We start from the raw sequence: 54,686 nt of genomic DNA on the forward strand, positions 1-54,686 counted from the left end.
CAACGGCGCGATCTGCTGCCCGCTGACGAGCGAAGACCGCGCCAGCCGATCGGATATCGCCGTCGGTCCTGCCGCATTCGGCCCTCTCGGCCCGCCGGCACCGCGGGGCCCGTTGCCGGGCCTGCCGCCGCGCTCGAACGGACGCCGCTCTCCCCGCCCCGAGCCTGACGATTGCAGGAAGGCGTTCAACCGGTCGCGCATGTCCTGGCCGTAGTGGCGGCGCACGCTTTCATCGGCGATGACGGCCGTGACCTGCTTCAGCTTCGCCTCGAGCTCGGCGCGCTTTTCCGGCGTGTCGAACGACCCACCCTGGATTTCGCGCTGCCAGACCATGTCGGCAAGCGACCGCGCATTGGCGAGCACCTTGTCGAAGGGCGCGCGGCCTTCGTGGCGCACCAGGTCGTCCGGGTCCTTGCCGTCAGGCAGCATGGCGAAACGGACCGAGCGGCCGGGTTTGAGGTGCGGCAGCGCCAGGTCGACGCCGCGGTTGGCGGCGCGGATGCCGGCGCCATCGCCATCGAAGCAGAGCACCGGCTGTGACGTCATCTTCCAGAGCAGGTCGAGCTGGTTTTCGGTCAATGCCGTGCCGAGTGGCGCGACCGCGTTCTCGACGCCCGCCTGATGCAGCGCGATCACGTCCATGTAGCCTTCGACGGCGATAATGGTTCCCGCGGCATCGTCCGGTCCGGCGTCGGCCAGGCGGGACGCGCCTTGCGATGCGCGGCGGGCACGGGCGAAATTGTAGAGCACGTTGCCCTTGTGGAAGAGCTCGGTCTCGTTGGAGTTCAGATATTTCGCCGGCGCATCCGGCGACATGGCGCGACCGCCGAAGGCGATGACCTTCTCGCGTGACGACAGGATCGGGAACATGATGCGATCGCGAAAACGGTCGTAGGAAACAGGCACGTCCGGGCCGTGGACGACGAGGCCGCAGGCCTCGATCTGCTCCTTGCCGATGCCCTTGCCGGCGAGAAATTCTTTCAGCGCATTGCGGCTGTCGGGGGCAAAGCCCAGACGGAAGGTCTCGATCGTACGCCCCGTCAGGCCGCGCTCGCGCAGATAGGCGCGCGCCTTGGCGCCGCCCGCAGTCTGAAGCTGATCCTCGAAAAATGCGGTCGCCAACTCCATGACGTCGAGAAGGCTGGTGCGCTCCTTTTCCCGCCGTTCGGCCTGCGGATCAGGCTGCGGCATGGCAACGCCCGCCATATCGGCGATCTGCTGTACCGCTTCCGGGAAGCTCAGGCCCTCAAGGTCCGTGAGAAAACGAAAATGGTCGCCGGAGACGCCGCAGCCGAAACAATGGTAGCGGCCCTTGCGATCCTCGCAGTGGAAGCTCGGCGACTTCTCCCCATGAAAGGGGCAGCAGGCCCAATAATCACCGCGCGAAACATTGGTCTTGCGCCGATCCCAGGAGACGCGCTTGGCGATCACGTCCGAAATCGGCACGCGATCGCGTATCTCGTCGAGAAAGGATGGTGAAAAGCGCATGAAAACCTCTGGTCGATCCTCCATATAGGCGGCAAGGCGGCGGGACGCCACAAGAGTGATCCGGCTTGCCCGCAATTCACAGGACGGAAACGGGAATAACGCCCGCAATCACAACCAAAAGAAGTGCCGAAGGCCTTTTAAAGACCAAAAGTAGCGCTTGACTCGCCGAAGGTGAACAGCGTCAATTCAGTGTCCCGAATTGGAACACCCATCATGGCCATTGCTGGCGAAGCGCTCGCGTCCAGTCCTGTCTTCTTCAGCGCCGTGCTGGATTATGCCCGCGGCATGGTCTCCATGTATGGGGACAACCCGCGGCTCGCTTCGATCTTCGCCTCGCAGCAGCGCTGGCTGATGGCCCAATCCGGTCTCGCTCTCCATCACGACCGCGATCCCGAAGATCCGTTTAGCGGCCTCTATAGCGGGCGTTTCATCAACTATGCCGTCGCCAACGATATCGCCAGTCGCAACACCGCCGCCTCCTTCGTGCAGGAGATGATCGCCTATCGCTTCGCGCAATACACGGTGTCACCACCCACCAAGCGCAATCGGCCGATCGAGCCCACGGACGCTGCACTCGACTATGTCTGGAAATGGATACTGGCGCACCTTGCCATTCTCGACGTGCTCGATGGCCGCTCGCGCGTGGCGACGCTGACGGAGGACCCGACCCAGTTTGGCCGGCTGCAGGCGGCAGTCGCTCATGCGCTCGTCGGAAACGACAAGGTTCGCCGTCCCGGACCGACCTTCGATCTCTTCACCTGGGTCAATTCCGGCGGCGTGGTGATGGACGATCTGTTCTCCCGCATCGGCACCTTCGACCCTGAGGCCGAGCGGCTGGCGATCGGTTCCGTTTCGCCCGGTGACCTCAGCGAACGTTTCATGATTTCGAAGACGCATCTCAAGCGGATCTTCGACAAGGCGGCCCTGCTCGGCAGCATGGGCTGGGAACGAACACCCGGACGCGGTGGCGTCTGGCTTTCGAAGGCTTTCATCCGGGAATACTGGGATTATCAGGCGGAGAAATTTGCGCTGATCGACCGGGCGTTCGAAGACAAGATATCCGCAGACGCCGAAGACGCGACGCCCGTCCTCTATGGACGGGCGTGCGCTGGTATTTGATCCGCCCCTACTTGAGCAGGTCCTTTACGAGACCGGATGCCTTGGCGAAGTCCATCTGGCCCGGGTAGCGCTCCTTGAGCACGTTCATGCACTTGCCCATGTCGCGCAGGCCGTGAGCGCCGGTTTCCTGGATCACCGAGGCGCAGAGTTCGCGCACCTTCTCTTCCGGAAGCTGTGCCGGAAGGAACTGGTTGATGATCACGATTTCCTGGCGCTCCTGCTCGGCAAGCTCCGGCCGGCCACCCTCGTCGTAGATGCGGGCCGATTCCTCGCGCTGCTTGATCATCTTGGCGAGGATCTGCAGAATGTCGTCATCGCTGACCGGGTCCTTGCCCTGGCCGCGATTGGCAATGTCCCGGTCCTTGATCGCCGCCTGGATCAGCCGCACGGTCGAGGTACGCCGTGTATCCTTGGCTTTCAGGGCTTCCTTCAGTGCGTCAGCGAACTGGTCGCGCATGTCCATACTCCATGTCGAAACCGGCCCGCGGTGCTCTGCCCGGAACCGGTTCGAAACCATCATTGTTGTCGTCGTCTTAAACCAGTGTGACAGGCGCAATCAAACGGAATACGCAACCGCTTGAATTATAAGGAATTTTATTTCCAGACAATTCACAGCGGCCGGTTGACCCGGAGAAGCGCTTTGGCTATTTTCCCGCACCTGCACGACATCGGCATGAGAGCACTTTCCGCGGGGATTCCGCGCGTCCATGCCTGAGCACATGAAATGGCGATCGATTGCCGGGCTTTCAAGCCCCGCCTCGCGCCGCAACGGGATAGGAACGATGACCGCGACACCCGCATGGACCACTGAAAAACCAACCGCACTGCTCGTTCTGGCCGACGGCACCGTGATCGAAGGCAAGGGCATCGGCGCGACCGGCAAGGTGCAGGCGGAAGTCTGCTTCAACACGGCGTTGACGGGCTACCAGGAAATCCTGACGGACCCCTCCTATCTCGGCCAGATCGTCACCTTCACCTTCCCGCACATCGGCAACATCGGCGCCAATGACGAAGACATCGAAGACCTGACGCCGGCGGCACGCCACGGCGCGGTTGGCGTCATCTTCAAGGCCGACATCACCGAACCGTCGAATTACCGCGCCGCCAAACACCTCGATGCCTGGCTGAAAGCCCGCGGCGTCATCGGTCTCTGCGGCATCGACACCCGTGCCCTCACCGCCTGGATCCGCGAGAACGGCATGCCGAACGCCGTCATCGCCCACGACCCCCAGGGCGTCTTCGATATCGAGACCTTGAAGGCGGAAGCCAAGGCCTGGAGCGGGCTTGAAGGCCTCGACCTTGCCAAGGTCGCAACCTCGGGTCAGTCCTCGCGCTGGAACGAGAAGCCCTGGGTCTGGAACGAAGGCTTTTCGACGCTGGGCGAAACCGATGCCGCCTACCACATCGTCGCGCTCGACTACGGCGTGAAGCGCAACATCCTGCGCCTCTTCGCCGGCCTCAACGCCCGCGTCACCGTCATGCCTGCCTCGACCAGTGCCGACGAAGTGCTGGCGCAGAAGCCGGATGGCATCTTCCTTTCCAACGGCCCGGGCGACCCGGCGGCAACCGGCAAGTATGCCGTTCCCGTCATTCAGAACCTGCTGAAGACCGACATCCCCGTCTTCGGCATCTGCCTCGGCCACCAGATGCTGGCGCTGGCACTCGGCGGCAAGACCGAGAAGATGCACCAGGGCCACCACGGCGCCAACCATCCGGTCAAGGATCACACCACCGGCAAGGTCGAGATCGTCTCGATGAACCACGGCTTCGCGGTGGATTCGAAGTCTCTGCCGGATGGCGTTGAAGAGACTCACATTTCGCTCTTCGACGGCACGAACTGCGGCCTGCGCGTCGCCGGCAAGCCGGTCTTCTCGGTCCAGCACCACCCGGAAGCTTCCCCCGGCCCGCAGGACAGCCACTACCTTTTCCGTCGCTTCATGAACCTCGTGCGCGAGAAGAAGGGCGAACCGGCATTGGCCGAACGCTAAGCCCGACAAAATCACATGAAATGGCCCGCCTCGTGCGGGCCTTTTCATTTGCAGATCTCACCTGGCGGACCCCGTAGGCAAGTGCGCGGGAAGGCATCTCCAGCAGGCTGTCGCCGTCAGCCTTCGCCCAGGCGGTCGGCAATGAAATCGACAACGGCCCGAACCGAAGGGAGCTGGCCACGCCGATGCGGCATCAGAAGGGTTGTCGTGACAAGCCCCGCCTGCCAGCCGGGCAGCACCCGCACGAGGCTGCCATTGTCGATCTCGGCACCGCAGAGCTTGCGCGGTAGTGCCGTAATTCCCAGGCCGGAAAGCGCCGCCTCGAGAAGCACCTGGGATTCGTCCGCGACGAAGCGCGGCTCGGGCTTGACCGAGACAGCTGCGTCATCCTCGTTTCGGAGCGTCCAGCCATCGCTGGTCGGCGACGTGAGCAGCCCATCGTGGTCATCGAGTTCACCTGGCTCAATCGGCGTGCCGCGTCGCGCGAGATAACCGGGTGCGGCAACCAGCCAGATCACCTGCGTGGCGACCCGCCGCTGGACGAGACCGGAATCGGGCAAGGGCGCGAAATGATCGCGCACGGCGATATCGAAGCCTTCCTGGATCAGATCGACGAAGCGGTCAGTCGCGTGCAGCGCCACCCGCATCTTGGGATAGGCGAGCGCCAGTTGCGGCAGCAACCCGGCAAGCGTCATCTGCGCCGTCGGCACTGAAGCGGTAATGCGCACCGTTCCACTCGGTTCGGCGAGCCTGCCCATGACCACGGCCTCGGCCGCTTCCGCCTCGATCAGCATCGCGGCCGCATGCCGATAGAAATCCTCGCCGATCTCGGTCACCGTGAAGCGCCGGGATGTGCGGTTGATGAGCCGGACGCCGAGCGTCTTCTCCAGTTCCGCCACGCGCTTGCTGAGCGTCGACTTCGGCACGTGGAGGACGCGTGCCGCCGGAGCAAAACCCTTGTGGTCGACCACATGGGCGAAGATGATGAAATCGTTGAGATTGCGCATTGAGGGGGCTCAGTGGCTGCGTTTGTGGACGACAGGCCCACGCATCCCACTTTTTCGCCAAGGCGTCCATCCTCGCGGACTTCGCTCCAAAGCGAACACCAAGCGCGAAAGATCGTTGAGATGTGCTACGGTTGACCCATCGCCGGCCTTCGCGCATCCTCCACTGCAACTGGAGGTGACGATGATTACAGGTCCACAGTGCCGCGCCGCCCGGGCGCTGATCGAAATTTCACGCGAGATGCTCTCAAGCTTTTCGGGCGTCGGCGAGGACACGATCCTCAAATTCGAGCGCAAGCTGGAGACACCCGCCGACGAGGTGATCCTGTCGCTGAAGCACGCGTTGGAAAATGCCGGCGCGGTGTTTCTGCCGGAGGGCGAGCGCGGCATCGGCGTGCGGCTGAAGTTCACCCGTTCCGAGGCACGCCGCCTCTCCATCCTCGAAAGCGAGGGGGGCGTCGTCGGCGACGACGAGGTTCCCGGCGCCTGAGGTTCGAACCTGATTTCAACGCCTTAGCCGGCTCGTTTGAATCAGGCTCGCTGCCCGTTGAATCGCTTTGCGAACGAAAAAAGCCCGCCGTTTCCGGCGGGCCTTTTTTTGTCAGATGCGATTGCTCGCGCTTACTTGCAGGCGGCGCAGAAGCGCTGGATGCGACGGCAAGCTTCTTCGAGCTGGGCTTCCGAGGTCGCATAGGAGATGCGGAAGTTCGGGCCGAGGCCGAAGGCCGAACCGTGCACGACGGCGACGCCTTCGGATTCCAGGAGTTCCGACACGAAGTCTTCGTCCGTCTCGATCACCTTGCCCGACGGTGCTGTCTTGCCGATCAGGCCCGCACAGGACGGGTAGACGTAGAAGGCGCCTTCCGGCGTCGGGCAGGAAATGCCCTTGGCCTGGTTCAGCATCGACACTACCAGATCGCGTCGGCCTTCGAAGATCTTCTTGTTTTCGGGGATGAAGTCCTGCGTGCCGTTCAGCGCCTCGACAGCCGCCCACTGGGCGATCGAGGTGGCGCCGGAGGTCTGCTGGCCCTGGATCATGTCCATGGCCTTGATCAGCTGCAGCGGGCCGGCTGCGTAACCGATACGCCAGCCGGTCATGGCATAGGCCTTGGAGACGCCGTTCATGGTCAACGTGCGGTCGTAGAGACCGGGTTCGACTTCGACCGGGGTCGCGAACTTGAAGTCGCCATAGGTCAGGTGCTCGTACATGTCGTCGGTCAGAACCCAGACATGCGGATGCTTCATCAGAACGTCGGTCAGTTCCTTGAGCTCGGCATGCGAATAGGCAGCGCCCGACGGGTTGGACGGCGAGTTGAAAATGAACCACTTGGTCTTCGGCGTGATCGCCTTGTCCAGATCTTCGGCCTTGAGCTTGAAGTTGTTTTCCTGCTTGGTCGAGACGGTGACCGGCGTGCCGCCGCACAGTGCCACCATTTCCGGATAGGAGACCCAGTAGGGTGCCGGGATCACGACTTCATCGCCGGCATTCAGGGTCGCCATGAAGGCGTTGAAAAGAATCTGCTTTCCGCCGGTGCCGACGATCGTCTGGGCGGCGGTATAGTCGAGGTTGTTCTCGCGCTTGAACTTCTTGGCGATCGCTTCGCGCAGTTCCGGAATGCCGGAAACCGGCGTGTACTTCGTCTCGCCGCGATTGATCGCGTCGATCGCCGCCTTCTTGATATTGTCGGGCGTATCGAAGTCCGGCTCTCCGGCGCCGAGGCCGATCACATCGCGGCCTTTCGCTTTCAGCTCACGGGCTTTCTGCGAAACGGCGATGGTGGCGGAAGGCTTTACACGGGAGAGGGCATCGGCAAGGAAGGCCATGGGTGAAGGTCCTGATCGTTTCGAGACGAGGTGATCGCTACGGAACGGAGAAAACCAGGCTCCATAGCGGTTAGGTCTATGTCGAAAGACGCCCGGTCTTGCAAGCGCCGGAACGGCAAAAACGCCGGAAACGCGGGCAAAAAGCGTCACCATGACAAAGTTTCATGAGTGCGATCAGCGTTGTCGATCGCCAGCCAAGATCTCAAGGCGATGCTCACCTGCAAGCGCAAGGCCACGAAAATGGAAATGTGGCGGCGGTTTGAACGGCCACGAAACGTATCAGTCCGAAACGGTTCTTGATCGCGATTTATTCAAAAAAATCAGCGCAATTCTACAAAATTGCAAATGCCATAATTTAGCCACGACAACTGTCGCGGAACGCCGCAATTCCGTCCCGCAAGAGCCGGTTTCCGGGCTTTTCCTCCGATGATCCGAACACATTCGCATTACGGGGGTTATGCAATGTTTCTCGACGACGAAATCGCCTCAATGAAAACACGACAGAGCGAGGCGCGCTGGGGCATGTATCTGGCGCTCGCGGCCCTTGCCGCCTGCATCCTGATGTTCATCGGCCTGATGACCCAGGCGGCCGCGGAAACGCCAGACGCCAAGCCCCAGCGGATGGCAGGCTACGTCCGCCCCAACGACGTCGGCACCGGCGCCTTGCTCTTCCCGTCGAAGGAACCGGGCTATTTCGTCGAGGCACCGCGGCTGGCGACGGACGTGACGATCGACGTCAACGGCCCGATCATGCGCACCCGCGTAACCCAGCGCTTCGAGAACCCCAGCAAGGGCTGGGTCGAAGGCACCTACGTCTTCCCCCTGCCCGAGGATTCGGCCGTCGATACGCTGAAGATGCAGATCGGCGACCGCTTCATCGAGGGCCAGATCAAGCCGCGCCAGGCCGCCAAAGAGATTTACGAACAGGCGAAGGCCGAGGGCAAAAAGGCAGCGCTTCTCGAACAGCAGCGCCCGAACATCTTCACCAACCAGGTCGCCAATATCGGCCCCGGCGAAACGGTCGTCGTGCAGATCGAGTATCAGAGCGCGGTCCGTCAATCGAACGGCCTCTATTCCCTCCGCTTCCCGATGGTGGTGACGCCGCGCTATAACCCGCAGCCGATCGTCCAGACGGTCGATCTCGACAGCCGCACCGGCTATGCCGTCAGCGATCCTGTCCCTGACCGCGAGAAGATCGAAGCCCCGGTCCTTGATCCCAAGGCAAACGCCAAGATCAACCCCGTCACACTGACGGTGAACCTCAAGGCCGGGTTCCCGCTCGGCGAAGTGAAATCCGGCTATCACGACGTCGATATCGCCAATCTCGACGATCTCAGCCGCCGCGTGACGCTGAGGGGCGACAGCGTGCCCGCCGACCGCGACTTCGAGCTCACCTGGAAAGCGATCGAGGGCAAGAGCCCCTATGCCGGACTTTTCCGCGAGACGGTGGACGGCAAGACCTATCTGCTCTCCTTCGTTACGCCACCGGCCACCGCAAGCGATATCGACGCCAAGCCCGTCAGGCGCGAAATCGTCTTCGTCATCGACAATTCGGGCTCCATGGCCGGCCCTTCTATGGAACAGGCCAAGCAGAGCCTGGCGCTTGCGATCTCCAGGTTGAAGCCCGAAGACCGTTTCAATGTCATCCGCTTCGACGACACCATGTCCGTGCATTTTCCGGAGCTCACCGAGGCAACACCGGACAAGCGCGAAGATGCAATTGCCTATGTCCGCGGCCTGACGGCCGATGGCGGTACGGAAATGCTGCCGGCGCTCGAAGCAGCCCTTCGTACGCAAGGACCGGTCCAGTCCGGTGCCCTGCGCCAGGTGGTCTTCCTGACCGACGGCGCGATCGGCAACGAGATTCAGCTTTTCGAAGAGATCCAGAAGAACCGTGGCGACGCTCGCGTCTTTACCGTAGGCATCGGCTCGGCCCCGAACAGCCACTTCATGACCAAGGCCGCCGAATATGGCCGTGGCACCTTCACTCTGATCGGCTCGGAGAGTCAGGTGGCCGAGCGTATGGGCGAGCTTTTCACCAAGCTTGAAAGCCCCGCGATGACCGATATCTCCGCGAGCTTCGACGGCGCGTCGGCGGGCGACATCACGCCGAACCCGATGCCCGACCTCTATCGTGGAGAACCGGTCGTGCTGACGGCCGAACTCGATGGCGCAACTCCCGAAGGCAAGCTGCAGATCCTCGGCAAGGCCGGCGACCAGCCGTGGCGGGTCGAGATGGACATCGCCAAGGCCTCGACCGGCCAGGGCATCGCCAAGCTCTGGGCGCGCCGCAAGATCGATGATCTCGAGGCAAGCGCCGCTTCGATCGCCGATCCCGCCACACTCGACCAGCGGATCGAGACCGTCGCGCTCGCCCACCACCTCGTCTCCCGCGTCACCAGCCTGGTCGCAGTCGATGCAACGCCGTCACGCCCGGCCGGCGAGCCGCAAGCCGAAACCAGGCTGCCGCTCAATCTTCCGGCTGGCTGGGACTTCGGCAAGGTCTTCGGTGAAGAGCCCGGCGAAGCCACGCCCGGCAAGGTCGACGAACGCGACGCCGCACTCGAAAGTCGGACCAAGCTTGCCATGGCGACGGCCGATCGCATGCGGGCGGCACCAACCGCGCGGGCGGCAGGCCTGATCGCGGAGGCCAACAACCAGGTCACCCTGCCGCAAACGGCCACGGAAGCGGACAAGCAGATCCTGATCGGCCTGATGCTTCTGGCCTTTGCCCTCGTCGCCGGCATGACGTTCCTCTTCTGGCGCGCGCCGATCGCCGCCGTCGTGCTTTCCGGAGTGCGCCGTCGTGGCCGCTGACAACGAAAAGCCCGAGCCGCGGCCGGGCTTTCTCGCCCGCCTCTCGGCGGTTGAGACGATCGTGCTTGCGGTCATCGCACTCATTGCCCTTGCCGGTCTGATGTTCATCGGCAAGGGCTTCTACATGAAGGCCAAGGCAGAGGTTTCGCAGGTGCTCTTGAAACGCACCTTCGAGGCCCAGTTGCACGGCAACCCGGACGGAAAGCCCTGGCCCTGGGCCGACTTCCAGACGACGGCCGAAATCACCGCGCCTCGATTGAACCGTTCGGCGATCGTGCTCGAAGGTGCAAGCGGCGAAGCGCTTGCCTTCGGCCCCGCCTGGCTGACGACGACGCCTTTGCCCGGTGACGAGGGTACTTCCGTCATCGCCGCCCACCGCGACACGCATTTCCGTTGGCTGAAGGACGTCAACCCCGGCGACCTCCTGGTGCTGACGCGCAAGGATGGCCGACGCTTCCTGTTCCGGGCCGGCGAAAGCCGTGTCGCCCGCTGGGACGAGAGCGGCATCAACGCATCGGCCACCGGCCATCATCTGGCGCTCGCCACCTGCTGGCCCTTCGATGCGGTCGAACAGGGACCGATGCGCTACATCGTCAATGCCGAACTGATCGGCGAACAGCGCCCGGTGCCGCTGACGACCGGGTCGATCTCGAAATAAAGCGCTTTTGATCGGTTGTGACTTGAACGCCTCCGTCGACCGCACCAGCTTGCCTGTTGAACGAGTCGGGTCGGAGAAACGGAATGCGGCGAACGAATACAGGAGCATTGGAACGGGTAAGGGCTCGGTCGCGTAGGGCGCCGGCGCTCGCGATGTTTCTCACGCTGACAACGGCCCTCGCCCCTTGCGCCGCCTCAGCGCAGGAGGCCCGCGAATTCCCAAGCCAGCACGGCCCCTTGCGCGTCGAGACCCTGGCGACCGGCCTTGAACACCCCTGGTCCGTCGAAGCGCTTCCGGGTGGCGGCCTGATCATCAGCGAGCGCCCCGGCCGACTGAGGATCCTGCGCGACGGCAAGCTGTCGAACCCGCTGAAGGGCGTGCCCAAGGTCGCCGAGCGCGGCCAGGGCGGCCTGCTCGACATCGCCCTCGACCCCGGCTTTGCCGAGAACAGGACGCTCTACCTGACATTGGCGGCCAGCGGCAAAGGCGGCTACGGCACCGCGGTCGTGCGGGCCAAGCTTGCAAAAGACGAGAGCGGCCTGACCGACGTCAGGGAGCTCTTCCGGATGAACAAGTTTACCGGCAAGGGCCAGCATTTCGGCTCGCGTATCGCGATCGCGCCCGACGGCAGCCTGTTTTTCGGCATCGGCGATCGCGGCGAAGGTGACCGGGCGCAGGACCCGCGCGACCATGCCGGCGCCATCCTGCACATCAATGCCGATGGCAGCATTCCCGGATCGAACCCCTATCGCGGCGGCACCGGCGGGTTGGCGGAGATCTGGTCGAAGGGCCACCGCAATCCTCAAGGTATCGCCGTCGATCCCAGGGACGGCACGCTGCTGACGGTCGAGCACGGCGCCCGCGGCGGCGACGAAATCAACAATCCCCAGCCCGGCCACAACTACGGCTGGCCGGTCATCACCTACGGCAAGGACTATTCCGGCGCCGAGATCGGCGAAGGTACGGCGAAGGACGGCCTCGACCAGCCCCTCTTCTACTGGGACCCCTCGATCGCGCCTGGCGCACTTGCCGTCTACCACGGGAAGATGTTCCCTGAGTGGGACGGCGACCTGCTGGTCGCGGCGCTGAAGTACCAGCTCCTGGCACGGCTCGAACGCGACGACAGCGGCGCCATCGGCAACGAGGAGCGGCTGTTCGATGGCGAATTCGGCCGCATCCGCGACGTTGTCGTCGCGCCGGACGGCGCTTTGCTGATGGTGACGGATGAGGAGGACGGCGCCGTTCTCCGGGTTTCCAAAGGCGCGACGCAGTAACAATTCCGGCCCTCGCCCTTCACGTCAGCCGGTCGCGAAGCTCCCTGCGGAACACGAATTTCAACCCGGACCAGACGGCATCGACCGCGCAGACCTTCACATCGACGAGGCCAAGCGGCAGGAAGATGTCGCGCAGCACATCTTCCGTCAGTGTCGTCGACACCTTCGACGCCTTCTTCGGCCAGGAAATCCAGAGCATGCCGTCATGCCTGAGCCGGGCCGCCACCTCTGGCGCAAGCCTGGCCAATACGGATCTCTGCGTCTCGAACACATGCACATAGTCGTAGCTGCGCTCGGTTGCCGGGCCGATCGACGTTTCGCTGGTCGAGAAACCGGAAAAGCCGGTGACGTCGCTGAGCCCGGGCGGAACGCCGAGAAGCAACGCCGCCTGACCGGCCCTCAAGCCCAGCTTGCGAGCAAGCGGCGTACCGGAATATCCGCTGTCGTTCATCGCCGTCTCCGTGCGCCGAGGCGCTGACGATGAGCCTTGCCCGCCCAGAACGCAACTGCTAGACGGCGGCCTGTCCGAGGAGAACGAACATGCCCCGCATTCAGGCCAATCTGCTGCTGTTGATATCAGGCGCGATCTGGGGCGCCGGCTTCGTTGCGCAGTCGACGGCCATGGATGCGATCAGCCCCTTGTGGTTCATCACGCTCCGATTTGCGATCGCGACACTGGTCGCCATGCCCTTCGCCATTCTCGAGACGAAACGTGCGACCGAGCCGCTGCGGCTGAAGACCGTGCGCAACTTCTTCTTCATCGGCCTTGCGCTCTTTGCCGGCGCAGCGACCCAGCAATTCGGCCTCCTCGACACAAGCGTCACCAATTCCGGCTTCCTCACCGGGCTGTACGTCGTCTTCGTACCGGTGCTGACCGTCGTCTTCCTGCGCCGCAAGCCGCATTGGGTCATCTGGCCGGGCGCGCTGATGGCGCTCTTCGGCATCTTCCTTCTGAGCGGTGGGACGCTCTCGGCCCTGAGTGGCGGCGACTACCTGACGATCCTGTGCGCCCTGTTCTGGGCCGTGCAATTGCTGCTGGTCGGTCTTTTCGCGCCCAGCAGTGGCCGACCGATGTTGCTGTCGATGACGCAGTTCGCCGTTTGCACGGTGCTTGGTTTCCTGTTTGCCGTGACCATGGAGCCGCTGAGCCTTGCGGCGATCGAAGGCGCCCTCTTCGAAATCCTCTATGCCGGCATCTTCTCGAGCGGTCTCGCCTTCATCCTGCAGGTGGTGGGCCAGCGCTATACCACGGCGCCGCAGGCGGCCATCTTCCTGTCGAGCGAGGCGCTCTTTGCCGCGCTCTTCGGCGTCCTGCTGCTCGGCGAGGTCATCACCCCGATCGGCTATGCCGGCTGCGCGATCATCTTCGCCGCGATGCTTGCCGTCGAGATCATTCCCGAACTGACGAAAAGCCGGCGCGTTCAAGCGGCCGCCTGAAACCGGCACTTGCGGGCGCAACCGACTGCGGCACGAACTATATCAGCGACCGCCCCAAACGCCGGACTGGCGCTTTACTTGCTATTGTACCGGGCCATCAGATCGTTGCTTCGGCACGAAACCCCGGGCGGGGTGTCGTCGACCGGTCCAATTCAATACCTTTAGTTTTTCTGCAAGAATCGTAGGCAAGAAACGTTCGACGCGAGAAGCATCAAACATATCAGAGAGTTGCGAATACCGGATGCCGCCTGCATTCGTCAGGCCCCGTTGTGGCTGCATCGAAAAACAGCAAAAACCCACTCAATTTTGCGGCATTCATTTTCAAAAAGCTGTGATTTCAACAGCTTGCGATATATCTTGAAAGAAGGGCAACAACCGCGGAAATGACCGATTTTTGAGCAATGACAAGACGCAATACCACGCCTGAAAAGTTTTGCTTGCCAATTCAAAATAAACCCATCAATCTTACTCTGTTCGGGCAATCTGCGAACACGGGAAGATCTTGAAATAAAAGCGGGCCGGAGACGCAAAACTCCGGGCGGCCAGGCCGGGAAGACGCATGAAAATGCAACTTCTCCAATGGCTGGCTGCGGTAACAGGACCCTTTCCTCAAACGTCGAGAACTGCCTGCCAACGCCCATTCGGGCAAAACTGCAATGCTACCCGTCCGTCAAACGGGTGGAGAGAAAAGGACCTGACGCATGGCCGAAACTGGCACTGTAAAATTCTTCAACACCGACAAGGGCTTTGGTTTCATCAAGCCTGACAACGGTGGTGCAGATATCTTCGTACACATTTCCGCAGTCCAGGCTTCCGGCCTGAACGGTCTGACGGAAAATCAGAAGGTGAGCTTCGACACCGAACCGGATCGCCGCGGCAAAGGCCCGAAGGCGGTCAACCTGCAGATCGCCGGCTAACGCCGACTTCTGCTGACAGATTCAAAGTTGAAGCCCGGCAGACTTGCCGGGTTTTTTTTGTTCAGGCTCGGTTCAGGCTGCCAGCATTAACTTCCTCTCATCATGAAATCCGGATTGATCCGGTCCATGCGATAGGATTGAAGCTCATGAACAAGTTCATCAAAGCCGCCGTTCTTTCGGTCGCAGCAGCCGCCATCGTCATCCCGACGTTCGGTGTTGCTGAAGCGGGTGGCGGCCACCACCACAACAATGACGACGCATGGGCAGCTGGTGCAGCGGGCCTGGTCGCCGGCGCGTTGATCGGCGGCGCGATTGCCTCGCAGCCCCGTTACAACAGCGGCTACAGCGACCGCGTCTATGTCGATCCGGAACCGGAATACGATTATTACGAGCCGCGCCCGGTCTACCGCGCCCGTCCCGTCTATCAGGCACGCCCGGTCGTCGTTGACAGCTACGGCGGCGGTTACCGCTCGCTCGAGCCCTGGACGCCATCCTGGTACCGTTACTGCTCGCAGCGCTACCGCTCGTTCAACCCGGACAACGGCACGTTCCGCGGCTATGATGGTCGCAGCTACTTCTGCACCGCCGGCTGACCAAGCGAGCGTCAGAACGAAAAAAAAGCGCATGGCTGTCGCGAGCCATGCGCTTTTTGATTCGGGGCTATTGATGCTATTGGCGCGGACCGATCAGAGCCCGCGCAAATAGGGATTGGTGCGACGTTCCTCGCCGATCTGCCCCCCGGGCCCATGGCCGCAGATGAAACCGACAGTGTCACCGAGCGGCAGGATCTTGTCGCGGATCGAATCGAGCAGTTGCTGATGGTTGCCGCCCGGCAGGTCAGTGCGGCCGATCGAACCGTGGAAGAGCACATCGCCGACATGGGCGAAATTCTGCGCCCGATTGAAGTAGACGACATGGCCCGGTGCGTGGCCGGGGCAATGCAGTACCTCGAAGACATGATCGCCGAAGGAAACGGTATCACCCTCTTCGAGCCAGCGATCCGGAATGACGTTCTGGACCTTCATTGCGAGGCCAAAGCGCTCGGCCTGGCTCTCCAGCCTTTCAAGTAGCGGCAGGTCGTCCTTGTGCGGGCCGATGATTTCGAGCCCGAGCGCATCCTTCAATTCCTTGGCGCCGCCGGCGTGGTCGATGTGGCCATGGGTGATCCAGATCGCCTTCAGCGTGATGCCATTCTCGCGAACCGTCTGCAGGATGAGATCGACGTCACCACCGGGATCGACGATCACACCTTCCTTGGTGTCGCTGTCGAACAGCACCGTGCAATTCTGCTCGAAATGGGTAACCGGAATGATGCCCGCCTGTAACATGTGCGCCTGCCTCTTTAGGATCCGCCGCGGCTTCCTTCGATCGTCGTCGATAGAAGGTTAAAACGCCTGCAGCACGTCAAAGTTCTATAACGACGAGCGCGCCGACAGGACGCGCTGCGCTGTAGTTCTTCTCCTATAGCCGCAATTGGCGCCGGTGACAGCGCCAATCAGCGCAGAACGGCGACTTGGGCAATTGCGGCCTGGCTGGTGGCAGGTTGCGGCACCGGCCATTGCACCGTCGTCATCAGCAGCGCTGAAATGGCCAGCTCCGCGGCAACGACGATCCGCACCACCGGCTTGAGGCTGCGGGCGGTGAAATTGTTCTGGTCCCGCTGAATATCCTGCATCTTCGTCCCCTCTCCCGCCGCCTGTTCTCGTTGGCCCATGGGGCACGGCAGCAGCGGGAGAATGTCACGGCGTCACATTTCGTGACGTTCCCGGGGGAACATCCGCGCGCGCGGAGACGTTTCGCCTGCATCAATAAGAGGAGAAAGATGATGGTGAAGCTTACCCGCCCCCTGTTGCGAGCCGCTGCGGCCGCGGGTTTGGTGTTGACGGTCGGCATGCCGGCCGCCTTTGCAGCCATGACCGCAACGACAGTCACGGACCTCAACATCCGCACGGGTCCGGGCCCCCAATATCCGACCGTTGGCCTCGCGACGCGCGGTAGCACCGCGGTCATCGACGGCTGCATCGAAGGCAGCAAATGGTGCCGCATCGATATCGATGGCGTGCGCGGCTGGGTCTATGCGCAATATCTGACGACCGACTTCGACGGTTCCGCCGTCGTGGTTCAGGAACGTCGGGCCGACCTGGCTATTCCCGCCGTCACCTATGAGGCGCAGCCGAACGATCCTGTGATCGTCAGTAGCGGCGACGAATTGATCGGCCCGGTCGAAGAGGTCGATCCGATCGTGCCGCCGGACAATGTGCGCACCTACATCACGTCCAACCCTGGCGACACCGTCTATCTCGACGGCGAAGTCGTGGTCGGGGCCGAACTTCCGCAGACCGTCACGGTTCACCGCGTGCCTGACTATAGCTACGACTATGTCAGCATCAACGGCCAGCCCGTGCTGGTCGAGCCGGCGACGCGACGCATCGTCTACGTTTACCGATAGAACTCGACACTCCGGCGACCCCGAGGTCGCCGGAGACTGCTGTTTCTGCGATCCTCCACGCCGTCTGGCGCATGCGCGAATCATCCATTTCATCGGGAAAAGACAGAGAACCGTTCGTTCCCAACGCTGCGGCGAACCTTCCTCCCCGTCCCGCCAGGCTCGGCCTCCGGTTGAAAGCGAACCATTTCAATAGGCTAAGATCCGGCCCTCCGGCTGCCATTTCGTTCAAATTGACAATAAATCAGAATAGGCTTCAACCTATCGGTGCCGGCTCATCGGCTTTTAGTGGCCCGTCCACGGCGAGCCACGACACGGAGGGATCAATGGAAGCATTAATGCCTATCATTACCCAGTTGATCGCGGGGGCGGCCGGCGGTAACGCGGCCAGCGCAGTGTTGAAGCAGCAAGCATTCAGTGTCGTCGCGCGGACCATCGTCGGCGCGATCGGCGGCCTGGGCGGAGGGTTCCTCATTCAGATGCTCGGTGGCGAAGCGGCCGCAACCGGTCTTGCCATGCAAGCCATCGGCAGCCTCGTTGGCGGCGGCGTGCTCAGCGGCATCGTCGGGCAGTTCCTCGGCAAGGCAGCCTGACCCATCCCACGATCATATCCGTAGCAAGACAAAAGGCGGCCGGAGGCCGCCTTTTCTGCATTCGAAAACGTCCCTATGGCGTCACTCGGCCGCTGCGGCAACCGGATAGACTTCCTTCATGTAGTCGTTCATCAGCGTTTCGCAGATCGTCGCCGGCGTGAACCGGTAGGGGCCGATTTCGGATACCGGCGTCACCTCGGCAGCCGAGCCGGTCAAGAAGCATTCGCTGAAGCCGGAAAGCTCTTCCGGCATGATCGCCCGCTCAACGACCTCGTAGCCGCGGCGTTTGGCAAGCTCGATGACCGTGCGGCGGGTGATGCCGTCGAGGAAGCAATCCGGAACCGGTGTATGGATGACGCCGTCCTTGACGAAGAAGATGTTGGCGCCCGTCGCTTCGGCCACGCGGCCGCGATAGTCGAGCATCATCGCATCCGCATAGCCCTTGGCCTCCGCCGCATGCTTGGAGATGGTGCAGATCATGTAGAGACCGGCGGCCTTGGACTTCGAAGGTGCTGTCTGCGGGTCCGGGCGGCGATATTCGGCGATATCGAGACGGATACCCTTCAGCTTCTCGGCCGGATTGAAGTAGCTGCCCCACTGCCAGATGGCGATGGCGACGTTGATGCGGTTGTTCTGCGCCGAAACGCCCATGCTTTCGCTGCCGCGCCAGGCGATCGGCCGCACATAGGCTTCGGAAAAGCCCTGGCGCTTCAGGAGCTCGACGCTTGCAGCATCCAGTTCTTCCACCGAATAGGGAATCTTGAAGCCGAGGATATCGGCCGACTGATGAAGGCGCTGGTTGTGTTCGTTCAGCTTGAAGATACGTCCGCCATAGGCGCGCTCGCCTTCGAAGACCGCGCTCGCATAGTGCAGGCCGTGGGTCAGCACATGTACTTTGGCGTCCTTCCATGCCACGAACTCGCCGTTGAACCAGATCTCTCCGTCCAACTGATCAAAAGGAACCGCTGCCATGGTGTCATCCTCCGGCGCATGTGCGCCATTCTTAGTTGATTATCGTCCTGCTTTCAGTTTATCGGCAAACTGATTGAGGGAAAATTCAATTTCGTGATTTTGGATTTGCGATCGGAACGGCGCGGCATATCCTCTCAAGGTGTTGCCAACGCCAAATGTCTCGCTTACCGAGCAAGGACGCTAACGGTGCGGTAAAAATATGTCAATAAAGCTGACGTATTTTTCCGAATGTTTCGCAAGTTGCAATCTGGCTGAAAGGAAATGACCGCGTGGCCGGCCAATCCAAAGAGAACACCCGGTATCTCACCGATGCCGCCGCCGATGATGACACGATCGATTTCGAGATCATTGAGCTGCTCTTCTTCGCCTATCGCGACTTCACCTCCGATCCCGACGCCATTCTGGAAAAGAGCGGCTTCGGGCGGGCGCATCACAGGGTCGTCCACTTCGTCGACCGTGAGCCGGGCATGACCGTCGCCAACCTTCTGGACACGCTGAAGATCACCAAGCAAAGCCTTGCCCGCGTGCTCAAGCAATTGATCGATTCGGGCTATATCCGCCAGGAGACCGGCCCTGAAGACCGGCGCCAGCGGATGCTCTATACAACCGAGGAAGGTCAGGCGCTCGCGCGTGCACTGGCCGAGCCACAGTCCCGCCGCATAGCGGATGCATTGGCAAGAACGGGTCCGGGCGCGCGGGAGACGGTCAAACGCTTTCTCGCCGGAATGAAGAACGCCGCAGACTGACACGAGGCCCCACCGCCGGCAGGCGGCGCGGGAGCCTGGAACTTGGGAAGCGTGGAATGACGACAAAAGCGACTGTCTCGGACGATGCGGCTCACCTTCTGGTCGTTGACGACGACCGACGCATCCGCGACCTCCTCAACCGCTATCTGGTCGACCAGGGATTTCGGGTAACGACCGCGTCGGACGCGGACGAGGCGCGGCGCAAGCTCGTCGGCCTCGATTTCGACCTTCTGATCGTCGACGTTATGATGCCGGGCGAAAGTGGCATCTCGCTTACCCATAGCCTCCGGCAGATCAAGACCGTGCCGATCCTGATGCTGACGGCGCTGGCGGAATCCAATTCCCGCATCGAAGGTCTCGAAGCCGGCGCGGATGACTATCTGTCGAAGCCTTTCGAGCCGCGCGAACTGGTGCTGCGCATCAACAATATCCTGCGCCGCAACCAGCCCGCCCAGACGCCCAAGGTCGACCAGGTGATCTTCGGTCCCTACACCTTCTCGGTGGTGCGCAAGGAACTCAGGCGCGGCGCCGATCACATCCGCCTCACCGACCGCGAGCAGGAGATCATGACGCTCTTTTCGCAGCGCGCCGGCGAGACCATCCCGCGCCACGAGCTGATCGGCGACGATGCCGAGGTCGGCGAGCGAACGATCGACGTGCAGATCAATCGCCTCCGGCGCAAGATCGAGGACGATCCGTCCAATCCCGTCTGGCTACAGACGGTGCGTGGTATCGGCTATCGGTTGAGCGTGGACTGAGATGGCAGCCCTTTCGATGAGTACGGCGTCCCATGGCAAGCTTTGATGGCATAGAGCGCGGAGCGGCAGGCTCCAGCGACAATGCCTGGAGGCGCTTCACGCGTTGGCTGCGCCGCCGCCTGCCCATGGGTCTTTATGCCCGTTCGCTGCTCATCGTCATCATCCCGATGGTGCTGCTGCAATCGGTCGTCGCCTTCATCTTCATGGAGCGCCACTGGCAACTGGTGACGCAGCGCCTTTCAGCCGCCGTCACCGGCGACATCGCCGCGATCGTCGATCTCATCGATACCTTCCCCGACGACCGCAACATCGCCGAGATCATCCGCATCGCCCGCGATCAGCTCGATCTCAGTATTTCCGTCGAACCGCCTGGCGAACTGCCGCCGCCGCGGCCAAGCCCGTTCTTCGAAATCCTCGACCAGATCCTCGGCGAAGAGATCTCCAACCAGGTCCGCCGCCCCTTCTGGATCGATACGGTCGGCAACTCCAAGCTCGTCGAGATCCGCATCAAGCTCGACGATGGCCGCATCCTGCGGGTCTATGCCCGGCGTAACCAGGCCTATGCCTCCAACACCCACATCTTCCTCGTCTGGATGGTGGCCGCATCGCTGGTGCTCCTGACGATCGCGATCCTGTTCCTGCGCGGCCAGATCCGGCCGATCCTGGCGCTGACCAAAGCGGCCGAAAGCTTCGGCAAGGGCCAGAAGATCGACGACTTCGCACCGCGCGGTGCCGACGAGATCCGCCGCGCCGGCCTCGCCTTCATCCTCATGCGCGAGCGCATCGAGCGCCAGATCGAGCAGCGGACGGCGATGTTGACCGGCGTCAGCCATGATCTTCGAACCATTCTTACCCGCTTCAAGCTGCAGTTGGCGCTCGCCGGCAACAACCCGGATCTCGAGGGCCTGAACCAGGACGTCGAGGATATGCAGAACATGCTGGAAGGGTACCTTGCCTTCGCTCGCAGCGAAGCAGAGGAAGATGTCGGCCAGCTGAAACTCAGCGACCTGATGACCCGGCTCGCCGCGGAAGCCGAACTGCTCGGCAAGACCCTGACCACATCCATCGAGGGGGAAGACGAGATCCGCGTCCGGCCAAACGCGTTCACCCGTCTCGTCGCCAACATCGCCTCGAACGCCTATCGCTACGCCAACACCGTCCGCATCGATGCGCGCCACAGTGCCAAGTGGCTGACCATCACCGTCGACGATGACGGTCCGGGCATTCCCGAACGATCGCGCGAGGACGTGTTCAAGCCGTTCTTCCGCCTCGACGAGGCGCGTAATCTCGACAGTTCCGGCACCGGACTTGGTCTGGCGATCGCCCGCGACATCGCCCGCAGCCATGGCGGCAACGTCACCCTCGGCGAAAGCCCGCTCGGCGGCCTGCGCGCCACGGTGCGCGTGCCGGCTTGACCTTCTCGCATTGATGGGTGACTGCTCGCGGGAGACCGGGCAGAGGGAGTGCGCTGTGGCGAACGTTATCGATTGGAACGACTGGGAAAGACGACTGGCCGAGCTCTGGGCCGCCTTAGACACCGTCGACGGCGAAACCTTCATCGCCCGGATCGAGGCGCTCGCATCCGAACTTCCGACAGATCACGCCATCGGCCTCTTCGAACGAGCTTCGGCGCAGGATTCAACCGGCCATGAGACGCAAGCCGAGCCGCTGTATCGGCAGGCGCTGAAAAACGGTCTCACGGGCATTCGCCGGCGGCGCGCCGCGATCCAGCTCGCCAGCACTCTGCGCAATCTCGGCCGCGCCGATGAGGGCATCGCATTGCTCAGCGCCGAGCAGGCCCAGCCCTCGGATGAACTCGACGATGCGGTCGCCGCGTTCCTGGCCCTGTGCCTGGTCGATGCCGGTCGCGCGCAGGAGGCGGCCGCACTTGCGCTCGGCAGCCTGTCGCGCCACCTCCCCCGCTACAATCGTTCGCTCAAGTGCTACGCGGAGGCGTTGCTGGCAGACCAGTAAGCGTTAGCGCTGATAGATCGAGGTCAAGCCGCGTCGTTCGTTGAAGCGATGCCAGGCATCGATGCGTCGCGGATGGCGTGCACGCATGACATCGAGCGGGGCGAGCAGCCGACCTTCGCACCCAAGCGCTGTATCGAGGATTTCGATGATCCGCCGGTTCGGCCAGGGCTTGCGGGTAATCGTCAGCAGCGCCCGGAAGGCCTCATCCTCACGGCCAGCACCGAGCTGGTGGGCGATCAGTCCATAGGCAAAGGCAGTGGAACGGCTGACACCTGCGTGGCAATGAACGAGGATGCGGCTCGAAGCATCCTCGGCTGCAGGGCGCATCGTCTCGAACACTTCCAGCACCAGATCGGGGAAATGCTCGGTAGCGGTCGGGTTTTCCTGGTCGCGCATGCGCACGATCCGGTGGCTTGCGTGAGTGATGACGGGAACGTTGGCATCCGGCAGTTCCGGATCGAGCAGCGAGAGCACGTGGCTCGCGCGCCAATCGCGCGCGGCATCGACGGCGCGCCACAGGCAGGAAACCTTGACGCGCTCGGGGATCACTTCGAATGCAATGTTCATTGGGATCACATCAGTTTTTTGCCGTTGGGGACCGGCCGTTCGGTGGCCGCCAGCACGATCGCGCCGGCCTCGTCTTCAAAGCCCAGGGTCAGCACTTCGGAGCGGACAGGCCCGATCTGGCGCGGCGGAAAATTGACAACGCCCAACACCTGCCGCCCGACGAGATCTTCCGGGCGATAGTGCACCGTGATTTGGGCTGATGACTTTTTTATGCCGATCTCCGGGCCGAAATCGATTTTCAGCTTGAAGGCCGGCTTGCGCGCCTCCGGAAAAGGCTCAGCCTCGACGATCGTGCCCACGCGAATGTCGACGCGCTCGAAATCAGCAAATTCAATAGTCTCGGCCATTACAATTCCCTTTGTGAAAAGTCGCTGCCGCCGGATTTAAAGCATCGAGGGAGATTCCGGAAGCATACCGACATCGGCGGGCTCCCCGTGAAATCTGGCCTCCTCCCAGGGGCGGTGTGCGAACTGCTCGGCCAGGAATTCGACGAAGACGCGCACGCGCGGAGGCAGGAAACGCCGGTGCGGGTAGACAACGGTTATCGGTTCCGCCTCGGCATAATTCCAATCGGCCAGCAGCGGCTCCAGCAGGCCCGCCTTGATGTCGCCACCGACCGGAATGTCGGAGAGCCGCACGATCCCGATGCCTGCGAGCGCGAGCCGCCTCAGCGCCTCCGTGCTGTTGGCCTCGACGGAACCGCGTACACGGATCGCATGCCGGCCGTCGTCATCCTGGAACTCCCAGACATTCAGGCGACCATGGGCCGTGATGGCAAGGCATGCGTGCCGTTGAAGTTCGTCGGGCGTTTTGGGACGCGGCGTCAGCGCAGCGCGGCGATGGCTGACGCGACCCGCCGGGCAATCGGTGTGATCTGGAGGTTTCTGCTCAACCGGAAATCGCGGCAAGAGCACGACGCATGCGCGGGTGTCTCCCGCACATGCACGCCCTAAGGCAATCACCACGCCGACGCTGCGAATAGCGCGGCGGCGTCGCGGGCTCAGCCCGCCAGTTCTTCCGCCCGCTTGCGCGCCGCCGCGATCGCCTTGTCGAACAGCGGCTGCATGCCGTCGTCAGCCATCAGCACGGAGAGCGCTGCAGCGGTCGTGCCGCCGGGAGAGGTTACGTTCTGACGCAACCGCGCCGCTTCGTCGGGGGACTGGTGCAACAATTCGCCGGCCCCTGCGACGGTTTCCCGCGCAAGCCGCATGGCAAGGTCCGCCTCGAGGCCAGCCTTGCGGCCCGCCTCCGCCATGCACTCGACGAGGTAGAAGACATAGGCCGGACCGCTGCCGGAAACAGCCGTCACGGCATCGATCTCGGCTTCAGTCCTCACCCATTCGACCGGGCCGCTGACCTTCAGGAGGTCGTTGACCTGGCCGCGCTGCGCGTCGCTGACGCGCGCATTGGCAAAGGCACCGGTGACGCCACGGCCGATCATCGCCGGCGTGTTGGGCATGGCGCGAACCGTGGCTGCAGCACCCAGATGCGTCTCGATGAAGGCAAGCGTCTTGCCGGCCGCGACCGAGACGATGACCGTGTTCGGACCGACTAGCGGTTTCAACGGCGGCAGCACGACGTCCATCACCTGCGGCTTGACCGCAAGGAAGATCACACCGGCCGCAACGCCGGACGGCGCCTGGGTCGCATGCGTCACGCCATTGTCGGCAATGAGCTTGGCCATGGCCGGCGGCGGACCGGGATCGACGACGAGCACGTCGGCACCCCTGACACCACTCTTCAGCCAGCCGGAAAGCATGGCGCCGCCCATATTGCCGGCGCCGACGAGCACGATGGGACCGGAAGCGGCATTCGCCATGATCAAGCCTCTCCAACCGTTTCGAACAGGACCGCATCGACGGCGCGCTGCGCGTCCATGCCGGACCAGACGACGAATTGAAACGCCTGGTAATAGGATTCGCAAGCGTCGAGTGCGCTCGAAAGCAGAACTTCGACCTGCTGGTTGGTGGGCTCGGCGCCGCCAGCGAGCAGTAGCGATTGGCGGAAGATCACCACTTCCTCCTGGCGCCACAGATCGAAGTGGCCCATCAGCACCTGCCCGTTGATGTGCGAGAGCAGGCGGATAACTTCGTTCACCCGGCTTTCGGAGACCTTGATATCGAAGGCGCAGGCAAGGTGCAGAGCTTCGAACTCCTCCATCCAGGAGAAGGAAACGTGGTAGTCCGCCCACTTGCCTTCGACCGTCATGGCGATTTCATCTTCGCCGGATCGTTCGAACGACCAGTCGTTATTTGCAGCCACGAACTCGATCATGTCGACCGGGTTGGATTGGCGCTCGACTTCCATTTCCAAAAGGCTCATTCATCACCCTGCATAGGTGTGGCGCAGACATGCATCATCACGCTCACAAGACGCAACGCTGCAAACCCAACACCGATTACAAACACATTATGATTGCTGAACTCACATCCATCCTGGCTGACTTACCCTGCCCGGAGCTTGCGTGGTTCGTTTCGAATCATCATTTAAAATCAGTGTATAATGGCGGAGTCAGGCTGCCAGCCCCCGGGCCGAAAAATAGCCGGGATGAATCGCGTCCACGTTGTCATTTGGATGAAGCGCCCAAGCTTAACTGACTCTGCCATAAGGGTTTTTTGGCAGTGTCCACAGGTGGAAAACTTTTCAGGTTTTATTAACCAGCCTTAAGGCCGTTTCAATCGAGCCAGGATTAACGACAGCAAAACGCCCGCGAAACCAGTTCGCGGGCGAAGTAAAAACGCTGGAATGCCGTTATTTCGGCGGAATCGCGTTACTTGCCGGTCGCAGCGATACGCGCTTCCAAAGCCTCTATGCGGGCGAGCAGCGCATCATTTTCCTCACGCGCCTTGATGGCCATTTCCTTGACCATCTCGAACTCCTCGCGCTTGACCACGTCGAGCGAGTTCAGTGCCCGTTCGGCCTGCGCACGGAAGGCGGTCTCGACCTCGCGGCGCACGCCTTGGGCGGCACCTGCGGCATCGGTCATCATCTTGGCAAAGTCATCCAGAATGCGGTTGGCGCCTGTGCTCATCGTCGCGATCTCCATTTCAGCCGTCGCCTCGCATTGCGATGCGGTCATGAATTTCAGGTAGGGTCAGCAGCGAGCGGATGCAAGGAAAATCACGTGCCAAATCACGGCCCTGTGTGCGAGGCACGCGCGTCGGCGCCTTGACCCGGTGAAAATCGGTCGCCATGTTCCGCCGAAACAACCGGCCCCTGCACGCGCAATAGGTACGAGAACATATCTTGGAAACTCTAGCTACCCGTCTCGCCATCCTTCCCTTCCCCGAAATCGACCCCGTCATTTTCCAGATCGGGCCTCTCGCCGTGCATTGGTACGGGCTCGCCTATGTGGCGGGCATCCTGATCGGCTGGCTCTACGCACGGCGCCTGGCGATGAACAATGCGCTCTGGCGCAACGAGACGCCTGCGGTCACGCTACAGCAACTCGACGACTTCCTGCTCTGGGCAGCCGGCGGTATCGTGCTCGGCGGCCGCATCGGCTACATCCTCTTCTATGATCTCGGCTCCGTGCTCGCCAATCCGATCCGCGCGCTGGAAATCTGGAATGGTGGCATGTCGTTCCACGGCGGCTTCCTCGGCACGACGCTCGCCATGATCATCTTCGCCCGGCGCAACGGCATCGTTCTCTGGAGCCTGTTCGATATCGTCGCGGCCGTTGTCCCGATCGGCCTTTTCTTCGGCCGCATCGCCAATTTCATCAATGGCGAGCTCTGGGGCCGTCTCTCCTCGATGCCCTGGGCAATCGTCTTCCCGACAGGCGGCCCCTTCGCCCGCCACCCGAGCCAGATCTACGAGGCCGCCCTTGAGGGCCTCGTCCTGCTCTCCGTACTCGCCTGGTTCATCTATCGTCGCCAGGCGTTGAAGTCCCCAGGCCTCGTTACCGGCATCTTCGTCCTCGGCTATGCCCTGAGCCGCATTTTCGTCGAATTCTTCCGCGAACCGGACGCGCAGATCGGCTATCTTGTCGGTGGCTGGCTGACGATGGGCATGGTGCTTTCGTTGCCGATGGCGCTCGCCGGCATCTGGGCGATTTCCCGGGCGCGGCGCGCAGCCGCCTGAGAGCGGATAGGGCAAGGGCGTGCGGCCTCCGGCCGCCTCCCGCTAATTGGACGAAGGCATGACGACACCACTTGCGGACAAGATCAAGGCGCTGATCAAGGCTCACGGGCCGATCAGCGTCACCGACTACTTCTCGCTTTGCCTGGCGGATCCGGAGCACGGCTACTACCGCGTTCACGAGCCCTTCGGCAAAGAGGGCGACTTCACCACGGCGCCGGAAATCAGCCAGCTTTTCGGCGAGATGATCGGCGTCTTCCTCGTTCACGCCTGGCAACAGCACGGCAAGCCCGAAGGCGCTGTCATCGCCGAAATCGGCCCCGGCCGCGGCACGATGATGGCCGATATGTTGCGGGTGGTGCGTCGCCTTGCCCCGGAGCTCTACGCATCCGCCGGCGTGCACCTCGTCGAAACCAGCGAACGCCTGCGCAAGGTCCAGTCCGAAACCCTTGCCGCCCACGGCAACAAGGTCGAATGGCATGCAAGCTTCGAGACCTTGCCCGAAGGCTTCCTGCTGCTTGCCGCCAACGAGCTGTTCGATGCCATTCCGATCCGGCAATTTGTGCGCACCGCGCAAGGGTTTCGTGAGCGCATGGTCGGCCTCGACGCCAATGATGACCTCACCTTTGCCGCCGGCGTCGCCGGCATCGACCCGGACCTCTTGCCGACGCCGGCCCAAGGTGTGGCCGAAGGCACCATCTTCGAGATCGCCCCGGCCCGCGACGCCGTCATGTCCGCCCTTTGCGAGCGGCTGAAGATTAGCGGCGGCACCGCGGTGATCATCGATTACGGCCACCTCGCCACCGGCTATGGCGACACGCTGCAGGCCGTCCGCGATCACGAATATGATCCGCCTCTCGCAAGCCCTGGCCGGGCCGACCTCACCAGCCATGTCGATTTCGAGCAACTGGCCCGCCGCGCCAAGACCGACGACGTGCAGATCAACGGCCTTGCACACCAGGGCGATTTTCTTGTTGGACTCGGTCTTCTGGACCGCGCCGCGGCACTTGGCCGCGACAAGGACGCACTGACGCAAGAAGGCATTCGCCAGGACGTGGAAAGACTTGCCGGTGCGGGCGCCGGAAAGATGGGCGAACTCTTCAAGATCCTGGCCGTCAGCAGCCCGCCGGTGCCGCTTTCGCCTTTCCGCAAACCGAAGGCCTGAGCCCTCCCCGGACGGCCCCGTGCCGTTCGGGAATTGACAGCCCAGCCATCGCGGGTCAACATCGCGCCGGCAAATCAGCCGTCATTCGCCGGGCCGGAGCGCGCCCCCAAACCCATTGAATTTCTTCATAAAGCAAAGGCAAATATACCGATGCAGCATGACGCCGCGCTTTCTCCCGTGCAAAGCTCGCTTTTCGGCGAGAAGGCCGGGCCGGCAATCGCCCATGGTTATTTCACCCGCCAGGGCGGCGTTTCCGAAGGGCTCTATCGCGGCCTCAATGTCGGCCTTGGCTCGAAGGACGAAAGAGCCCATGTCAACGAGAACCGCACCCGCGTCGCGGGCTGGTTCGGCGCGCCGCTGGAGCGGCTGGCGACGTTGCATCAGGTCCACTCTCCAGACGCCGTCATCGTCGATGAAACCTATGACGGTACCCGCGCCGAAGCCGACGCGCTGGTGACGGCGACGCCAGGCATCGTGCTCGGCGTATTGACCGCCGATTGCGGCCCCATTCTCTTTGCCGATGCCGAGGCCAATGTCATCGGCGCGGCCCATGCCGGCTGGAAGGGCGCGCTCGGCGGCGTCCTGGAAAGCACCATCGAGGCGATGGTCTCGATCGGCGCCCGGCGCGACCGCATCGTCGCCTGCCTTGGCCCGTCGATCAGCCGCCGCAACTACGAAGTCGGCGCCGAATTTGTCGAGCGTTTCGTCTCGTCGGATGAAGGCTACGCGTCCTACTTCAGACCGTCCGAGCATGACGGCCACGCGATGTTCGATCTGCCGGGTTTCACCATCCGGCAGTTGACCGAAGCCGGCGTGACCGCCGAAAATCTCGATATCTGCACCTATGCCGACGAGGAGCGCTTCTTCTCCTACCGTCGGACGACCCACAGGCAGGAGCCGGACTACGGCCGGCAGATTTCCGCCATTTGCATACGGGGGACCTGACATGGCGCTTCAATTTGCCCAGGAAGAATATGCAGGCCGCCTCGAGCGGCTGACGGAGAAGATGCGCGAGGAGAAGCTGGACGCGGTGCTGCTCTTCGCCCAGGAGAGCATGTACTGGCTGACGGGCTACGACACCTTCGGGTACTGCTTCTTCCAGACGCTGGTCGTGAAGAAGGACGGCTCGCTGGTTCTGCTGACGCGCTCGGCCGACCTGCGCCAGGCGCGCCACACCTCCAACATCGAGCGCATCGAAATCTGGGTGGACCGGGCCAACGCCGATCCGACCCTGGATCTCAAGAACCTGCTCAGCGAACTCGACCTGCTCGGCTGCCGCATCGGCGTCGAATACGACACCCACGGCATGACCGGCCGCGTCGCCCGCCTGCTCGACCGCCAGCTCCAGACCTTCGGCGAGTTGATCGACGCCTCGTATCTCGTCAGCCGGCTGCGGCTGATCAAGAGCGACGCCGAGATCGCCTATGTCGAGAAGGCCGCAAGCCTTGCCGACGATGCGCTCGATGCCGCGCTGCCGCTGATCCGTCCGGGCGGCAACGAAGCCGACATCCTCGCCGCCATGCAGGGCAAGATCCTGGCCGGCGGCGGCGACTACCCTGCCAACGAATTCATCATCGGCTCCGGCGCCGACGCGCTGCTCTGCCGCTACAAGTCCGGGCGCCGCGTGCTCGACAGCCAGGACCAGCTCACCCTCGAATGGGCCGGCGTCAGCGCCCATTACCATGCTGCCATGATGCGCACCGTCGTCGTCGGCGAGCCGACCAACCGTCACCGTGAACTCTACAGCGCCTGCCGAGAGACCATCCAGGCGATCGAGATGGTGCTTCGTCCCGGCAACACCTTCGGCACCGTCTTCGACATGCATGCCAAGATCATGGACGAGCGCGGCCTTGCCCGTCACCGCCTGAATGCCTGCGGCTATTCTCTCGGCGCCCGCTTCTCGCCCTCCTGGATGGAGCACCAGATGTTCCACATCGGCAACCCACAGGAGATCGAGCCGAACATGTCGCTGTTCGTGCACATGATCATCATGGATTCCGACAGCGGCACCGCCATGACCCTCGGCCAGACCTATCTCACGACGACGGATACCCCCCGTGCGCTCTCGCGCTATGGCCTGGACTTCATTTCTGCTTAGGGAAATCCGCCTAGACTTGCGTTCGTACTGGCAGACGACAGGAGACGTTTCAGGAAACTGCCGCGAAGAAACGGACGGACGGTTTGAACATGCGAAAGCTCACCACGCCCATCGTAGCTTTTGGCCTCGCCATTGCCCTGGCCGGCTGCAACAGCACCGAGATGCTGACGCCACAGGTTGACGTCGGCGGGGGAACCTTCCGCTCGCCACCGGTGACGCAATCCGACCTCGACGCCATGTCGACGCAGACGGCAATGGCGCCGGTGCAGCGCGAACCCATCAGCCAGACCACCGCCTACTCGCCTCCGTCGAACACGCCGACTGCCTATGCCACTGGCGACGCGACCTATACGGATCCCGCCGGCACCTTCGAGGGACAGGCAAGCCGACTTGCCGCCGGCTCAGCGCCGGTCCAGAACACGATCGAGAGCCGCCAGGCACCGATCGAACAGTCACCAGTTCAGCACACCCCGGTCCAACAGACGGCGGCTGCGGCCGAGACCATCCAGACCCAGCCGAGCGTCGCATCGCTGCCGAAGGCAAGCGCTGCCACCAGTGGCACGATCCGCTTCCTGCCGATCATCGGCGCGCCGGTCCAGGCGGTGACCCCGCTCTCCAAACAGCTGGGCGCCGAAGCGCGCGCGCACGGCTTGACGATCAAGGGCTCTGGCGATGCCAGCAGCGAACATATCCTCAAGGGGTACTTCTCGACGCTGAAGGACGGCGAGAAGACGACGGTCGTCTATGTCTGGGATGTGCTCGACGGCAGCGGCAATCGCCTGCATCGTATCCAGGGGCAGGACTCGGTTCCCGGTGCCGGCGCGGACTTGTGGAGCGGAGTGCCGGCGACAACCATGCAGGGAATCGCGACGAAAACCATCAACGCCTACCTCGAATGGCGGCAATCTCAGGCCGGTTGACACAAAGTTTTTAGGATATTGGCCTTCGCGGCGCAGCATTCCCCTTGCATTCAAGTTCAGTCTCGCTAAAAAGCGGCCGATCAGCTCTGAACGGCGGCCATCCGCAAAGAATGACCGCGATTGGAATGGCTCTCGGAATCTGCGCGGAACACACCGCCCCGGAAAACACCGGTCGGTAACCGCGCCAGCTCAAGGCGGTCCGTCAATGAAGGTTTTCGCAGGTAATTCGAACCGGCTGCTGGCCGAAGCGATCTGCAACTATCTCAACCTGCCTCTCGGCAAAGCGACGGTACGCCGTTTCGCCGATCAGGAGATCTTCGTCGAGATCGGCGAAAACGTGCGCGGCGAGGATGTGTTCATCATCCAGTCGACATCTTTCCCCACCAACGATCACCTGATGGAACTGCTCATCATGATCGACGCGGTGCGCCGCTCCTCCGCCCGCCGCATCACCGCGGTGCTTCCCTATTTCGGCTACGCCCGCCAGGACCGCAAACCCGGTCCGCGCACGCCGATTTCGGCCAAGCTGGTCTCCAACCTGATCACCGAAGCCGGCGCCGATCGCGTGCTGACGCTCGATCTTCATGCCGGCCAGATCCAGGGCTTCTTCGACATCCCGACCGATAACCTCTATGCGATCCCGATCCTGGCGCGCGACGTCAAGGAAAACTACGATCTCAAGAACGTTATGGTCGTTTCGCCTGATGTCGGCGGCGTGGTTCGCGCCCGTGCGCTCGCCAAGCGCCTCGACTGTCTGCTGGCGATCGTCGACAAGCGTCGCGACCGTCCGGGTGAATCCGAAGTCATGAACGTCATCGGTGACGTGAAGGGCAAGGACTGCCTGCTGATCGACGATATCGTCGATTCCGGCGGCACGCTCTGCAACGCGGCCGAAGCACTGCTCAAGAACGGCGCGACCAGCGTCACCGCCTACATCACCCACGGCGTTCTCTCCGGCGGCGCGGTCGCCCGCGTCACCTCGTCGATGCTGAAGGAACTGGTCATCACCGACTCGATCCAGCCGACCACCGCCGTCCAGTCCGCCCACAATATCCGGGTGATCTCGACCGCTGGCCTGCTCGGCGAAGCCATCAGCCGCACCAGCCAGGAAGAGTCCGTTTCGAGCCTCTTCGACTGAGGTCGTACCGAATTTGCGAATTTCTGAAAACGCCGGCGCCAAAGCGCCGGCGTTTTTCGTTGCGGAAAGCAGCTACTTCCCGAGTGCCTGTACCAACGGCTGGTCGGCGAGATTGTCGATGAACCAGTTGGGATAAACCGCGGCCGGCACGGTCTCGGCATCGAGCGCCGAAATCTCTGCTTGCGTCAGCATCAGGTCCACCGCACCGAGATTGTCCCTGAGCTGATGCGGCTTGGACGCGCCGAGCAGCACGCTCGTTACCGCCTTCTTCGCCAGGAGCCAGGCAATCGCCACTTGCGCGACGCTCGCCCTATGCTCGCCGGCGATCCCGCGCAGGCGCTCCACCAGCTTGAAGCCCTGCTCCTTGTCGAAGGGCAGAATGTCGAAGCCCGAATAGCGGTTGTCCGGATCACCGAGATTATCGCGGGTGTACTTGCCCGAGAGGAACCCCGAGGCGAGCGGGCTCCAGACCGTCAGCCCCAGCCCGTAGCGCTGCATCATCGGGATGACGTCGCGCTCCACGTCGCGGCCGAGCAGCGAATAGTGCATCTGGCCGTGGGTGAAGGGCGCCAGCCCGTTGGCCTTCTGGATCTCGGCTGCTGCCGCCACCTTCCAGGCCGACCAGTTGGAAAAGCCGATATAGCGTACCTTGCCGGAGCGGACGACCGCATCGAGCGCGGAAAGCGTCTCTTCAAGCGGCGTGTGCGGGTCCTCCTTGTGGACGATATAGGCGTCGATCCAGTCGGTGCCGAGGCGCTTGAGACTCTGATCGACCGACCAGAGGATATGGCGGCGCGAAAGACCGGCCTGGCTGAGCGGTGTGCCGGTGCGGAAACCGACCTTGGTGGCGATCACCACTTCGTCGCGGCGGGACTTGAGCGCGTCGCCGAGGATCCGTTCCGATTGCCCCGAGGCATAGGCGTCGGCAGTGTCGAAAAAATTGATGCCGGCGTCCAGCGCCTGCCCGACTAGGGTGTCGGCAGCTTCGGCATCGGTCTTATAGACCGCGCCGAGGCTGCGGTCGCCGGCGGTGAAGGTCATCGCGCCGAAGGCGAGGCGCGAGACCACCAACCCGGTATTTCCAAGCGTCGTATATTGCATGTCGTTCTCCATCCACTCCGAGACAGGTTCATGTTGCAGCGACTATGCCAAAGTTGATTGCCGCGAAAAATCACAGCTCTCTTGATAGGTTTGGAAGAATTCCTTCATAATCGCGCGATGGCAAACGATCCCTTCACAGGACTGCGGGAGTTTCTGGCGGTGGCGGAAGCAAGCAGCTTCACCGCAGCATCAGCGATCCTCGGCGTCACACCCAACGCCGTCAGCCAGACAATCAGGGCGCTGGAAGCCCGTCTCGGCCTCCAGCTCTTCGTGCGCACCACGCGACGCGTTGCCCTCACCGAGGCAGGCCTCGCCTTCCTGAAGCGCGTGCGTCCCGCCGCCGCCGAGATCACTGACGCCTATGAATTGCTCGGCGACTTTCGCGACAAGCCGATGGGCAATCTCAGGCTGACCGTGCCGCGCATGGCGATCCCTCTGGTGCTGACGCCGCTCCTGCCGCGCTTTCGCCAGGCCTATCCGGACGTTTCCGTCGAAGTCTCCATCGACGATGCGGCCGTCCATATCACCGAACACGGCTTCGATGCCGGCATCCGCATCGGCGAAGCGATCGAGCGCGACATGATTGCCGTCAGGCTGACGCCCGACATCACCTGGGCCGTGGTCGGCTCGCCCTCCTATTTCGTCAAGCACGGGCGGCCGTCGACGCCCGAGGACCTGACGCGCCACGAAGCCATCCGCTATCGCTACCCGGGATCGGGCACGATCTATCGCTGGGAGTTCGAGCGGGAGGGACGCGACTTCTCCGTCGACGTCCCCGGCGGGCTGACGGTCAACGATTTCCAGATGCTCATGGAGATGGCCGAAGCCGGCACCGGGCTTGCCTACCTGCCGGACCTTTCGGTGCGCGACGCCGTCGCAAACGGCCGCCTCGAACGGGTGCTAGACGCCTATCTGCCGACGTCGCCGGGCCTCTTCATCTACTTCCCCGCCAAGGCCCAGACCCAGCCCAAGCTGCGGGCTCTTCTCGATCTCTCGTCAAAGATTGGGCGGGAGCGGAGATAGTCTCGCCTACAACTAGACCTGAAATGTATGCGCATTGACAAGCCTGGGATGTGAGCCGCATATTTCGACTAAATTAGCAATCTCATATATTGAGAGGTGGCATGGGGACTGGCTCCGAGGGGCGTCGTGATCGCCTGGCGATCTTGATAGATGCTGAGAATGTTCGCCCGAAATTTCTGCCGCTTATCATTCTCAAGGCCTCGTCGATTGGCACCGCCTCCATCAAACGTGATTATGGAAATTTTGGCAGTGCTGCGATGGCCGCATGGCAGCCGCTGCTCCATGAATATGCGCTCTTGCCAGTCCATGTCGCACCCGCGGCAAAGAGCAAGAATGCCACCGATCTGAAGCTGGCGATCGACGCGATCGATATTCTGCATCGCCGGCAAATCGAGGGATTTTGCATTGCCTCCAGCGACAGCGATTTCACCTCTCTCGCAAGCCGAATCCGGGAGGACGGGTTGGCCGTCTACGGCTTCGGGGAAAAGAAAGCGACCAATCCCTATGTGAAATCTTGCGACCGCTTCTTTTACTGCGACCTGCTTCTCGAGGAAGGTGCAAAGGGTGCTGCCGGCCAGCCAGCGAAATTGCCTTTGAAGGAAATTCACGCCGCTGTGGACGACACGTCAGGTGAAGACGGCTGGGCTTATCTCGGGGAAGTTGGCAACGTACTCAACAAGCGCATGCCAGATTTCGATTCCCGACTTCACGGATTCAGCAAGCTCAATATTTTGATGAAAAGCATCCCATCCCTGGAGTGCAAGTCGAATGGCGGCGGCTCGATCTACGTGAAACGGAAATAGACCGATCGCGTCAGCGCCCCCGAAAGACAACGGCGCAACTCTCGCCGCCGCCGAACAGCCGCGAGCGCGTGAGAAACCGCTTCTCCCGTCCATTGTCGAGCGAGAACATGCCGCCCCTGCCCGGCACCACGTCGATGATCAGTTGCGTGTGCTTCCACACTTCGAACTGGCTGGCGCTGATATAGACGGGCACGCCGCCGATTTCGCCGAGCTTCACGTCATTGTCGCCGACGATGTAGTCATCGGCCGGATAGCACATGGGCGACGAGCCGTCGCAGCAGCCGCCGGACTGGTGAAACAGGATATCGGGGTGATCGCGCCGGATTTCGGCGATCAGGTCGAGCGCCGCATCCGTCGCCAGCACGCGGGGTTCGTTGGTACCGCCGGTATTTCCCGTTAGTTCAGTGGGCATTGGCGAGCCTCCAAGCTCAGGCGCGGTCGGTGTGGTCGGCTGAGGCGCGGGTGGAGAGCACACCTCAGCCGCCGATCGAGCCGGACGGACGGTGGAGAAAACCGTCCCTCCGGCTCCTGTCGCCTTCCCCGGCGGCGGGGAAGGCAGTTTCCGATCAGAAGAAGCCGAGCGCCTTGGGGCTGTAGCTCACCAGCATGTTCTTGGTCTGCTGGTAGTGATCGAGCATCATCTTGTGGGTCTCGCGGCCGATGCCGGACTGCTTGTAGCCGCCGAAGGCCGCATGGGCCGGATAGGCGTGGTAGCAATTGGTCCAGACGCGACCGGCCTGGATTTCGCGGCCGAAGCGGTAGCAACGGTTGGCGTCGCGGCTCCAGACACCGGCGCCGAGGCCGTAGAGCGTGTCGTTGGCGATCTCCAGCGCTTCAGCTTCCGTCTTGAAGGTGGTGACCGAGACCACGGGCCCGAAGATCTCCTCCTGGAACACGCGCATCTTGTTGTGACCGCGAAACACCGTCGGCTTGACGTAAAAGCCCTCCGACAGCTCGCCCTCAAGCACGTTGCGGCCGCCGCCGGTCAGCACCTCGGCGCCTTCCTGGCGGCCGATATCGATATAGGAGAGAATCTTTTCGAGTTGCTCGCTCGACGCCTGCGCGCCGATCATCGTGGCGCTGTCGAGCGGATTGCCCTGGCGGATCGCCTCGACGCGTTTCACCGCCCGCTCCATGAAACGGTCATAGATGCTCTCCTGTACGAGCGCGCGGCTCGGGCAGGTGCAGACTTCGCCCTGGTTCAGCGCGAACATGGCGAAACCTTCGAGCGCCTTGTCGAAATAGTCGTCGTCCTCGGCGAGCACATCGGCGAAGAAGATGTTCGGCGACTTGCCGCCAAGCTCCAGCGTCACCGGAATGAGGTTCTGGCTGGCATATTGCATGATCAGCCGACCGGTCGTCGTCTCACCGGTAAAGGCAATCTTGGCGATGCGCGGGCTGGTCGCAAGCGGCTTGCCGGCCTCGAGCCCGAAGCCGTTGACGATGTTGAGCACGCCGGCCGGCAGCAGATCTCCGATCAGCTCCGCCCAGACGAGGATCGAAGCCGGCGTCTGCTCGGCAGGCTTGAGCACGACGCAATTGCCGGCGGCAAGCGCCGGCGCCAGCTTCCAGGCAGCCATCAGGATCGGGAAGTTCCAGGGAATGATCTGCCCGACGACGCCGAGCGGCTCGTGGAAGTGATAGGCGACCGTGTCATGGTCGATCTCACCGATCGAACCTTCCTGCGCGCGGATGCAGGACGCGAAATAGCGGAAATGGTCGATGGCCAGCGGAATATCGGCCGCCATGGTCTCGCGGATCGGCTTGCCGTTGTCGAAGGTTTCGGCCCGCGCCAGGAGTTCGAGATTGTCCTCCATGCGGCCGGCGATCTTCATCAGGATGTTGGAACGCTCGGCTGCCGAGGTCCGGCCCCACTTTTCACGAACGGCATGGGCGGCGTCGAGCGCCAGCTCGATATCGGCGGCATCGGAGCGAGCCACCTGGCAAAGCACGCCGCCGGTCACCGGCGTTGTGTTGTCGAAGTAGCGCCCGGCCACCGGCTCGCGCCATTCGCCGCCGATGAAGTTGCCGTATTTCTGCTTGAACGGGCTTTCGACGATCTTCTGATGCAACATGGTCATTCCTCCCTGAGAACCAGCAACGAGCTGTGTGTAGGAAGGTGAAGTTGAATGCGGGTCTTCGATAGAGCCGTGCGAGCGGCGGCAAGGAGAACTGTTTCAGAATTGAGACAGGTCGGCGTGGGCGACCATGCTGCAACGCAGCAAGCGGACACACTGTATCGCCCCTCATCCCCCTGCCGGGACCTTCTCCCCGTGATCACGGGAGAAGCGACAAGCTGAGCGCTCCACATGCCCCAAGGATCCGGGCCAACATAAGTACGACGATCGCTATCAGGCACGTTCCCTCTCCCCGCCTGCGGGGAGAGGGTTAGGGTGAGGGGCAACCTCCAGACGGCGTAGGAAGATCAGTTGACAGAGAGCCGCTTCATCTTGCGGTAAAGCGTGGCGCGGCTGATGCCGAGCAGCTCGGCCGCCATGGAGACGTTGCCATTGGCGCGCGACAGCACACGTCGAAGCGCTGCACGTTCCGCATCGGGAAGCTCGGCGGCGTCGCCTGACGTATCTTCCTGGAGGAGATCGGAGGCCGGAACGCCGGCGGCGATGCGCCGGTCGTCGAGATCGAGCCATTGGCGTGCCACACGCGTGGCGCCGAGCACGAGGTCGTCGCGGTCGACGGCGAGAAGCGCAGGCCCGGCACGGTCCACCGGCACCAGCACGATCCGCGCACCGGCAAAGGCGCGACGGAAGAGGCCGGCCTCGATGCGCGCAGCGGCATCGCGCACCGCCTGCGACAGGATCGACATCGTGATCTCGGATGCATCGTCGCGGCAAGTGGAGATGTCGATGGCCGCCGCCAGCCGGCCGCGATGATCGCGGATGGGTGCTGTGGCGCAGCTCAAGCCGATATTGCTGCTGAGGAAATGCTGGTCGCGCTGGATGACGACCGCGCGCTCATCGGCGATCGCCGTGCCGATGCCATTGGTGCCGACGCTCGCCTCGCTCCACACCGTTCCCGACCAGAGCCCGACGCCGCGAAAATCGGCGTCGTCGCCGACTGCACCGCGCCGTTCCAGTGCCACGCCGTCATTGTCGGTGAGGAGCAGGCAGCACCCGGCCTTGCCAACCGTGGCGAACAAGCGGTCGAGCTCGATGCCGGCTTCCGCCAACAGTTCACCCGAACGCTCGCGCACGGAGTGGAACTCACTGTCGAGCAGCCGAAGCGGCGTGCGCGCTTCCTCCGGAGCAAGCTTGTGCAATGTCATGCAGCGGCGCCAGGAGGCGGCCACGGGCGAGCTCGCCGCTGCCGAAGACTGGTGCGCGACCCGATAGACAAGTTCCGAATGATCCCTGACGACAGGCATCGCCCTCCTCCCTGAAAGCGTCGACCGGCGACGACGGATGCAACCGATCTCCCAAACGGCGCACCTGCTTGGGCGGCACTATAGCCAACGATGTTCGCAAAGGTCCAGCCAGACGAAGGTTCGAGTGCCAGCACCCGTCAGCGAGTTTGATCGGTGCATCACGCCGGCGATATCGACAGCGCGCGCGAATGTGATAGGCGAAAGGATCATATCGCCGCGACTTAACCCCACAACAGCCGGTTGCCGCCATGCTTCGTGACTTCTCGCTCCAGAGCCTCTTCATGGGCCTGCTGATCGCCTTCGTCGGCTTCGCCAGTTCCTTCGCAGTCGTGCTGCATGGTCTGACCGGTGTCGGCGCCAGCGAAGCGCAGGCCGCCTCGGGGCTGATGGCGCTGTCGATTTCGATGGGCGTCTGCGCGATCGTCATCAGCGCCGTGACACGGCTGCCGGTCAGCATCGCCTGGTCGACGCCGGGTGCCGCATTGCTCGCGAGTGCCGGCGTCGTCGAAGGCGGCTTCAACGCGGCCGTCGGCGCCTTTCTCCTCTGCGGGTTGCTCGTCGTCATCGCCGGCCTCTGGAAGCCGCTGGGCCGACTGGTCTCGACCATCCCTGCCCCGCTTGCCAATGCCATGCTTGCCGGTGTGCTGCTCAGCCTCTGCTTCGCGCCGGTAAAGGCGATCGCCTTCAATCCGTTTCTCGGCTTGCCGATTCTTCTCGCCTGGGCCGTCGTCGGCAGCGTCAACAAGCTCTATGCGGTTCCGGCGGCACTCATCGCCTTCGTGCTGGTCATCGCCTTCGGCGTCGAAATCCCGGCGGGCGCGTTCTCGGCTCTATCCTCGGCGCTTGTGCCGACCGTGGAATTCGTGGCGCCGCAGTTCAATGTTGCGGCCATGGTCAGCATCGCCCTGCCGCTTTTCATCGTCACCATGGCCTCGCAGAACATTCCCGGCATCGCGGTGCTGAAGGTCAACGACTATCATCCCGCCCCCGGCCCGCTGTTTGCAACTACGGGCCTCTTTTCCATGCTGAGCGCCCCCTTCGGCGGGCACGCGGTCAATCTGGCCGCGATCACTGCCGCCATGTGCGCCGGTAGCGATTCCCACCCCGACCGCGCCCGGCGCTACTGGTCGGCAATCAATGCCGGGGCTTTCTACATTGTCTTCGGCCTGCTCGCAGGTGTCGTCACTACCTTCGTCAGCCTAGCGCCTTCCATCCTGATCGAGGCGGTGGCGGGGCTGGCCCTTGTCGGCGCCTTCGCCAGTTCCGCCATGGCCGCCTTCACCGAGGCGAAGACCCGCGAAGCGGCCGCCATCACCTTCCTGGTGACAGCCTCCGGCGTCAGCTTCGGCGGTGTTTCTGGCGCATTCTGGGGGCTGATTGCCGGCGGCCTGATGCTGGTGCTCGCGCGCTTCACCGCGAGAAAGGCTTGAGCGCACCGCATCTTCCCACTCGATTTCCGGCACGACGTTGCCGCAAGACCGCTGTGCACTTTCGTGCGACATGCTTTAAAACCGCGGCAAAGCTTGCATTTGCGGGCGATCTCGTCTATGCACCGCCCCGTCCGCGTAGACACCCTTGGAGGCAACGCGGATGAAGCCCATGCGGCTTCGGTTCATCCGCATTGTCGGATGAACTCTCCAGATTTAGACATAGAAAGGTCTACCCATGAGCCACGCAACTTATGAGCTCAAGGCCGAGACGCGCGAACGGGTTGGTAAGGGGTCCTCCCGTGAACTTCGTCGCAACGGTCTTATCCCGGCTGTCATCTACGGTGACAAGCAGGCCCCCCTTTCCATCGCGCTCTCCACCAAGGAAGTGACGATGAAGATCCACGCCGGCGGTTTCATGACCACCGTCGCAACGATCGACCTCAACGGCGAAAAGATCCGCGTCCTGCCGAAGGACTACCAGCTGGATCCGGTCCGCGACTTCACCATGCATGTCGACTTCCTGCGCGTCTCCAAGGACAGCCAGGTTACCGTTGAAGTTCCGGTTCACTTCGTCAACGAAGAAAAGTCCCCGGGCCTGAAGGCTGGCGGCGTTCTCAACATCGTTCGCCACGAAGTCGAACTCAACGTTTCGGCTAACGACATTCCGGAATTCCTGACCGTCGATCTCTCCGGCCTCAAGGTCGGCGACGCCGTTCACATCTCCAACATCAAGCTGCCGAAGGGCGCGACCCCGGTTATCGCCGACCGCGACTTCACCGTTGCAACGATCGTTGCTCCGGCCGGTGGCGTGAAGGAAGAAGCCGAAGGCGAAGCAGAAGCCTGATTGGCTTTTGGCTGACTGGCGAAAGCCAGTCCCGCTGCACTTCATCGAGAGCCCGTCCCATTCGTTTGGGGCGGGCTTTCTGCATTGCCGCGAGCCTGCGGCAGCGCAACGCCGGCATCGCGTCTCATCATTTATCATGCCGCGATTTCAGCAACATTTAAGATTTTGATGATGTTCTTCAGGCGGGGAAACTGGGGCTCAGACTGAAGAGAATCCGAATATGAGATGCGTGGCAGCACCTTCCAGGGCGTGCATACGATGATGCACTCCGTGGAGAACCGATTTATCGCGATTGTCTGTGGCGCAATGCTCGTGTTCATTGCCCCGCTGCTCGTCCTCTTCCTGAGCATTTCCAGCGATCGCATCGCACGCGAGCGCATTCACAATATCGAACTGCTGATGGCCGCAAGCGCCGAAGCGCTCGGCAAGCCCATCTGGGACTTCGACAGCGACGGTATCAAGCATATCGCCCGATCGCTGATCAACGGTACCGATATCCTCTCCGTCACTGTCCGTGACCAGACCGGCTCCATCCTCGCCCAGATGCCGCTGGGCGGCGCCATACCCAGCGCCAAGGACCGGATCCTCAGCCTGCCCATTTCCTATCAATCCGTGGATGGGCTGAAGGAAGTCGGCCGCATCGAGGTAAGAGTTCCCACGCCTGGCCTTCTGTCGCAATTCAGCAGGGACGAACTGGCGATCCTCGCCATTCTGCTTTTCGCAGTCGCGATCGTCTTTGCCGCCGCGCTCGTCGGCAATCGCTTCACGGTGATGCGCCCGCTGATGCGGCTGACGGCGGCAATCGAGGCGACCCGCCGGCTCGGCTCACGCCACCGCGTCGACTGGACCTCCGACGACGAAATGGGCGCACTTGCCGCCAACTTCAACGAGATGCAGGACCGGCTCGAGCGCGAAGAGACGGAACTGAAAAGCGCGCACGAACGCGTCACCGATATCTACAACCTGACGCCCGCCATGCTGTTTTCGCTCGACGTCGACGGGCGCCTGCTGGCCGTCAGCGACTATTGGCTGCTGGCGACCGGTTACGACCGCGACGACGTGATCGGCCGTGACTTCGTCGACTTCATCGATCAGCACTGGCACGAAACCTATCGCAGCCACGCCAAGACGATCGCGGTCGGCGATCACGAGATCCGCGAGGTTACCGTTCCTTTCCGCAAGGCGGACAGTGAGCTCATGACGGTGCTGATCCAGGAGACGAAGGCAACCGGCGAAGGCAGCCTGTCGCTGTCCGTGATGACCGATGTCACGGCGCTGAAGCAGGCGGAAAGCCGCAACCACACCCAGGCGATCACCGACCACCTCACCGGCCTGCTGAACCGGCAGGGGTTCGAGGCGGCACTCGACGACGCGATCCGGCAGGCTGATGAATGCGGCATGCAGCTCGGCTGCCTTTTCATCGACCTCGATCGCTTCAAGTGGATCAACGACAATTTCGGCCACGCCGCCGGCGACGAAGTACTGCGCCACACGGTCGAGCTCATCCATGACGCGTTGCGCCCCGGCGACATCATGGCCCGCCTCGGCGGCGACGAATTCGCCATCCTGATTTCTGACCGGGACGCTGCGGCACTCGCAAGCGAGATCGGCGAGCGTATCGTTTCGGCCCTGCACGAGCCGATGCCGATTGCCGGCAACGAACTCCTCGTCAGCGCCAGCGTCGGCATTTCGGTCTATCCCGCCCATGCGGAAAACGCCTCCGATCTGCTGCTGAAGGCCGACATGGCGATGTATGCGCGCAAGCACGATGGCAAGAACGGGCTGCAGCTGTTCGACGCCAGCATGCTCGACGCTTCCCGCGAACGCCATGAGATCGAACAATGCATCGAGGCCGGACTGAAAGACGACCATTTCGAGGCCTGGCTGCAGCCGATCGTCAGCCTTGCCGACGGGCAGATCGCCGGCTTTGAAGCACTGATGCGCCTCAACCACCCGGAAAAGGGCCTGATGCCGCCGGGCAAGATCATCGGCATCGCCGAGGAAACCGGTACCATCGCCCGTATCGGCGACCGCATCCTCGAAAAGGCGATCCAGCACTTGGCGGCCATCTCCGAGCTGGACGGCACCCAGAACACCTACCTGGCCGTCAATTTCTCGCCGCTGCAATTCGAACTGACGCTGCCGCACAAGCTCGCCGCCCTGCTCCTGAAGCACCACATTTCGCCAAGCCGGATCGTCGTCGAGATTACCGAAGCGGTGCTCATGCTCGACAATCCGGAAGTGCACGCCGTGCTGAAGCAGCTTAACGAATTCGGCTGCCGCATCGCACTCGACGATTTCGGCACAGGCTATTCGTCGCTGAGCTATCTCAACCGTTTCCCGGTCGATATCGTCAAGGTCGACCAGTCCTTCACCCGTTCGCTGAGCTCCGGCACCGCCGATATCCGGCGCAAGAGCCGCATGCTGATCAAGGGCATCCGCACCATCTCGCATCAGATGGGCTGCACCGTCGTCGCCGAAGGCATCGAGACGAAGGAGCAATGGCAGCTCCTGCGCAAGCTGGGCGTCGATTGCGGCCAGGGCTATCTCTTCAGCCGGCCGATGCAGATCGACAGCATGCTGAAGATGCTGGAAAGCGATTCGGAAGCAAAGTCGACGGCAGCAGACAGACGGGCATGATGCCGCCGCCAGCGGTCGCGATTCCGATGGAGGTTCGGGACGCGGACATACCGCACGGACACGGCAAGATGCGGCGAAAAGGAGGAACGCACGTGAAGGCGCTGATCCCATTACTTTTCCTCGGTCTCGTCACGACCGCGGAGGCGCAAACGATCAAGTTCGTCACCGAGGAGTATCCCCCTTACAATTTCTCGACCGAAAACGGCCCGAGCGGCGCTGCCGTCGATCAGGTCAAGCTGATCATGGAACGGCTGAAACAGCCCTATACAATCGAGGTTCTGCCGTGGGCGCGAGCCTTCATGCTGGCCGAAACCGATCCGGCCTACTGCGTTTTCACGACCGGCCACGACGCCGAACGTGACGGGAAGTTCCAATGGGTCGAGCCGCTGCTGGTCGATCATATGGTCATGGTTCGCCATGCCGGCTCCGACATAGCACCAGATTCGCTGGAGGCGGCACGCCAGTACTCCGTGGGCACGCAGCGCGAGGACTTCTCCGCAACCTATCTCAGGGACCACGGCTTTCCGAAAATCGACTATGCCGCAAATCTCGAATCCAGCCTGAAGAAGCTGATCGCCGGACGCGTCGATCTGCTGATGACGTCGGAGAAGACCTTCCAGAGCATGCGCGCCGAAGGCAAGCCGGTCGAACCGGCACTGGTTCTCGAAGGCAAGCTCTATGGCATCGCCTGCCACCGCGATGTGTCGCGGGCAACCATCGCCGCCATGCAGCGCGAACTGGACCGGTTGATTGGCAACGGCACCCAGGACGAGATCTTCAAGCACTACGGCCTCACGCCGAACGCCAGCCTGCGCGCCGCGAAATAAGCGTTGACTTCCCCCCGGCGCGATGATTTTGGATGGCCCCATCCCGAAATCATCGACGCGTGACGACATGCTGATCATCGTAGGGCTTGGCAATCCAGGTTCGAAATACGCCGCCAACCGGCACAATATCGGCTTCATGGCGGTCGACGTCATCCACCGCCGCCATGGCTTTGCCTCCTGGTCGAAGAAATTCAAGGCCGAGATCGCCGAGGGCGAGATCGCCGGCGAACGCGTGCTGCTGATGAAGCCGCAGACCTTCATGAACCTGTCCGGCGAAGCGGTCGGCGAGGCCATGCGCTTCTACAAGCTGCAGCCGAAGGACATCACCGTCATCTACGACGAGCTCGACCTGCCGGCCGCCAAGGCGCGGATCAAGGTTGGCGGCGGCCACGGCGGCCACAACGGCATCAAGTCGATGGACGCCCATTGCGGCAAGGATTACCGGCGCCTGCGGCTCGGCATCGGCCATCCCGGCGTCAAGGATCTGGTGCACGCTTATGTGCTCGGCGATTTCGCCAAGGTCGACCAGGCCTGGCTGGTGCCGCTGCTCGACGCCATCGCCGACAACGCCGACATGTTGGTGCGCGGCGAGGATTCCCAGCTTCTGAACAAGATCGCGCTCGCGACCGGCGGCAAGCCGGAAGCGGAAAAAGCCGAAGGCCCGAAGAAGCAGGGTGCGCAGTCGCATATCCACCAGGCGCGCAACTCTGCCCAGCCGAAGAAGCTGCCGACGACCGGTCCAATGGCCGACATGCTGAAGAAGATGTTCGGCTCGAAGGGCGACTGAGCATCACCATTCCCTGCCCGATATCGGCGTCTAGCTCGCCTTGTGGGCCGCAAGGAAAATCCGCACCGCTTCCGCAGCATGCGCCTGCAGTGCCCAAGGTGTCGGGATCGCGCCGTCGCCAAGCAGCATGGCGTCGTTGACCGGCCCGCCCATGACCAGCCAGTTGAAGAACCCCCCGGCGACCTCGGCATCCCTCACCAGGATGTCGCCCTTCTCGCCATAGCGCTTGAAGGCGACGGCAAGCCGCCGGATCGAGCGCATCGGTCCGCGCTCGTGCAGCGCTTCGCCGAGTTGCGGAAAACGTTCGACCTCGGCGATGACAAGGCGACGAACCTGCATCAGCCGCGGCGTCATCACGATCTTCAGCAGTTGCGTCGCATAGTCGAGCAGGAAATCCTCGATCGGCTCATCGCCATCGGGGTCGGCGACCTGCTCCTGGAACTCGTCGCCCGCCCCGCCCGTCATGCTGCGCACGACCTCCAGAAACAGCGCTTCCTTGCTCTGGAAGTGGGAATAGACCGTCTGCTTCGACACTTCAGCCGTCGCAGCGATCTCGTCCATATTGGTGCCGAGAAAGCCGTGTTTCAGGAAAAGGTCGCTCGCCGCAGCCACGATCGCCTTGCGGGTGCGCTCCATGCGCGTCTTTGCGCCGTTGCTCAATGTTGCCCCCCTCTCCTGCCACACGTCACCAAATCACTTGCCGCGCAGAATAGGCCAGTCGGATTGACAAATCAAACTGGACGGTCCAGTCTAATTAGTGAGATGCGATCGGGAGAGGGTCATGGTCAAACCACAAGCAAAAAATCGGATTGCCGCCTGCCGTTGCGGGCTGGTTGCCTTTGAAGCCATCGGCGAGCCGATCGTCGGCGCCGCCTGCTACTGCACCAGTTGCCGCACCGCCGGCGAGCGTTTCGAGGCTCTCCCCGAAGCATCGCCGGTCATGGAAGCCGACGGCTCGACGCGGTTTGCGCTCTACCGCAAGGACAGGATCCGCTGCATCAGAGGCAACGACCTCTTGCGCGAGCATCGGTTGACGCCCGAGGCACCCACCCGCAGGGTGATCGCAAACTGCTGCAACGCCGCCATGTTCCTGGAATTCAAGGGCGGCCACTGGCTGAGCGTCTACAACCAGCGCTTCGCCCCGGATGAGCAGCCGCCGCTCGAAATGCGGACGATGACGAAGGATCGCAAGGCCGGCGTCGAGTTCGCCGACACGCTGCCGAGCTACAAGACACATTCCGGTCGGTTCATGTGGCGGCTTCTGACCGCTTGGGCGGCGATGGGTTTCAAGGCGCCGAAAATCGACTATGTGAAAGGCGAGGCCAATGGCATCCCAGGCTGAGAAGATCGAAGTCGAAAACATCGTTTCGCCCGGTCACAAATACCGCGTCGACCGGGTGAAATACGAGGCGATGCGTGAAGCTCTGCTCGCGGTGCTGCCGCCATCCGCGCCGGGCTTGACCGTGGCGGGCGCAAAGGAACGGCTGCTGCCTATGCTGCCGCAGGACCTTTTCCCCGGGGGCGCGAAGGCCGGCTGGTGGCTGAAGGCGGTACAGCTCGATCTCGAAGCCAAGGGTACGATCGAGCGCGAAGCGAGCAAGCCGCTTCGGCTGCACAAGAAAGCGTAAAGCAGGCCGGTGCTGCCCGGCACGTCCCCGCGGGCCGCTCGCTATTCCTCCGGCTCGGTGGTGAAGAGCAGCGGAAAACCCGCTTCCTTGGCGAGATCCGTCGCCGCCTTGGCCTTGGTTTCTGCGATATCGCGCACACAAACGACGACCACCGAAGTGCCCATCTTATGCGCCGTCATCATCACCCGGTAGCCGGCCTCCTCGCTCATATGGAACACGGCCTTGAGCACGCCGACGACGAACTCGCGCGGCGTGTAATCGTCATTGAGCAACATGACCTTGTAAAGCTTCGGCCGTTCGAGCTTCGGCTTCACCTTCACTTTGACTTTTCTGGCAACTTCGTTGTCACTCATCGGAACCACCCCGTTGATGACAGACTGCAGCAAATCTAAGCGTTGCAGCGGCCTTGGCGCGTCTCGAAAGGACAGGGCGCTGTAGCCGCACTATCCTACGGGCTGAGGTGCCGATCAAGCAAAAGCAGACTGAACGGCGCCGGTGTCGGTCAACGGTACGGCCGATGACCGACGAACATCGCTGCCGCCTCGTCATAGGAGCGGGCGCGCTCCAACGCCGTCTCGGGCGTCTGCTTGCGTGCGAGAAGCGCATGGTAGAAGCAATGCACGAAGAGCGGCGCATCGGACCCTTCAGGCGAACCATCCGGAGCGACATAGAGCGCCGCGCCGCCCTTCTCGACAAAGGCATCGCCAAAGACCTTCCCGCCGGTCTCGCAGCAGGTGCTAAGCACGATCTTGCCATCGAGCCTGGCGTGTTGGGCGACGACCGCGGGCGGCAGGCTGCCTTCGACCAGCATCGAGGTGTCGATTTCCTCGATGTAGTCGCCGAAGGCGAAGCCGTTCTCGTCGCCGTGGCCCGAGATGACCAAATGCTGATGGACGAGCTCGCCGCCGGCCAGAAGGGTCAGGAAATCCCCCGGCGTGCCCGGCAGATGCAGGGTGACGAAGGCACCGAGACTTTCCAACGTGGCGCGGATCAGCAACGCCTCGTGCGTATCGCCGATATCGACGACGGCCACCGGCACACGTGGAAACAGGAATTTCTGGTCGATCAATGCGGGCTCCCCAGATTTCTTGCCGCCGCAACAAGGCCGGCGGAATTCTGAGCGCATATGCGGCCCGAAGAGCACGCCTTCAACGGCCGGAACCCCTTATTTACCGTGAACAGGGCCTGCGCCCTTGACCGGGGAGCGCCCTTCCCGCATAGCCACGCCAACGGAATTTTAAGATACGGACGAGACCCCATGGGCTTCAAATGCGGTATTGTTGGGCTGCCGAACGTCGGCAAGTCCACGCTCTTCAACGCACTCACCAAGACGGCAGCGGCGCAAGCGGCCAACTATCCCTTCTGCACGATCGAGCCGAACACCGGCGAAGTAGCGGTGCCGGACCCGCGCATGCGCAAGCTTGCCGACATCGCCAAGTCGAAGGAAATCATCCCGACGCGCATCTCCTTCGTCGACATCGCCGGCCTGGTGCGCGGCGCGTCGAAGGGCGAAGGCCTCGGCAACCAGTTCCTCGCCAACATCCGCGAAGTCGATGCCGTCGTTCACGTGCTGCGCTGCTTCGAGGATGACGACATCACCCATGTCGAAGGCCGCATCAACCCGGTCGCCGATGCCGAGACGATCGAGACCGAGCTGATGCTCGCCGACCTCGAAAGCCTGGAGCGCCGCACCGAGCAGACCCGCAAGCGCGCGGTCGGCAAGGACAAGGATTCGATGGCCCAGCTTCCGATCATGGAAGCTTCGCTGAAGCTGCTGCAGGACGGCAAGCCGGTCCGCACGCTGCTTTCGACGCTCGACGCCGAAGAACTGCGCATCCTCCAGGGCCTCAATCTCCTGACCGCGCATCCGGTTCTCTACGTCTGCAACGTCGCGGAAAGCGATGCTGTCGACGGCAACGAACACACCCGCGCGGTTGCCGAAATGGCAAAGGCGCAAGGGGCCGAAAGCGTTGTGATCTCGGCGGCGATCGAATCCGAAGTGGCTCAGCTTCCGGAAGACGAATCCAAGGAGTTCCTGAGCGCGCTCGGCCTTGAGGAAGCGGGTCTCGACCGCCTGATCCGCGCCGGCTACAAGCTGCTCGACCTCATCACCTATTTCACCGTCGGCCCCAAGGAAACCCGCGCCTGGACGATCCAGCGCGGCACCAAGGCACCGCAGGCCGCCGGCGTCATCCACACCGACTTCGAACGCGGCTTCATCCGCGCCAATACCATTGCTTACGAAGACTACATCGCGCTCGGCGGCGAAGTGGGCGCCAAGGAAGCCGGCAAGGCCCGCGACGAAGGCAAGGAATACGTCGTCCAGGACGGCGACGTCATCCACTTCCGCTTCAACACGTAAGGCCTGTCGGTCTGATCCCGCACTCAAGGCGCGGGATCAGACCGCATCAGAACCTGATACTACCGCGCGGCATGCAACCGCGCCGTTATCGTTTCCGGCAAAAGGTCGATGACCATGCGGCGCAGCCGCTGCCAGAAGATACCGATGAACAATACGGTCACCCCGACGATCGCCAGGGCGATGAAGACGTAGCTGTCGAGCGACGCATTGGTCTTGCTCAGCACGGTCCAGATCGCGCCGCCCAGCGACAACAGCCCGGATGTGACGAAGGCGCGGCGGTCGATGACGAGCCCGACCAGCATGAACGCGGCGACGATCACAATGGCGGAAGCGGCCTGATTGAAGCTCGCCTGTCCATCCCACCATGTGGCGCCGCCGTTGGCCAGGAACACCAGTCCCATCAGCGAATAGAGCAGAGCCGGCGCGGCCGCTAGGTGCAGCCAGAAGGCGATGTCCGAACGGGTGGTGAGCCGCTGCGGGTCCGAAATGTCGTAGCGCATGGCGATCGCGAACACGGCCATCGCCCCCACGAACAGGGTCAGAGGAAAGAGCAGGACGTGGTCGGGGTTGGCAACGTCGATACCGAAGACCTTCTGGAAGGCGATGAGCACCGCCACCACGCAGAGCATCGCGATCGACAGCACCAGACCGGCCAGTGCCAGCGGAACGCGGTATCGCCAGTAGAACAGCGCCAGCGGGATCGGGAAGGCAGCAACATAGGCCAGGCCGAACGTCAGGGGGTGCCAGGCTTCCCCATGATCGTCCACGAACCACATCGACGTCATCGCGACCCAGTGGACGAGCGCGAGCGTCAGCACCACCGAGGGCAGCGCCAGACGCTGGCGCCGCACGAGAATTTCCGCAAGCACGAGAATGATCGGCAGCGTTGCGAGCGGACCGGTCAAGCCCCACAGGCCGATGAGGACGACCACGACGCCGATCGTGATCAGGATATCGTGGAAACCTCTGATGAATCGGGGCTGCTCGCTGTCTTCCGCCGCCCGCGCATCGAGCGCGGCGTCAGCCCTGTCGGCTGCCGCATCTGATGCCGCCGGACCGAAACGGAAGCCGCGATCGGCAAGATAGACTTCGAGATCCCGCACCTGATGTGCAGAGATGATCCCTTTTTCGGCAGCGCCGGCGAGCGCTCTGTTCAGTTCGGTCACGAATGCTCCTCGATCAAGCGCCAGCGAATGCGGCGACAAGACAGGAGGTTGCATGAACCTCCGGCACGCGCAACCTGGAAATTCACCCCACTCCGCAGCAACAGCGCCGCTCAAAATGGATTCCGCTTCAGGAAATTATACAGTAGGTAGACGGCAGCAAATCAGACGGGACAACGCAAGCATGCTGTATTTCGAAGATTTTTCCGAGGGGCGACGCTTCGACTACAAGCCGGTCGAAATGAAGCCGGCGGAAATGATCGCGTTTGCCAGCGAGTTCGACCAGCAACCGATGCATCTCGACGAGGAAGCCGGAAAACGCAGCATTCTCGGCGGTCTCGCCGCCTCCGGCTGGCACACCAGCGCGATCGGCATGCGCATGATGCTCGATGCCTTCATGGGCAACTCGACGTCCCAGGGCTCGCCCGGCATCGATTTCATGGACTGGAGAAAACCGGTTATCGCCGGCGATGTCCTCAACGGTTTCAGCCTCGTTCTCGAGGCGCGGCGATCGAGGTCGAAGCCCGATCTCGGCATCGTCAAATTCCGCAACGAAATCACCAACCAGGCCGGTGAGCCCGTAGCGGTCTCCGAATGCACCGTTCTCTTTCGCTGCCGCGAGAAGGGCAGATCCTGATGATGACGATGGAAGAATTCTACGCGGCCAAGAGCAAGACCGCCATCGGGACCCTGGCCTTTACGGCCGAGGACATCATCCGCTTTGCCCGTGACTTCGATCCGCAGCCCTTTCATCTCGATGAAGAGGCGGCGCGGCATTCGTTGTTCGGCGGCCTCTGTGCTTCGGGCTGGCACACTTGCGCCGGCTGGATGCAATGCTTCGTCCGCTTCTGGAAAAATGAGCAGCGCCGGCTTGCCGCCGAGGGCCTGCGTGCGCCCAATCTCGGCCCCTCGCCCGGCTTCCGCGATCTCAAGTGGTTGAAGCCGGTCTATGCCGGAGACACGGTCACCTATTTCGTGACCTTCCTCGATAGCCGCTCACTCACCTCGAAGCCTGGCTGGCGGATCAACACCATCCTCTGCGAGGGCGACAACCAGCATGGCGAGCCCGTGATCCGCTTCGAGAGCAAGGTCATCGAGTTCGTGTGAACGGAGCGAGAGTTTCCGGCACACGGGGTCTTTCAGACGCGCCAGTGTCGCTGCAACACCTTGAACTGCCGAAGCTCCTTAAATTCGCCGCTGACCAGGCGCAGGGTGCCCATCTGCAGGCAAGGTTGCGCACCTCGACCGCATCTTAAGCGGCTTGAGGGCGGCGAACCGCTCGGACCGGAGGAGCAGCCATGGAAAGAACCCATGTCCGCGAACTGGCGGATGAATATGTGCGTCTCGGCGGTCACCGTCGTGTCGTCATAGACGATAACGAGACATCTGTCAGAAGCTGGGAAGAAGAGCCGCCGGAAGCCGAAAGCTTCTGGCAGAAGGAAGTGGAAACACTGCCGCTGGCAACACAGCGTGAGGTCCAGCTGATGTTGCGGACGATCAATCGTCTCTAGGCTCGACGAGGGAAAGGGTACGATTTAGGCCCGCACCCGTTCCGGGGCCGATCAATGGCCTTCGAATTCGATCAGCGTGCGGACATTGACGCCGAGCGCCTCGAGCTTCTTGCGTCCACCGAGTTCGGGCAGATCGATGACAAAGCAGGCGGCGACGATATCGGCGCCCATCTGTTTCAGCAGTTTCGTCGCCGCTTCCGCCGTGCCGCCGGTCGCGATCAGGTCGTCGACGAGGATTACCTTCTCGCCCGGCTTGATCGCGTCCTTGTGCATTTCCATTTCGTCGACGCCGTATTCCAGGCTGTAGGCTATGCGCACGGTATCGTGCGGCAGCTTGCCCTTCTTGCGGATCGGCACGAAGCCCGAGGAAAGCTGGTGTGCGATCGCGCCACCAAGAATGAAGCCGCGCGCCTCGATACCGGCGATCTTGTCGATCTTGGTCCCGGCATAGGGATGCACCAGTTCGTCGATCGCGCGGCGAAATGCGCGCGGATTGCCGAGCAGCGTGGTGATATCGCGAAACATCACGCCCGGCTTCGGATAATCAGGAATGTTCCGGATGGCGGAGATCAGTTCCGATTGAACGGTGGTCATGGGCAAAAGGGCCTTTGCGTCTCTTGTTACCGCAAACCCATAACACCATCGGCCCGCTTGTCGATAACGGTTTCTTCTCGCGTCGTCGGCGGGAACAATTGGCCGTCCCGGGGGGTTGATGCTACTCTACTCGTGCGGTCGCCCGACCGGCGCGCCGCGCTCTCGCATCAAACTTACACAGGGAAGGAAGCACCATGCGCCTGTTTGAATGCGGTTCCCTCGTCCCGGGTTGCGAATGGCACACGCGCGCCGACAACGATGCCGAAATCGTGCGCCGCGTCGTCGAGCACATGCGCGAAACGCACGGCGAAACCGTCATCCGCGAAAATATGATCGACAACATCAAGGCCCGGATTACCGACGAATCCAAGGCGGCTTAGCAGTCCTCAAGGCGGCTTGTCGTTCTGCGTGCGAACCAAGTCGTCCGGCCAAGGCGGCGGAAGCCGTTCGATCAATCCGGCTGCACCATCGCCTCAAGCCGGGCGACGAGGTTTTCCCGGTCGAGATTGAAGTTGCGCTCGATCCAGAGATTTTCGAGTTCGCCGAGGATTTCCCCCACGCGCGGGCCGGCCGGCACGCCGGCCTTCAATACGTCGCCGCCGTTCAGCGGGAAGCTTGGCCGCTTCCAAGCCTCGGCGCGCGCCAACAGCCGGCGCAGCGCCGCAGTCTCCGAGAGCAACGCCGGATCACCTTCCGACTTGCGCCGCGCCGTTGCCAGCGCCAGCCGCAACCGCACGACGATCCCTTCCACGCCATGACGATAGAGCAGCCGGTCAAAAGCGGTATCGACGGTCGCGGGGGGGATCGCCGGCGCCTTTGCCCAGCGGTCGAAATAGGCGGCTTCGGCCTTCGACAGGCGCAGACGCTCGGCCATCGCCTCCAGCCGTTGCTCGTCCGGCGGCACGATCGCAGCCAGGCGCAGGAGCGGATCCGGTGCCCAACCGAAGGCCCGCTCGGCGGCTACGATATCCGGGATCGCGTCGATCCCCCACTTTTCCGTTTCCGGCAGAATCTCGGTCAGCACACCGGCCTGGCGCATCCAGAGAAGCGCGCGGCCGGGATCGGCGGCGGAAAGCAGTTTCTTCGTTTCGGCCCAGACCCGTTCGGCCGAAAGGGTCACAAGTTTCGATCGTGCCCTAGCGCAGGCGCGCAGGCCATCGGCATCCGGCCGGCCGCTGCCGTAATGGGCGAAGAAACGGAAGAACCGCAGTATGCGCAGATAGTCCTCGGCGACACGCTCGCTGGCATCGCCGATAAAGCGCAGCGTGCGCGTCTCGATGTCGGCGAGCCCACCGACATCGTCGAACACCTCGCCGCGCTCGTCCGCATAGAGTGCGTTGATGGTGAAATCCCGCCGTTCGGCATCCGCCTTCCAGTCGGTGCCGAAGGCGACTTCCGCGCGGCGGCCGTCAGTTGATACGTCGCGGCGCAGCGTCGTCACCTCATAGGGCGTCCCGTCGATGACAAGCGTCACCGTGCCGTGGTCGATGCCCGTCGGCACCACCTTGATGCCTGCCGCCTTCGCCCGCTCGGAGACTTCTTCCGGACGCCAGGTGGTGGCCATGTCGATATCGCCGGCCGGCAGGCCCATCAGGCTGTTGCGTACGGCACCGCCGACGACCCGGACCTCGCCGCCCTCGACATTCAGGACCTCGAAAACACGGCGCAAAGAGGGTGCTGAAAACCAGCCTTCGCCGGCAACGGAAGTCATGCGTAAAGCCTTTCATAGAGCATGCGGAGAATACCGGCGGTGATACCCCAGATGTTGTGGTCGCCATAGGGCATGCGGTAGAAATGACGTTCCTCGCCCTGCCAGTGCCCACGCCCACGGGCGTGATTGCCGGGGTTCATCAGGAAGGACAGCGGCACCTCGAAGACGCTTTCGACCTCGTCCGGATTGGCGATCAGCTCGAAGCCGGGCTTCACCACCGCCAGTATCGGGGTGATGCGGAAACCGGACATCGCCATGTAATGCGGCAGCCGGCCGATGGTTTCGACGAACCGCGGATCGAGGCCGATTTCCTCCTGCGCTTCGCGCAGCGCCGCCACCTCGACCGACCGGTCCTCTGGATCGACGGCACCGCCGGGAAAGGCGACCTGGCCGGAATGCTTGCGCAGGCTCGCCGTGCGCTGGGTGAGAATGACATGCGCATCGTCGCCATCGTCGACGACGGGCACGAGGACTGCCGCGTCCTTCAGGTGCAGCGTCTCCAGATAGGGCACCATGCCCGGATTGAGCAGAAAGTCGCCATGGTCGCGCCAGGAGGTCTCGATCGGTCCGCCCATCTGGGTCAGGGCGCGTCGACGGAACTCGTCAGCAGAGAAGAGATGCCGGTTCATCGCGACAGCGCTTCCAGCTCGGCTGCCGGCATGATCGGGAAGACGGCGCCGCCCGAGCATACGCAGAACATTTCGATGCCGTCGACGACAACGGTCTCTCCAAGTTCGACGATGTCATACATGACCGGCCGCGACACCAGCGCCTCCAGGCGCCCGCGCACATGCAGGTAAGGCTTAAGCTCGCGGTTCTCGCCGTGGATGACAAAACGCAGCGGATGAGCCGGCCCGGCTTCGACCACATCGCCGACATTGGTGCGGAAGGTCAGGA

61 protein-coding genes (2 of these 61 running past the window's edge) are annotated in these 54,686 nt (G+C 62.6%); 35 read left to right on the forward strand and 26 right to left on the reverse strand.

Features of this window, described 5'->3' with window-relative positions:
* Positions 1-1,488, reverse strand: the 5' portion of a protein-coding gene (gene dnaG, locus LAC81_RS12735) for a DNA primase (RefSeq protein WP_223725083.1). 525 nt of this gene lie to the left of the window's left edge; 1,488 of the gene's 2,013 nt are visible here — the first part of the coding sequence; it begins with the start codon at positions 1,486-1,488; the stop codon falls past the left edge of the window.
* Positions 1,489-1,701: 213 nt separating this feature from the next.
* On the opposite strand from dnaG, the gene LAC81_RS12740 reads away from it, so the two are divergent.
* A complete protein-coding gene (locus tag LAC81_RS12740; RefSeq protein WP_223725084.1) occupies positions 1,702-2,607 on the forward strand; it encodes a hypothetical protein in 906 nt (301 codons plus the stop codon).
* 7 nt (positions 2,608-2,614) lie between these two features.
* Here the strand turns inward: LAC81_RS12740 and LAC81_RS12745 are convergent, their stop codons facing one another.
* The gene (locus LAC81_RS12745) at positions 2,615-3,064 is read right to left on the reverse strand and encodes a GatB/YqeY domain-containing protein (RefSeq protein WP_223725085.1); all 450 of its coding nucleotides are present in this window, start codon (positions 3,062-3,064) and stop codon (positions 2,615-2,617) included.
* 325 nt (positions 3,065-3,389) lie between these two features.
* Here LAC81_RS12745 and carA point away from each other — a divergent pair, with 325 nt between their 5' ends.
* Positions 3,390-4,595 carry a glutamine-hydrolyzing carbamoyl-phosphate synthase small subunit gene (gene carA / locus LAC81_RS12750; RefSeq protein ID WP_223725086.1) on the forward strand — a complete coding sequence of 402 codons (1,206 nt, stop codon included), beginning with the start codon at positions 3,390-3,392 and terminating at the stop codon, positions 4,593-4,595.
* Positions 4,596-4,711: 116 nt separating this feature from the next.
* On the opposite strand, the gene LAC81_RS12755 is transcribed toward carA, so the two are convergent.
* Positions 4,712-5,602: a LysR substrate-binding domain-containing protein gene (locus tag LAC81_RS12755; protein WP_223725087.1), complete on the reverse strand. Its 891-nt coding sequence runs from the start codon at positions 5,600-5,602 to the stop codon at positions 4,712-4,714.
* Positions 5,603-5,783: 181 nt separating this feature from the next.
* On the opposite strand from LAC81_RS12755, the gene LAC81_RS12760 reads away from it, so the two are divergent.
* Positions 5,784-6,089, forward strand: a complete 306-nt coding sequence (locus LAC81_RS12760) for an XRE family transcriptional regulator (protein WP_223725088.1) — start codon at positions 5,784-5,786, stop codon at positions 6,087-6,089.
* Between the two features lie 131 nt (positions 6,090-6,220).
* Here the strand turns inward: LAC81_RS12760 and LAC81_RS12765 are convergent, their stop codons facing one another.
* Entirely contained in the window at positions 6,221-7,423 is a 1,203-nt protein-coding gene (locus tag LAC81_RS12765; protein ID WP_223725089.1) for a pyridoxal phosphate-dependent aminotransferase, read from the reverse strand.
* A 462-nt stretch (positions 7,424-7,885) separates the two neighbouring features.
* On the opposite strand from LAC81_RS12765, the gene LAC81_RS12770 reads away from it, so the two are divergent.
* From LAC81_RS12770 to LAC81_RS12780, 3 genes are all read left to right on the forward strand, one after another.
* The gene (locus tag LAC81_RS12770; protein WP_419195771.1) at positions 7,886-10,240 is read left to right on the forward strand and encodes a marine proteobacterial sortase target protein; all 2,355 of its coding nucleotides are present in this window, start codon (positions 7,886-7,888) and stop codon (positions 10,238-10,240) included.
* The gene (locus tag LAC81_RS12775) at positions 10,230-10,898 is read left to right on the forward strand and encodes a class GN sortase (RefSeq protein ID WP_223725091.1); all 669 of its coding nucleotides are present in this window, start codon (positions 10,230-10,232) and stop codon (positions 10,896-10,898) included. Before LAC81_RS12770 ends, LAC81_RS12775 begins: the two co-directional genes overlap by 11 nt.
* Positions 10,899-10,981: 83 nt before the next feature.
* Positions 10,982-12,172, forward strand: coding sequence for a PQQ-dependent sugar dehydrogenase (locus tag LAC81_RS12780; RefSeq protein ID WP_223725092.1), 1,191 nt, complete (start codon positions 10,982-10,984; stop codon positions 12,170-12,172).
* Between the two features lie 19 nt (positions 12,173-12,191).
* Here LAC81_RS12780 and LAC81_RS12785 read toward each other — a convergent pair whose 3' ends face one another.
* Positions 12,192-12,623, reverse strand: coding sequence for a hypothetical protein (locus LAC81_RS12785; protein ID WP_223725093.1), 432 nt, complete (start codon positions 12,621-12,623; stop codon positions 12,192-12,194).
* Between the two features lie 89 nt (positions 12,624-12,712).
* Between LAC81_RS12785 and LAC81_RS12790 the strand changes: the two genes are divergently transcribed.
* From LAC81_RS12790 to LAC81_RS12800, 3 genes are all read left to right on the forward strand, one after another.
* A complete protein-coding gene (locus tag LAC81_RS12790; RefSeq protein WP_223725094.1) occupies positions 12,713-13,609 on the forward strand; it encodes a DMT family transporter in 897 nt (298 codons plus the stop codon).
* Positions 13,610-14,310: 701 nt separating this feature from the next.
* Positions 14,311-14,526: a cold-shock protein gene (locus tag LAC81_RS12795; RefSeq protein ID WP_057253168.1), complete on the forward strand. Its 216-nt coding sequence runs from the start codon at positions 14,311-14,313 to the stop codon at positions 14,524-14,526.
* Positions 14,527-14,672: 146 nt separating this feature from the next.
* On the forward strand, positions 14,673-15,119 hold the full coding sequence (locus LAC81_RS12800) for a BA14K family protein (protein ID WP_113535663.1): 447 nt from the start codon (positions 14,673-14,675) through the stop codon (positions 15,117-15,119).
* A 93-nt stretch (positions 15,120-15,212) separates the two neighbouring features.
* Here LAC81_RS12800 and LAC81_RS12805 read toward each other — a convergent pair whose 3' ends face one another.
* Together LAC81_RS12805 and LAC81_RS12810 are read right to left on the reverse strand one after the other, a co-directional pair.
* Positions 15,213-15,854: an MBL fold metallo-hydrolase gene (locus tag LAC81_RS12805; RefSeq protein WP_223725095.1), complete on the reverse strand. Its 642-nt coding sequence runs from the start codon at positions 15,852-15,854 to the stop codon at positions 15,213-15,215.
* Between the two features lie 167 nt (positions 15,855-16,021).
* Positions 16,022-16,201 (reverse strand): hypothetical protein, encoded by a 180-nt coding sequence (locus LAC81_RS12810; RefSeq protein WP_223725096.1) that lies wholly within the window; start codon positions 16,199-16,201, stop codon positions 16,022-16,024.
* Between the two features lie 150 nt (positions 16,202-16,351).
* On the opposite strand from LAC81_RS12810, the gene LAC81_RS12815 reads away from it, so the two are divergent.
* Positions 16,352-16,975: a DUF1236 domain-containing protein gene (locus LAC81_RS12815; RefSeq protein WP_419195772.1), complete on the forward strand. Its 624-nt coding sequence runs from the start codon at positions 16,352-16,354 to the stop codon at positions 16,973-16,975.
* A gap of 323 nt (positions 16,976-17,298) precedes the next feature.
* Positions 17,299-17,565 carry a hypothetical protein gene (locus LAC81_RS12820; protein ID WP_113535456.1) on the forward strand — a complete coding sequence of 89 codons (267 nt, stop codon included), beginning with the start codon at positions 17,299-17,301 and terminating at the stop codon, positions 17,563-17,565.
* An 81-nt stretch (positions 17,566-17,646) separates the two neighbouring features.
* Here the strand turns inward: LAC81_RS12820 and LAC81_RS12825 are convergent, their stop codons facing one another.
* The gene (locus tag LAC81_RS12825; protein WP_223725097.1) at positions 17,647-18,537 is read right to left on the reverse strand and encodes a branched-chain amino acid aminotransferase; all 891 of its coding nucleotides are present in this window, start codon (positions 18,535-18,537) and stop codon (positions 17,647-17,649) included.
* 269 nt (positions 18,538-18,806) lie between these two features.
* On the opposite strand from LAC81_RS12825, the gene LAC81_RS12830 reads away from it, so the two are divergent.
* From LAC81_RS12830 to LAC81_RS12845, 4 genes are read left to right on the forward strand one after another with little or no spacing between them, the layout of a single operon-like run.
* Positions 18,807-19,283, forward strand: a complete 477-nt coding sequence (locus LAC81_RS12830; RefSeq protein WP_113535458.1) for a MarR family winged helix-turn-helix transcriptional regulator — start codon at positions 18,807-18,809, stop codon at positions 19,281-19,283.
* 56 nt (positions 19,284-19,339) lie between these two features.
* Positions 19,340-20,041, forward strand: coding sequence for a response regulator (locus tag LAC81_RS12835; protein ID WP_113535459.1), 702 nt, complete (start codon positions 19,340-19,342; stop codon positions 20,039-20,041).
* Between the two features lie 32 nt (positions 20,042-20,073).
* A complete protein-coding gene (locus LAC81_RS12840) occupies positions 20,074-21,456 on the forward strand; it encodes an ATP-binding protein (protein ID WP_223725098.1) in 1,383 nt (460 codons plus the stop codon).
* Between the two features lie 55 nt (positions 21,457-21,511).
* Positions 21,512-22,015 (forward strand): tetratricopeptide repeat protein, encoded by a 504-nt coding sequence (locus LAC81_RS12845; protein ID WP_223725099.1) that lies wholly within the window; start codon positions 21,512-21,514, stop codon positions 22,013-22,015.
* Between the two features lie 3 nt (positions 22,016-22,018).
* Here LAC81_RS12845 and LAC81_RS12850 read toward each other — a convergent pair whose 3' ends face one another.
* The 6 genes from LAC81_RS12850 to LAC81_RS12875 form a co-directional block, all read right to left on the reverse strand.
* Positions 22,019-22,582, reverse strand: coding sequence for a protein-tyrosine phosphatase family protein (locus LAC81_RS12850; protein WP_223725100.1), 564 nt, complete (start codon positions 22,580-22,582; stop codon positions 22,019-22,021).
* A 5-nt stretch (positions 22,583-22,587) separates the two neighbouring features.
* A complete protein-coding gene (locus LAC81_RS12855; protein WP_223725101.1) occupies positions 22,588-22,929 on the reverse strand; it encodes a tRNA-binding protein in 342 nt (113 codons plus the stop codon).
* Positions 22,930-22,965: 36 nt separating this feature from the next.
* Positions 22,966-23,490 (reverse strand): substrate binding domain-containing protein, encoded by a 525-nt coding sequence (locus LAC81_RS12860; RefSeq protein WP_223725102.1) that lies wholly within the window; start codon positions 23,488-23,490, stop codon positions 22,966-22,968.
* Positions 23,491-23,582: 92 nt separating this feature from the next.
* The gene (proC, locus tag LAC81_RS12865) at positions 23,583-24,401 is read right to left on the reverse strand and encodes a pyrroline-5-carboxylate reductase (protein ID WP_223725103.1); all 819 of its coding nucleotides are present in this window, start codon (positions 24,399-24,401) and stop codon (positions 23,583-23,585) included.
* 2 nt (positions 24,402-24,403) lie between these two features.
* Positions 24,404-24,904 (reverse strand): YbjN domain-containing protein, encoded by a 501-nt coding sequence (locus tag LAC81_RS12870; protein ID WP_034788736.1) that lies wholly within the window; start codon positions 24,902-24,904, stop codon positions 24,404-24,406.
* Positions 24,905-25,352: 448 nt separating this feature from the next.
* Entirely contained in the window at positions 25,353-25,613 is a 261-nt protein-coding gene (locus LAC81_RS12875; protein ID WP_113535665.1) for an accessory factor UbiK family protein, read from the reverse strand.
* A 215-nt stretch (positions 25,614-25,828) separates the two neighbouring features.
* On the opposite strand from LAC81_RS12875, the gene lgt reads away from it, so the two are divergent.
* The 6 genes from lgt to LAC81_RS12905 all read left to right on the forward strand — a co-directional run bounded on the left by lgt (position 25,829) and on the right by LAC81_RS12905 (position 31,983).
* Positions 25,829-26,665, forward strand: a complete 837-nt coding sequence (lgt, locus tag LAC81_RS12880; RefSeq protein WP_223725104.1) for a prolipoprotein diacylglyceryl transferase — start codon at positions 25,829-25,831, stop codon at positions 26,663-26,665.
* Between the two features lie 58 nt (positions 26,666-26,723).
* Positions 26,724-27,827: a class I SAM-dependent methyltransferase gene (locus tag LAC81_RS12885; protein WP_223725105.1), complete on the forward strand. Its 1,104-nt coding sequence runs from the start codon at positions 26,724-26,726 to the stop codon at positions 27,825-27,827.
* A gap of 150 nt (positions 27,828-27,977) precedes the next feature.
* On the forward strand, positions 27,978-28,772 hold the full coding sequence (pgeF, locus tag LAC81_RS12890; RefSeq protein ID WP_223725106.1) for a peptidoglycan editing factor PgeF: 795 nt from the start codon (positions 27,978-27,980) through the stop codon (positions 28,770-28,772).
* Position 28,773: 1 nt separating this feature from the next.
* The gene (locus tag LAC81_RS12895) at positions 28,774-29,925 is read left to right on the forward strand and encodes a M24 family metallopeptidase (RefSeq protein ID WP_223725107.1); all 1,152 of its coding nucleotides are present in this window, start codon (positions 28,774-28,776) and stop codon (positions 29,923-29,925) included.
* Positions 29,926-30,014: 89 nt separating this feature from the next.
* Complete coding sequence (locus LAC81_RS12900) at positions 30,015-30,845, forward strand: hypothetical protein (protein WP_223725108.1); 831 nt, start codon at positions 30,015-30,017, stop codon at positions 30,843-30,845.
* Positions 30,846-31,050: 205 nt separating this feature from the next.
* Complete coding sequence (locus LAC81_RS12905; protein ID WP_034788749.1) at positions 31,051-31,983, forward strand: ribose-phosphate pyrophosphokinase; 933 nt, start codon at positions 31,051-31,053, stop codon at positions 31,981-31,983.
* A 72-nt stretch (positions 31,984-32,055) separates the two neighbouring features.
* On the opposite strand, the gene LAC81_RS12910 is transcribed toward LAC81_RS12905, so the two are convergent.
* Positions 32,056-33,084 (reverse strand): aldo/keto reductase, encoded by a 1,029-nt coding sequence (locus LAC81_RS12910; RefSeq protein ID WP_223725109.1) that lies wholly within the window; start codon positions 33,082-33,084, stop codon positions 32,056-32,058.
* A gap of 117 nt (positions 33,085-33,201) precedes the next feature.
* On the opposite strand from LAC81_RS12910, the gene LAC81_RS12915 reads away from it, so the two are divergent.
* Together LAC81_RS12915 and LAC81_RS12920 are read left to right on the forward strand one after the other, a co-directional pair.
* The gene (locus tag LAC81_RS12915) at positions 33,202-34,107 is read left to right on the forward strand and encodes a LysR family transcriptional regulator (RefSeq protein ID WP_223725110.1); all 906 of its coding nucleotides are present in this window, start codon (positions 33,202-33,204) and stop codon (positions 34,105-34,107) included.
* A gap of 101 nt (positions 34,108-34,208) precedes the next feature.
* Positions 34,209-34,910: an NYN domain-containing protein gene (locus LAC81_RS12920; protein WP_223725111.1), complete on the forward strand. Its 702-nt coding sequence runs from the start codon at positions 34,209-34,211 to the stop codon at positions 34,908-34,910.
* A gap of 10 nt (positions 34,911-34,920) precedes the next feature.
* Here the strand turns inward: LAC81_RS12920 and LAC81_RS12925 are convergent, their stop codons facing one another.
* The 3 genes from LAC81_RS12925 to LAC81_RS12935 form a co-directional block, all read right to left on the reverse strand.
* The gene (locus LAC81_RS12925; RefSeq protein ID WP_223725112.1) at positions 34,921-35,322 is read right to left on the reverse strand and encodes a DUF779 domain-containing protein; all 402 of its coding nucleotides are present in this window, start codon (positions 35,320-35,322) and stop codon (positions 34,921-34,923) included.
* A 154-nt stretch (positions 35,323-35,476) separates the two neighbouring features.
* Positions 35,477-36,985 (reverse strand): aldehyde dehydrogenase, encoded by a 1,509-nt coding sequence (gene adh / locus LAC81_RS12930; protein WP_223725113.1) that lies wholly within the window; start codon positions 36,983-36,985, stop codon positions 35,477-35,479.
* Between the two features lie 350 nt (positions 36,986-37,335).
* Positions 37,336-38,292 carry a helix-turn-helix domain-containing protein gene (locus LAC81_RS12935; RefSeq protein WP_223725114.1) on the reverse strand — a complete coding sequence of 319 codons (957 nt, stop codon included), beginning with the start codon at positions 38,290-38,292 and terminating at the stop codon, positions 37,336-37,338.
* Positions 38,293-38,540: 248 nt separating this feature from the next.
* Here LAC81_RS12935 and LAC81_RS12940 point away from each other — a divergent pair, with 248 nt between their 5' ends.
* The 5 genes from LAC81_RS12940 to pth all read left to right on the forward strand — a co-directional run bounded on the left by LAC81_RS12940 (position 38,541) and on the right by pth (position 44,820).
* Complete coding sequence (locus LAC81_RS12940; RefSeq protein WP_223725115.1) at positions 38,541-39,722, forward strand: benzoate/H(+) symporter BenE family transporter; 1,182 nt, start codon at positions 38,541-38,543, stop codon at positions 39,720-39,722.
* A 235-nt stretch (positions 39,723-39,957) separates the two neighbouring features.
* Positions 39,958-40,566 (forward strand): 50S ribosomal protein L25/general stress protein Ctc, encoded by a 609-nt coding sequence (locus tag LAC81_RS12945; RefSeq protein WP_223725116.1) that lies wholly within the window; start codon positions 39,958-39,960, stop codon positions 40,564-40,566.
* A 258-nt stretch (positions 40,567-40,824) separates the two neighbouring features.
* Entirely contained in the window at positions 40,825-43,206 is a 2,382-nt protein-coding gene (locus LAC81_RS12950) for a putative bifunctional diguanylate cyclase/phosphodiesterase (protein ID WP_223727820.1), read from the forward strand.
* A gap of 92 nt (positions 43,207-43,298) precedes the next feature.
* A complete protein-coding gene (locus tag LAC81_RS12955; RefSeq protein WP_223725117.1) occupies positions 43,299-44,033 on the forward strand; it encodes a substrate-binding periplasmic protein in 735 nt (244 codons plus the stop codon).
* Between the two features lie 67 nt (positions 44,034-44,100).
* Positions 44,101-44,820, forward strand: coding sequence for an aminoacyl-tRNA hydrolase (gene pth, locus LAC81_RS12960; protein ID WP_223725118.1), 720 nt, complete (start codon positions 44,101-44,103; stop codon positions 44,818-44,820).
* Positions 44,821-44,850: 30 nt separating this feature from the next.
* Here pth and LAC81_RS12965 read toward each other — a convergent pair whose 3' ends face one another.
* Entirely contained in the window at positions 44,851-45,480 is a 630-nt protein-coding gene (locus LAC81_RS12965; protein ID WP_223725119.1) for a TetR/AcrR family transcriptional regulator, read from the reverse strand.
* 121 nt (positions 45,481-45,601) lie between these two features.
* On the opposite strand from LAC81_RS12965, the gene LAC81_RS12970 reads away from it, so the two are divergent.
* Both LAC81_RS12970 and LAC81_RS12975 read left to right on the forward strand, forming a co-directional pair.
* A complete protein-coding gene (locus LAC81_RS12970) occupies positions 45,602-46,162 on the forward strand; it encodes a GFA family protein (protein WP_223725120.1) in 561 nt (186 codons plus the stop codon).
* Entirely contained in the window at positions 46,146-46,448 is a 303-nt protein-coding gene (locus LAC81_RS12975; RefSeq protein ID WP_223725121.1) for a DUF6958 family protein, read from the forward strand. The genes LAC81_RS12970 and LAC81_RS12975 overlap by 17 nt, the downstream gene beginning before the upstream one ends.
* 41 nt (positions 46,449-46,489) lie before the next feature.
* Here the strand turns inward: LAC81_RS12975 and clpS are convergent, their stop codons facing one another.
* Positions 46,490-46,801, reverse strand: coding sequence for an ATP-dependent Clp protease adapter ClpS (clpS, locus tag LAC81_RS12980; protein ID WP_057253114.1), 312 nt, complete (start codon positions 46,799-46,801; stop codon positions 46,490-46,492).
* A 149-nt stretch (positions 46,802-46,950) separates the two neighbouring features.
* Positions 46,951-47,517, reverse strand: coding sequence for a hypothetical protein (locus tag LAC81_RS12985; RefSeq protein WP_223725122.1), 567 nt, complete (start codon positions 47,515-47,517; stop codon positions 46,951-46,953).
* 189 nt (positions 47,518-47,706) lie between these two features.
* Between LAC81_RS12985 and ychF the strand changes: the two genes are divergently transcribed.
* Positions 47,707-48,810, forward strand: a complete 1,104-nt coding sequence (gene ychF, locus LAC81_RS12990) for a redox-regulated ATPase YchF (protein ID WP_104667533.1) — start codon at positions 47,707-47,709, stop codon at positions 48,808-48,810.
* Positions 48,811-48,869: 59 nt separating this feature from the next.
* Here the strand turns inward: ychF and LAC81_RS12995 are convergent, their stop codons facing one another.
* Positions 48,870-49,976, reverse strand: a complete 1,107-nt coding sequence (locus LAC81_RS12995; RefSeq protein WP_223725123.1) for a hypothetical protein — start codon at positions 49,974-49,976, stop codon at positions 48,870-48,872.
* Between the two features lie 181 nt (positions 49,977-50,157).
* Between LAC81_RS12995 and LAC81_RS13000 the strand changes: the two genes are divergently transcribed.
* From LAC81_RS13000 to LAC81_RS13010, 3 genes are all read left to right on the forward strand, one after another.
* Complete coding sequence (locus LAC81_RS13000; protein WP_223725124.1) at positions 50,158-50,610, forward strand: MaoC family dehydratase; 453 nt, start codon at positions 50,158-50,160, stop codon at positions 50,608-50,610.
* Positions 50,610-51,080: a MaoC family dehydratase gene (locus tag LAC81_RS13005; protein WP_113535482.1), complete on the forward strand. Its 471-nt coding sequence runs from the start codon at positions 50,610-50,612 to the stop codon at positions 51,078-51,080. The genes LAC81_RS13000 and LAC81_RS13005 overlap by 1 nt, the downstream gene beginning before the upstream one ends.
* A gap of 191 nt (positions 51,081-51,271) precedes the next feature.
* On the forward strand, positions 51,272-51,484 hold the full coding sequence (locus LAC81_RS13010) for a hypothetical protein (protein WP_113535483.1): 213 nt from the start codon (positions 51,272-51,274) through the stop codon (positions 51,482-51,484).
* A 51-nt stretch (positions 51,485-51,535) separates the two neighbouring features.
* Here the strand turns inward: LAC81_RS13010 and LAC81_RS13015 are convergent, their stop codons facing one another.
* Complete coding sequence (locus LAC81_RS13015; protein ID WP_223725125.1) at positions 51,536-52,078, reverse strand: adenine phosphoribosyltransferase; 543 nt, start codon at positions 52,076-52,078, stop codon at positions 51,536-51,538.
* A 194-nt stretch (positions 52,079-52,272) separates the two neighbouring features.
* Here LAC81_RS13015 and LAC81_RS13020 point away from each other — a divergent pair, with 194 nt between their 5' ends.
* Positions 52,273-52,458 (forward strand): DUF1059 domain-containing protein, encoded by a 186-nt coding sequence (locus LAC81_RS13020; protein ID WP_223725126.1) that lies wholly within the window; start codon positions 52,273-52,275, stop codon positions 52,456-52,458.
* A gap of 71 nt (positions 52,459-52,529) precedes the next feature.
* Here the strand turns inward: LAC81_RS13020 and LAC81_RS13025 are convergent, their stop codons facing one another.
* The 3 genes in view from LAC81_RS13025 to LAC81_RS13035 are tightly spaced (each overlapping or abutting the next) and all read right to left on the reverse strand, a layout consistent with a single transcriptional unit that may run on beyond the window.
* Complete coding sequence (locus LAC81_RS13025; protein WP_223725127.1) at positions 52,530-53,789, reverse strand: CCA tRNA nucleotidyltransferase; 1,260 nt, start codon at positions 53,787-53,789, stop codon at positions 52,530-52,532.
* Positions 53,786-54,418: a CoA pyrophosphatase gene (locus LAC81_RS13030; protein WP_223725128.1), complete on the reverse strand. Its 633-nt coding sequence runs from the start codon at positions 54,416-54,418 to the stop codon at positions 53,786-53,788. The genes LAC81_RS13025 and LAC81_RS13030 overlap by 4 nt, the downstream gene beginning before the upstream one ends.
* Positions 54,415-54,686, reverse strand: partial view of a DUF1285 domain-containing protein gene (locus LAC81_RS13035; protein ID WP_223725129.1) — the 3' end only. It continues 352 nt past the right edge of the window; 272 of the gene's 624 nt are visible here — the last part of the coding sequence; its start codon lies beyond the right edge, outside the window; the stop codon is at positions 54,415-54,417. Before LAC81_RS13035 ends, LAC81_RS13030 begins: the two co-directional genes overlap by 4 nt.

This window comes from Ensifer adhaerens, from assembly GCF_020035535.1.
Lineage (GTDB): Bacteria > Pseudomonadota > Alphaproteobacteria > Rhizobiales > Rhizobiaceae > Ensifer.

Bases quoted from the DNA above. Each gene is read 5' to 3' on its own strand.
- LAC81_RS12740 (WP_223725084.1), top strand. From the start codon at position 1,702: ATGGCCATTGCTGGCGAAGCGCTCGCGTCCAGTCCTGTCTTCTTCAGC.
- LAC81_RS12745 (WP_223725085.1), bottom strand. From the start codon at position 3,064: ATGCGCGACCAGTTCGCTGACGCACTGAAGGAAGCCCTGAAAGCCAAG.
- carA (WP_223725086.1), top strand. From the start codon at position 3,390: ATGACCGCGACACCCGCATGGACCACTGAAAAACCAACCGCACTGCTC.
- LAC81_RS12755 (WP_223725087.1), bottom strand. From the start codon at position 5,602: ATGCGCAATCTCAACGATTTCATCATCTTCGCCCATGTGGTCGACCAC.
- LAC81_RS12760 (WP_223725088.1), top strand. From the start codon at position 5,784: ATGATTACAGGTCCACAGTGCCGCGCCGCCCGGGCGCTGATCGAAATT.
- LAC81_RS12765 (WP_223725089.1), bottom strand. From the start codon at position 7,423: ATGGCCTTCCTTGCCGATGCCCTCTCCCGTGTAAAGCCTTCCGCCACC.
- LAC81_RS12770 (WP_419195771.1), top strand. From the start codon at position 7,886: ATGTTTCTCGACGACGAAATCGCCTCAATGAAAACACGACAGAGCGAG.
- LAC81_RS12780 (WP_223725092.1), top strand. From the start codon at position 10,982: ATGCGGCGAACGAATACAGGAGCATTGGAACGGGTAAGGGCTCGGTCG.
- LAC81_RS12785 (WP_223725093.1), bottom strand. From the start codon at position 12,623: ATGAACGACAGCGGATATTCCGGTACGCCGCTTGCTCGCAAGCTGGGC.
- LAC81_RS12790 (WP_223725094.1), top strand. From the start codon at position 12,713: ATGCCCCGCATTCAGGCCAATCTGCTGCTGTTGATATCAGGCGCGATC.
- LAC81_RS12795 (WP_057253168.1), top strand. From the start codon at position 14,311: ATGGCCGAAACTGGCACTGTAAAATTCTTCAACACCGACAAGGGCTTT.
- LAC81_RS12800 (WP_113535663.1), top strand. From the start codon at position 14,673: ATGAACAAGTTCATCAAAGCCGCCGTTCTTTCGGTCGCAGCAGCCGCC.
- LAC81_RS12805 (WP_223725095.1), bottom strand. From the start codon at position 15,854: ATGTTACAGGCGGGCATCATTCCGGTTACCCATTTCGAGCAGAATTGC.
- LAC81_RS12810 (WP_223725096.1), bottom strand. From the start codon at position 16,201: ATGCAGGATATTCAGCGGGACCAGAACAATTTCACCGCCCGCAGCCTC.
- LAC81_RS12815 (WP_419195772.1), top strand. From the start codon at position 16,352: ATGGTGAAGCTTACCCGCCCCCTGTTGCGAGCCGCTGCGGCCGCGGGT.
- LAC81_RS12820 (WP_113535456.1), top strand. From the start codon at position 17,299: ATGGAAGCATTAATGCCTATCATTACCCAGTTGATCGCGGGGGCGGCC.
- LAC81_RS12825 (WP_223725097.1), bottom strand. From the start codon at position 18,537: ATGGCAGCGGTTCCTTTTGATCAGTTGGACGGAGAGATCTGGTTCAAC.
- LAC81_RS12835 (WP_113535459.1), top strand. From the start codon at position 19,340: ATGACGACAAAAGCGACTGTCTCGGACGATGCGGCTCACCTTCTGGTC.
- LAC81_RS12840 (WP_223725098.1), top strand. From the start codon at position 20,074: ATGGCAAGCTTTGATGGCATAGAGCGCGGAGCGGCAGGCTCCAGCGAC.
- LAC81_RS12850 (WP_223725100.1), bottom strand. From the start codon at position 22,582: ATGAACATTGCATTCGAAGTGATCCCCGAGCGCGTCAAGGTTTCCTGC.
- LAC81_RS12855 (WP_223725101.1), bottom strand. From the start codon at position 22,929: ATGGCCGAGACTATTGAATTTGCTGATTTCGAGCGCGTCGACATTCGC.
- proC (WP_223725103.1), bottom strand. From the start codon at position 24,401: ATGGCGAATGCCGCTTCCGGTCCCATCGTGCTCGTCGGCGCCGGCAAT.
- LAC81_RS12870 (WP_034788736.1), bottom strand. From the start codon at position 24,904: ATGAGCCTTTTGGAAATGGAAGTCGAGCGCCAATCCAACCCGGTCGAC.
- LAC81_RS12875 (WP_113535665.1), bottom strand. From the start codon at position 25,613: ATGAGCACAGGCGCCAACCGCATTCTGGATGACTTTGCCAAGATGATG.
- LAC81_RS12885 (WP_223725105.1), top strand. From the start codon at position 26,724: ATGACGACACCACTTGCGGACAAGATCAAGGCGCTGATCAAGGCTCAC.
- pgeF (WP_223725106.1), top strand. From the start codon at position 27,978: ATGCAGCATGACGCCGCGCTTTCTCCCGTGCAAAGCTCGCTTTTCGGC.
- LAC81_RS12895 (WP_223725107.1), top strand. From the start codon at position 28,774: ATGGCGCTTCAATTTGCCCAGGAAGAATATGCAGGCCGCCTCGAGCGG.
- LAC81_RS12900 (WP_223725108.1), top strand. From the start codon at position 30,015: ATGCGAAAGCTCACCACGCCCATCGTAGCTTTTGGCCTCGCCATTGCC.
- LAC81_RS12905 (WP_034788749.1), top strand. From the start codon at position 31,051: ATGAAGGTTTTCGCAGGTAATTCGAACCGGCTGCTGGCCGAAGCGATC.
- LAC81_RS12910 (WP_223725109.1), bottom strand. From the start codon at position 33,084: ATGCAATATACGACGCTTGGAAATACCGGGTTGGTGGTCTCGCGCCTC.
- LAC81_RS12915 (WP_223725110.1), top strand. From the start codon at position 33,202: ATGGCAAACGATCCCTTCACAGGACTGCGGGAGTTTCTGGCGGTGGCG.
- LAC81_RS12920 (WP_223725111.1), top strand. From the start codon at position 34,209: ATGGGGACTGGCTCCGAGGGGCGTCGTGATCGCCTGGCGATCTTGATA.
- LAC81_RS12925 (WP_223725112.1), bottom strand. From the start codon at position 35,322: ATGCCCACTGAACTAACGGGAAATACCGGCGGTACCAACGAACCCCGC.
- adh (WP_223725113.1), bottom strand. From the start codon at position 36,985: ATGTTGCATCAGAAGATCGTCGAAAGCCCGTTCAAGCAGAAATACGGC.
- LAC81_RS12935 (WP_223725114.1), bottom strand. From the start codon at position 38,292: ATGCCTGTCGTCAGGGATCATTCGGAACTTGTCTATCGGGTCGCGCAC.
- LAC81_RS12940 (WP_223725115.1), top strand. From the start codon at position 38,541: ATGCTTCGTGACTTCTCGCTCCAGAGCCTCTTCATGGGCCTGCTGATC.
- LAC81_RS12945 (WP_223725116.1), top strand. From the start codon at position 39,958: ATGAGCCACGCAACTTATGAGCTCAAGGCCGAGACGCGCGAACGGGTT.
- LAC81_RS12950 (WP_223727820.1), top strand. From the start codon at position 40,825: ATGATGCACTCCGTGGAGAACCGATTTATCGCGATTGTCTGTGGCGCA.
- pth (WP_223725118.1), top strand. From the start codon at position 44,101: ATGCTGATCATCGTAGGGCTTGGCAATCCAGGTTCGAAATACGCCGCC.
- LAC81_RS12970 (WP_223725120.1), top strand. From the start codon at position 45,602: ATGGTCAAACCACAAGCAAAAAATCGGATTGCCGCCTGCCGTTGCGGG.
- LAC81_RS12975 (WP_223725121.1), top strand. From the start codon at position 46,146: ATGGCATCCCAGGCTGAGAAGATCGAAGTCGAAAACATCGTTTCGCCC.
- clpS (WP_057253114.1), bottom strand. From the start codon at position 46,801: ATGAGTGACAACGAAGTTGCCAGAAAAGTCAAAGTGAAGGTGAAGCCG.
- ychF (WP_104667533.1), top strand. From the start codon at position 47,707: ATGGGCTTCAAATGCGGTATTGTTGGGCTGCCGAACGTCGGCAAGTCC.
- LAC81_RS13000 (WP_223725124.1), top strand. From the start codon at position 50,158: ATGCTGTATTTCGAAGATTTTTCCGAGGGGCGACGCTTCGACTACAAG.
- LAC81_RS13005 (WP_113535482.1), top strand. From the start codon at position 50,610: ATGATGACGATGGAAGAATTCTACGCGGCCAAGAGCAAGACCGCCATC.
- LAC81_RS13010 (WP_113535483.1), top strand. From the start codon at position 51,272: ATGGAAAGAACCCATGTCCGCGAACTGGCGGATGAATATGTGCGTCTC.
- LAC81_RS13015 (WP_223725125.1), bottom strand. From the start codon at position 52,078: ATGACCACCGTTCAATCGGAACTGATCTCCGCCATCCGGAACATTCCT.
- LAC81_RS13020 (WP_223725126.1), top strand. From the start codon at position 52,273: ATGCGCCTGTTTGAATGCGGTTCCCTCGTCCCGGGTTGCGAATGGCAC.
- LAC81_RS13025 (WP_223725127.1), bottom strand. From the start codon at position 53,789: ATGACTTCCGTTGCCGGCGAAGGCTGGTTTTCAGCACCCTCTTTGCGC.
- LAC81_RS13030 (WP_223725128.1), bottom strand. From the start codon at position 54,418: ATGAACCGGCATCTCTTCTCTGCTGACGAGTTCCGTCGACGCGCCCTG.